This is a genomic window from Robertmurraya mesotrionivorans, from assembly GCF_050971805.1.
GTDB lineage: Bacteria > Bacillota > Bacilli > Bacillales > Cytobacillaceae > Robertmurraya_A.
In genome coordinates this window covers 24,123-78,613 of sequence record NZ_JBPCCH010000018.1, presented here as the reverse complement: position 1 = coordinate 78,613, position 54,491 = coordinate 24,123, and the positions used below count along the sequence as shown (strand labels likewise).

The following is a 54,491-nucleotide window of genomic DNA, read 5'->3' as shown; positions in this document are numbered from 1 at the left end:
CCCTGTTGAATACAGAAATCATCTTCTTGATGTGGCATAACCTTTTTTTAAATGTCCTTTACAACGGGTACACTTTATGGAGTGGTTGACCTTCTTTGTTTTCCTGGCGTTAATAATCCTAGTAGGCTTACAAATTTCGCTCTAATAATATTCCAACTTGTTCTGCCATAACTTCCGGAGAATACGGCATTCCATTTTTGAACCACCATTCTACTATCCCTACGTAAGAAGTAACAATAAATTGTAGAATAATATCTTTATTTACATCGGAATTTACTCCAGTTATAGCATCTACTTCATCAGTAAATTCCTCAATAAGAAATTCAATGAATTGCTTACGAAAAGAAGGAGCCCCTTTACTTGCCAACATGGTAGAAAAAAATAAATAATTATTTTCTAGATATTTAAACCACGGTAAATTAGCTTCTCCGTATTCTAATTCAGATGCAGCTTCGCACAGCTCCCGCAGCTTATTAATATGTTCCTCAATTAGTTTTTCCAACAGATCATATTTATCAACATAATGAAGATAAATTGTTCCTCGGCTTACATTTGCTTTATCAGAAATATCCTGAATCGTAATGTCATCAAAATTTTTTTCCGACATTAATTCAACAACTGCATTTTTAATAGCTTCTCGGGATTTAAGTATTCTTCTATCGATTTTACTCATTATATGTTCACCAACTTTAATAAATTATCTTTAATTATAAACAAATGTCTAATAATGTAACATGATTTATTTAAAGATATTGCACAAAAATCAACCATTTGTCTATTAATTTACAAACCCCTTTGTTTTGACAATTGAAAGTGCTTTCCAATTATATATAATTGTAAACATGAGACACGGGTTGTAACTGTTAAATCAGGCAAAACCGTTACCTTAAAAAGGGTAAGGTTTTGCTTTTTCTATTAGTAGAGGTGATAAAGTGAAGATTCATAATGGCTTTGTATTGAAGACTCAGAAGAGAAGAATCAGTCGCTTCTATTTAACTAGTAATCTAGGGGGGATGACAACATGGAACGATTATGGACGAAGCCATTTATTCTTATGACCGTAAGTATGCTTTTCCTTTTTACTGGGTTTTATATGCTTCTACCAACACTGCCGCTGTTTATTAAACACATTGGGGGAAGCGAAAGTCAGGTGGGTCTGGTAGTGGGTGCGTTTATGCTATCTGCTGTTATTCTTAGACCAATCATCGGAGGGCTATTAGATCGTTACGGTAGGCGACCATTTATTTTATGGGGTCTTCTAATTTTTACATTGGCTATGTATTTCTATAGCTGGGTTGGTGGAGTTTTTGTTTTACTAGGCCTACGGATCTTACAAGGATTTAGTTGGGCCGTTTCAACCACTGCCATTTTTACCGCCATTACAGATATTATACCTTCTACACGAAGAGGGGAAGGTATGGGCTGGTTCAGCACAGCCATGACCCTCGCCATGGCAATTGGGCCAATGTGCGGAATATGGATTACACAAAACATATCCTATCAAGCGTTGTTTTTCATCTCAGTCGGTCTTTCTTTAGTTGCCCTATTGTTGATGTTCGGTGCTAAAATACCTTTCCAACCGAAGAAAACGGGAACGCAAAAAATAGAGCTTTTTGAAAAATCAGTCCTACCTATTACTATCTCAGTCTTCTTTTTAAATGTTGCGTATGGTGGGATTACAGCTTTCGTCCCTTTATTTACGAATTCTCTTGCCGTTAATTCTGGAGCCTTTTTTCTGGTGTATGCTGCAACTCTTGTTCTTAGTCGCCCTATTGCAGGAAAACTTTCAGACCGACATGGAGAGAAGTTTGTGATTATTCCAGCTCTTGGTATAACAATAATAGCGCTCATCTCCTTGAGTCTAGCGGAAGGGTTAATGGGAATACTCGTTTCAGCTGTTTTATACGGGATAGGTTTCGGTTCGGCATCGCCTGCTTTACAAGCAGCCACCGTACGTCTTGCTCGTCCAGATCGTAAAGGGATAGCTAATGCTTCTTTGCTTACTGCAACGGATCTAGGTATTGGACTTGGATCAATTATGTTGGGATGGATATCACAGTACACAAGTTATTCAGTACTTTTCATCGTTAGTGCAGTGTCTGTAGGGTGTGCATTAGTAGTCTTTAGATTTTATGTGAATAGGTTGGTACAGAAAAATAGGGATCTTGATGCCGCTGTTTAAAATGGGATGTAGCACCCACAATTGGTCTCAACCCTTAAATAATATTTTGGAAATGAGGAAGTTAAAATGGATTATGTAAAACTTGGAAATACTGGTTTGGATGTGTCTCGACTTTGTCTTGGATGTATGAGTTTTGGTGAACCTGATCAGGGATATCCTGCTTGGACATTAAATGAAGAGAATAGTCGTCCCATTATTAAAAAAGCTCTTGATTTAGGAATTAACTTTTTTGATACAGCAAACTATTATTCAAATGGAACGAGCGAGGAAATTGTTGGACGTGTATTAAAGGATTATGCAAATCGGGACGAAATAGTTATCACAACAAAACTATATTTCCCAATGTCTGACGGTCCTAATAGTAAAGGTCTTTCTCGAAAAGCAATTATGAGGGAGATTGATAATAGCCTTAAGAGACTAGGAACAGACTACGTAGATTTATATCAAATTCACCGTTGGGATTATAACACCCCTATTGAGGAAACGATGGAAGCTTTACATGATGTGGTTAAGGCAGGGAAGGTAAGATATATTGGTGCTTCATCGATGTTTGCATGGCAATTTTTAAAGGCGTTACATGTAGCTGAAAAAAATGGATGGACTCGTTTTATATCAATGGAAAATCAACTAAACCTTTTGTATCGTGAAGAGGAAAGGGAGATGCTTCCGCTATGTAAAGAAGAAAAGATCGCTGTTATACCGTGGAGCCCGCTTGCAGGCGGCAAATTGACTAGAAATTGGGAAGATACTACGGCTCGATCAGAAAAAGACAGTACAAAGAGTACTTTTTACAATGCAGATACGGATCGTTTAATTGTTGAAAGAGTGGCAGAGTTGGCAGTGAAACATGAAGTTCCACGTGCACATATCGCACTTTCCTGGGTACTTCAGAAGGAACCTGTAACTGCTCCAATTGTTGGTGCTACCAAGTTATCTCACCTAGAGGATGCGGTAGCTGCTCTTTCTATTAAGTTGACACCTGAAGAAATTGCTTATTTAGAAGAGCCGTACGTACCACATCAAATTGTTGGTTTTAAGTAATCGCATATACCTTGAAACCCCTGAGTCTCTTAAATAGAGGTCCAGGGGTTTAATTTTTCTCATTCGCACAGCACTTGATAGTGTAATCGGCTTGGTAAATAAGACATATATACCGCTGTCATTAAATAGATAAATATTTTTTGAAAAATACATAACCAATTGCCTCATTTCCTTATATATCATCTATGAGAGGAATTAAATAGATGAAGGGATTGTGGTTTCAAATGGAAAAATACAGAATGGTGCGTACTAATTTCTGGAAGAACCCGATTGTCTCTGAGGAGATGACGCCAGAGAACAAATACTTCTACCTGTATCTACTTACCAATCCAGATTCGACACGAATTGGAATCTATAAAATTACGAACAAGCAAATGGCTTTTGATTTTGGCTACTCCATCGAAAGTGTGCATTCATTAACGGACAGTGAAGAAGAAACCGAAAGATATAGCATGTGAAGATCTAGACGATACGTCCCTGTGTCATGATACGATACGTGGGGAAAATAAAAAAAAGAAAAAAGAAAAAAGAAAAAGAAAAACAACAACAACAAAAAGCTTTTAGTCCTGATATAGAGAAGAATAGTAGATAGCGTCTCCACATGAAACTTAAGAGTCAGAAGAGGTGAAAGAAATTATTGAGTTTTGGGACTCGAATGGATTTGGTTTTACGAAAACGGAAAAGAGCAGCTGTTAGCTTGGTTAGATGATTCTAGGATTTTACAGCCAAAATGACTAGCAGCTTATTGCGTCTTAACAATAGAAGAGGTATATAGCTTTTAAGAAGGACGATTTGGTTAAGAATTATTATATAACTGGAAATCACTAATATTTGGTAGAGAGTATACTACTTAGTGAAAATAGGAGGGGGCTAATGGAAACATTCTTTGGTCATTATGGCAATCCATTTGAAATGTATTCGCTTCAGCATGGTGTGGCGCTTTTGGTTATTATATTGGTCTTAGGGACAGTCATTTGGTTCCGAGCGCATTTACGCAAACCTGGGTGGAATCGTAATTTCCGTTACGGATTGGCCTTGCTAATGCTTTTATTACATATAGGTTTACATTTCTGGTACATCAATACCGGTAATTGGACACCAGAGCAATCGCTGCCGTTTCATCTATGTACATTAACCCTGCTTTTATCGATTTTACTTCTAATTTTTCCAAACTTCTACATGTATGAGTTCGTCTTTTTTGCAGGTACACTTGGTGCGCTGCAAGCGTTATTAACTCCTGTGCTTGATATTGCTTTTCCTCATTTTTGGTATTTTTACTTTTTTATCGGACACGGGGGAATTGTGTTAACGGCTATTTTTATGACTGCTGTAGAAGGTTTTAGACCGACTTGGAGATCTGTTGCAAGGACGATGCTATGGTTAAATGTTCTCATGGTGGTTGTGATTCCGGTAAATGCTATAACAGGAGCCAATTATATGTTCCTAGCAAGAAAACCTGAAACTGTCTCATTGCTTGATTATCTTGGTCCATGGCCTTGGTATATTCTTTCGCTTGAGGTAGTTGCACTCGCTTTATGTATATTGCTCTATTTGCCTTTTCTTTTATTTCAACGATGGAAGCTATAAGAAAAATCCAATAACCAAGAAGGGACAGCCTATTAGTAGTATCCTCAGTGTATATATAGGGTAGGAGATTTACCATTTGATGCTATTGCATTTTTCATTCAAGTATCTAAAAAGAAGAAGTCGGAGGTTATGGATTACTACTAGTTCTTTTACTCCGCAGTTCGAGAATATGCTAGGGGCTAAGGAGTGAGTTGATAGATGGAGTAAAGATAGTTGAGTTAAAGGCTTGATGGTCTAGAAAAAGCTTAACAAAAGATTAAAACATTGTTACAGAACAACGCTTATATTACTTAACTGCAAATTGTCCGCATGTAAAAAATGGAAAGTAAATACCAATCAAATAATTTTTACAAACTTGAATATGGTATACATCTAAACAAAGTGAAAAGAAATTTAAAAAAGATGTTTTAGAATCATATAAGAAATACTAAAAAATGTAATGTAAAAACCTTTACCAAAAATATGTGTAAAGGTTTTTACAAACTAAGAACAGTTGGTTACTAAGGAACTCATCGTTTACTTTACATACAAGCCTAGGGTTGTAAAGGTATATAGGAAAACAAATAGACCAATAGGCAAACTAATTATTTACAGGTTTCTTCACTAATCTGGGAAAAAGTAACATTCTTTTTTCACTAGTGTTATAGCTATGTGTAGGAACATTAACAGCTTTTAGTATTTTTATAGCATGTAAGTTTTCTTCATTTAAGCCAATTACGTTTGAAACATCTGCATTATCCCAACGGAAAATATTGGTATCAATGTTATTATTCTTTAATACATTTCCAGTTCGATAATCAATTACCCAGAAATCTCCTTCAATTGTTAAAATATGAATATTGTCTCCAATCTTCTGAATCTCAACAATAAAGTCGGAAACAATCTTTTGATGCCATAGAAATTTATGATCTCTAACAAAAGATATTGCAATTTCATCATCTTTAACCGTGAATGGTAATTCAAGTGAATCGCGACTGTTCAAATATTCATTATTAAAGTAATTTATATTTATTACATCAAATCCTTCATGGTCACCTGGGTAAGATAATCCAGTTATCCACGAATTCATTGAAACAACAGTAGCATCTACCATTATGCAATTTCTGAGTGAAGCACCTTTAAGTGTTGAACGCCTTAAGTTACACTTTGAAAGATTGGAATTGTCAAAACAAGTTCCAGCCAGATTAGCACCTTCAAGATCTGCTTCACTAAGATCTGTTCCTGATAAATCTATCCCCCTTAAAGCTGAATTGTCTATTCTCAACAATAGTGTTGCAGCATTACTTCCTAAATATTGACATTCTTCTTTGGTCTTATCTTTAGTAGAGTGAATCAATATTAAAAGCTTTTGTTTTGCTTCATCCTTATTAATCATATTCAACATAATATCAATTATCGCTTTAGAAAGAGTCTTTTTTCCAAACCCATTTGCTAAAGTGTCTAAACTTTCCATTTCAAATTTATTTAGAGGTGAAATAGACTGAATGGTACCTTCTGTGACCTCTCGTTGATAATAAGTAGACCATGTATAGTCAATAGAAGTAGTTGACATATCTAAATTTGCAGATTCTCTAGCACATCCATAAAAGTCTTCTTCTAGAATTCCAAGCTGAGCTGAAAATTTATATGCAACAAAAAACTCTAAAAGTGATCTGTGTGCAGGAGTATAATCACCATCAGCATTTCTTATTAACATTGTTTGCCCCATCATATCATAATGCCAATGATCAAGATCTTTTTGTTCTTTTACAAAAGATCCAAATAGCTTTCTCAAGTGATCAGGAAACATTCTATAATTTAGACTCATTTGATCTTTAGATAACATTTCCCAAGATAATTCTGATAAAAAGTAAAGCTTATCCGCTAATGAGGTAAATGTACGTTCTTCTTTAATATCCCTTTTCATTTTGCGCTCAACAGCATAGAGATAAACTCTAGACAAATCAATAGGCTTTCCATTTTCTATTTCAGGTAAAGCCTCTAAAACGTACTCAGTCATAATTGGTCTTGACACTAGATCCTTTAAATCATCGTTTTTCATAATTTTATCTACTGTAGATTCATTAGTACGTTTTAGTAATACTTGTCTAATCTGATCATCGTCAAATTTTTGAAGTTGTAAAACTTCAAACTGTGGTGGTTCACCTGTTAAGGAAGCTGTTGAAGCATGTAGTTCAGCATTTAATAAGCTACGTCCCTCCATTGCGTCTGGGAAATGCTCAGTTCGACAGGTTAGTATGATCTTTGCAGAAGGGACTGCTGTTTTAGCTAATTCCCAAAAGTTATTTATCATCTTTTGTCTATCTACCTGAGATGCCATCTCGTCAAAACCATCAAAGATTAAAATGAACTTTCCCATCCTATTTAGGACCTGAAATGCATGGTAATGTGGAATAGGAATTTGGTGCTTTCTAAAGAAAAATTCAGAAAAAAGTGATTCAACAGAAACAGCTTTTGCGTAATCCCTAAGTGAAATGACCAATGGAATTCGAGGACGATTAACTCCCCTTTCTTTAGCAGAACGATATTCTTCGAGAATTTGACTAGCATAATGCATAGTTAACCAAGTTTTCCCTGTACCAAATTCTCCGAGGATTGAAATATGTTTCTTGGCAGGATCGTCTAACCATCGATCTATATATCCTTCTACCCAACCATTCCCTTGATTATATAAACTTTCACCAATTTTCTCCTTGGTAAGTGGGTCAAACTCTTCCTTTATACATGCTAAGGGGACATAGTTAGAATTGATCTGTCGTTGGTTGATTTCGTTTTCTAGCCAGTCTAAATAGCCAGTAAAATCAGCATGATCATCTAATAATTCATCAAATGTAAAACACAATACATTTGAAGATTTTCTATCATTCACCATGTCTTTTGCTATTTGGCTTACTCTACGTGAACTAACAACCCATCCTTCATCACAGTTAGTATCAGATACTTTTTTATTCAGATTTACAACATGGTATCCCTCGATTTCTCCAACTATACCCTGAACTAATATCCTGTCATATCCTCTTCGCTTAGGGATATTAATCACCCATTCAAAGTAATCTTTCTCTTCATGCAGGAATAGCTCAATTTTATATCCAATTGCATCAAACCATATCCTCATTTGATTTGATAAAAAGTCAATTTCTGTTCCTGAAGGTAATGCTTTTACGCTGGATGCTTGTAATCGTTTTACCTCATCTTTAAGTTTATTAATTTCGTCATCCGAAAGGTTAGCTTGAGCTATTTCAGCTGTCATTTCTCTGTGTCGTCTTACAAACCACATCATGATATCTTCAGCTACAGAGTTATGTAAATCTAGAGCTCTTTCAAAAAAACTATACGTAACACCTTTGTTTGTGTTGAAGATATCTTTTTCTAAAAATGTTTCTAGGGATTGTTCCCTTTTAATGTGTTGATCTCTAACATATATAAAGCATGGCTTATGTAGGTTCCGTGCGTGGTGATACTCTTCTATTACCTGTAAATCATGTTTCTCTCCGTATAATCCTACAAAAATATCTGCTTCATTTAGATCTAAGATATATTTCTCTTCCTTACTTACAGGGGCAGCAGAACTGTTATCGTTAAAAATTAATACATCAATACCTCGCTCTTTTAAATTACTAGAAAGCATATCTAAGATATCTCTAAACTCATCACGTGATGAGCTTATAAAAACTTTTAATTTATTACTAGTGGGAGATAGTGAAAATTGGCTGGAGGGAAGATCGTTACCGGAGGTTTTAATTTCCTCTAATACTTCCCATAACCTCTCTATATTTTCCAATGGTTTTAACTTGGACTCTATTTCTTGTATAGTGTTTTGTATATCAGTAATCTTATAGTCTCTACGGACTTCTGCTGGTGTTCTAGTTTTATCAACTATTGTGGTGAAAATAACTGTAAATTCTGCAAAAGATCTACGTGGATCATAATCTATTTTTTTGAATTCGCTACCTAATTCATGCCATTGGAGAATCTCTTGACTCTCCTTTAAAAAATATGTAGGGTTATCATTGTTAAAAGCATATTGGAAGGTGTCCTTAACTGTTTTATCTCTGAAAAAGTTAAGTACTATCTCAGGTTGGTTAATACCGAATTCAACCAGCGAGTAGGCATAGACAGCATCAAAATCTGTGGGAGGGTGAGTCGGGTCGATATTGAGCTTCTTTAAGACTTCAATTACAAACTCTTGTCTTTCTAATTTGTTTTTAAGGGGACTAGCAGATAAACGTAATATCGTTGAGATAACGGCACCGATTTCTACCATTGTCAACACTCCTTTACTATGTTAGAAAATATAAATTTAGGATAACATTGGTAATAATGGTTGTCTATTATCATTGAACAATTACTCTGATGTTTGGAATCAAGTCCCACGGGGGCTAGAACTCGATAGACGATCGCTACGGCAGTCTTTTTTCTTATTGGTCTAACGGAGCAGTCTAACATAAAAAGATAAAATTCACCAGATAGCACAAAAGTATAATAGAGGTGATTGCAATGAAGCTATATACCGCTTTTATATTTATTTTGTGTTTTATGTTCACTGTAACTGCACAGGCAACTGTTTCAACAAATTAAGAATATTAAAGATGATTTTTATATTTATTTAACAGACTATTAAAATGAAACATTGGGTTATTCCTTCTAAAAGGTAAGTTTTTAATAGATATATTTTGATAAGCAACATAATAATAATTAAAAAGGATATTGAGTTTAATACGAGTAAATGGATAATTGTTTAGTTTTTTAAACCAAAAAATAGAATTAAAAAAAGAAATCAAAATAAGTGTTGACTTCCTTTTTTAGGAATGACTAAATCTCAAACTACACTAATTCATTTCTGATTTTTGTATCCCTTTTAGCTATCTCTTGATAACCCAATCCCCACTCTTCCATTACGTCTATTATTGGTTTGAGAGTATTACCTAGTTCAGATAGGAAATACTCCACTCTAGGCGGAACTTCTGCATACACTTGCCGTTGAATAATTCCATCCTCTTCCATTGACCGTAAATTCTGTGTTAAGACCTTTTGGCTTATGCCAGGGACTCCATTTCTTAATTCACCAAACCGTTTGGTTCCACTCAATAATTCACGAAGAATAAGTAACTTCCACTTATTTCCTATCAAACCAACAGTGGTTGCGACGGGGCATTCAGGTATTTCTTTTTTCATTTCCATTTTAAAAACCTCCATTAGTTACTAAAAGGTTACTATACAACCTTAAGGTGCCTACTTTTCAAAAGTTACTAAGCTATTTATCATGATTTTATGAACGAATTGGAGCCGTGTCAATTTAAACATGTCATATATGTCTCAAATCTTAAATCTCACATAAATGGAGGACCAACTAATGAGTAGTTATATGACACGTATAGCAAAGACAAAAAAGGCCATTGAAGAAGCTGAATATATTTTAATAGGTGGCGGAGCTGGTTTATCGGCTGCTGCAGGGATTACTTATAGCGGGAAACGATTCACAGATCATTTTGGTGCATTTATAGGAAGGTATGGCTTTACCGACCTTTATACCTCTAGTTTTTACCCATTTGAAACAGAGGAGGAGAAATGGGCATACTGGGCAAAACACATCCATTTGAATCGATATGACGTAGGTGCGACTAAACTTTACAAGGATACATTTCAACTAGTAAAGGATAAAAAGTATTTCGTCATCTCAACAAATGTGGAGAGTCAATTTGAAAAAGCAGGATTCCCTTCTGATAAAGTTTTCGAAATTCAGGGTGATTATCGGTACTTACAATGCGCTATAGGTTGCCATAACAAATTATATGATAACGAACAACTGGTAAATGAAATGCTTATGAAGACAGTTGATTGTAGAGTCCCATCTAATCTGGTTCCTAAGTGTCCCGTTTGCGGTGGAATGATGGATGTGAACCTTAGGAAGGACCAATTCTTTGTTCAGGATGAAAGATGGTATGAATTAGATAAGTTATACAAAGACTTCCTTCAGGTGTCAGAAGGGAAAAAGATCGTATACATGGAATTAGGGGTCGGATTTAATACCCCTGGGATCATTCGTTATCCATTTGAAAGGATGACGTATCACAGTGATAATGCAACATTGATTCGATTTAATAGAGATGAGCCAGAAGGTTTTAAGGAAACAGAAGCGAAAACCATTGCTTTTAGCGAAGACATTCAAGAAGTTGTATCTTCCTTGATGATGTAAAGGAGTGTTAAAATGCCTCAATTGCCTTTAGAAGTTTATTCATCTCTCATTCATTTAAAAGAGCCATATAAACCATCGTTACTTTATATAAACCAAAATGAAGCTATTGTAAACGAGTTAATAGAAAAACTTCTTGATGAAAGCCAAGACCTGACAAATATTAAAGTTCCTTGTAAGTATTCAGACAAACGAAACGTATTAAGAGGACTTTTAAATCGTAGAGAACCTAAACCTTTTAATTCTGATTTTCTAGCAAAATTAGATTCTCTTTTGCAAAACGAGTTAAAGGAAAAAGGTATTGTTGAAGTCAATCAACTAAATACAGTCTCGAGTTTGATGCCAACTAACTCTTTCAATCAATCAGATAAACTCATTCTTTGGCAAGGAGACATCACTCGATTACGTACCGATGCCATTGTGAATGCAGCAAACAAATACATGTTAGGCTGTTTTCAACCGTTACACGCTTGTATTGATAATGCCATTCATTCCGCAGCGGGTCCGCAGCTAAGAGAAGACTGTGAAACGATTATGTTTCTCCAAGAGGAGTTAGAAGAAACGGGAGGTGCAAAAGTTACTAGAGGTTATAATTTGCCATCCAAATTTGTTCTGCATACAGTTGGACCAATTGTTCCAAAGGGCACGGAACTAACGGAAAAACAAAAAGTAGAATTAGCTTCCTGTTATACTTCCTGTTTGGAACTGTCAACCGAATTAGGAAAAATAAAAACCATTGCTTTTTGTGCCATTTCAACAGGTGTTTTTGGATTTCCTAAACGAGAGGCAGCCCAAATTGCGGTTAATACAGTCAATAATTGGTTAAGCCAACATCCTCACCATATAGAAAAGGTAATTTTTAATGTGTTTAGTGATGAAGACTACACGGAGTACCTAAAGGTCTTTCAAAGCTAAAAGGTAGTAAAGGAGTTGACATATATGGATTTAAAGAAAAATAAACAATCTTTACGATTTGCTTTGCTGTTAGCTGTGTTTGCTGGATTAGGGCCATTCACCATCGATACGTACCTTGCAGCGTTCCCACAAATGATGAGTTACTTTGAAACAACCGCATCTATGATCCAAGTCAGTCTAACCGCTTGTATGCTTGGAATGAGTGTTGGAATGCTGGTCATGGGCTCTTTGAGTGATATTCATGGAAGAAGAAAACCTTTAATCATATCTATGGTTCTTTATTTCCTTTCTTCCTTCGCATGTGTATTTGTACCAAATATTGGGGTGTTTATCGCTTTATGGTTCATACAAGGATTTTCTGCATCAGCTGGGATCGTTATTTCTCGTGCAATCGTTAGTGATATGTATAGCGGAGTTGAATTAACGTAGTACTTTGTTAGGAAGCCTAGACCATTGACCTCTTTCGAAAATCAAATGTAATGATAAAGCTCAAAATTGAAAGGAGTCCATACAAGTGAAAGCTGTTGTATTAGAAAAAGCTTGTACTGCTCAGGCATTAGTTGTACGAGAAGTTCTCATACCTAAAGTAAGATCAGGATGGGTCTTAGTAAAAATAAAGGCCTTTGGGATCAATCGTTCCGAAATCTATACGAGGCAAGGTCACTCTCCTTCGGTAAAACTACCACGAATTATGGGGATAGAATGTGTAGGGGAAATTGCAGATCCATCGGACAGTTCTTTTCAAAAAGGACAGAGGGTAGTTTCCTTAATGGGAGGACTTGGACGTGAATTTGATGGAGGGTACGCGGAATATTCACTCATTCCTTCTACTCAAGTTTATCCAATCAACAATGAAATGGATTGGGTGAAATTAGCGGCCATTCCTGAAATGTACTATACAGCTTACTCTTCGTTATTTGATGTGTTAGTGCTAAAAAGGGAGGACGCCCTCCTCATACGTGGAGGTACGAGTTCGGTAGGTTTGGCAGCATTACAGCTTGCCAAAAGTATTGGAACGACGGTTATTTCAAGTACTCGGAATAAAGATAAGGTTGAAATATTGAAAGAATATGGTGCTGACTTTGTCTTATTGGATGACGGAAGTATGCAACGCCAACTACACGCCGCTTTTCCTCAGGGGGTAAATAAACTATTAGAACTAGTAGGAACGGTCACTTTAAAAGATTCATTGAGATTGCTTGGAGAAAAAGGGGTTCTTTGTATGGCAGGACTTTTAGGTAACGAATGGGAAATGGATCATTTTGAACCTATGGTAGACATTCCTTCTGGTAGATATTTCTCCCAGTTCGACAGTGGAGTAAATTTTAAAGAGACATTGCTAACGGATTTATTTCAACATATTGATCAGCATCAAATAGAAGTACCTATTGCAAAGGTGTTTACCTTAGAGGAAATTAGCCAGGCTCACCTCCTGATGGAAAGTAATAGTGCCAATGGCAAAATAGTCATTGTGAATCCTTAATCAAACTGAGTTAGTTGAGGGGAGGGTAATATTGAATAGTCATATATGGTTTCAAATAATAGATTACTTTAATGGTAATTTAGATACTTTTCTATTTGCTTTAAGAGAGCATCTAGAGATTAGTATATTGGCATTGATCATTGCTATGATGATTGGAATCCCAGGAGGGTACTTATGTGCCAAGCATAAATTCATGGAGATATATTTTATTTCAATCTTTCAGGTATTAAGAATTATACCTAGCTTAGCTATTTTATTTTTATTCATTCCTATCTTAGGAACGGGGATCGTACCTGCTATTGTGGCACTTACTTTATTAGCCATACCACCCATTCTGATGAATACCTTAATAGGATTAAAAGGTGTTCCTGATTTTTTGCTAGAAACGGCTCATGGTTTGGGAATGACAGATCAGCAGGTTTTTAGGAGGGTTACATTTCCTCTAGCTATGCCTCTAATCCTAACAGGTACTAAAACCGCAATGATTGAGATTATCGCTAGTGCCACACTTGCAGCAAAAATAGGGGCAGGAGGGATTGGTGGGATTATTTATACTGGCTTAGGTTTAAATCGTATGGATTTGCTAATCATCGGAGGGGTATCTGTGGGAATCGTTTCCATTTTAGCGGGGCTCTTACTAGATTTATTCGAAAGAAGTCTATTGAAATTCAAATATATTAAATAAATAGGGGGATTTAATAAATGAGAAAAGGAATGAAGAACTTTCTTGCTGGAATAGCTGGAGTAGCTTTGATGTTTAGTTTAGTCGCCTGTGGTAGTAGTAACGAAAATAGTAATGGTAGTGCAGAAAAAACCATACGTGTTGGTACAAAAGATTTTACAGAAAATCTAATTGTGGGTGAATTATATTCCTTAGCACTTGAAGATGCAGGTTATGAGGTAGAAAGAGTTCCGAATGTTGCTGGTTCTGTGATTCATACATCACTTATCAATGATGAAATTGATATGTATCCTGAATATACGGGTACAGGGCTATTAACCATTTTAAAAAAGGATTTAATTACTGATCCAGAGGTAGTCTATAATACAGTAAAAGTAGAATATGATAATCAGTTTGATGTGACATGGTTAGACTATTCTGAAGCTAATGACGGTGCAGGTTTGGTTATTCGTACGGATATCTCAAAGAAGTATGGGATTACAACCATTACTGATCTGCAGAAACACGCAAGTAAACTTAGATTTGCTTCACAAGGTGAAGTAGATCAAAGAGAGGATGGTATTCCCGCGTTAGAAAAGGTGTATGGAAAATTGGATTGGATATCTTCCAAGGTTTACGATAACGGATTGAAGTATGAAGTATTAAGAAACAATGAAGCAGATGTAGCTCCTGCCTATACTACAGAGGGTCAATTAGTAAATACAGATGAATTTACTCTATTAGAAGATGATAAGCAAGTATGGCCTCCATATAATTTAGCACCTGTTATTCGCAATAATGTTCTGGAAGCAAATCCAAAGATTAAAGAAGTTATTAATAACATGAGTGCTACTCTTGATACGAAAACCATTACAGCATTAAATGCTAAAGTTGATGTCGACAAAGAAGAGTATGAAGAAGTAGCAAAGGAGTATTATGAATCAATCAAATAATTGATTCTGGAGGGGAATTATGTCTCGAGTAGCAATTGATATGACAAACGTAAGTAAAAAATTTAAACATGCATCTTCCAATGCAATTGAACTAGTTAACCTTACAATTGAAGAGGGAGAGTTTATCACATTATTGGGTTCATCAGGGTCTGGAAAAACGACTTTGTTAAAAATGATTAATCGGTTATATGATCCTGATAGTGGTTCTATACAGTTATTTAATGAAGACATTTCAAATGTAGATCCAGTTATGTTAAGGAGGGAAATAGGGTATGTGATTCAGCAAGTGGGCTTATTCCCTCACTTGACCATAGCCGACAATATTGCTACCGTTCCAAAACTATTAAAATGGAGTAAGCAAGATATAGATGGGCGAATAGATGAACTGTTAACTCTAGTAGGACTAGAACCAAGCGAGTTTAAAAAAAGATACCCATCCCAATTATCAGGAGGGCAGCAACAAAGGATCGGACTAGCAAGAGCATTGGCCGTTCATCCAAAAATCATGTTATTGGATGAACCTTTTGGCGCCATAGATGCGATTACTCGGTTGAATCTCCAAGATGAACTATTACGAATTCACGGGGGATTAAAAAAGACTTTCTTACTTGTAACCCATGATATAAATGAGGCATTTAAATTGGGGACGAGGGTTATTATTATGAACAACGGAAAGGTATGTCAATTTGACACACCAAGAAATATTGTAGCTCATCCTGCAGATGAATTTGTTTCTTCTCTCATTGCATCATCAAGAAACCAAGAGAGTTTCTGGGAGGGGTTGCGTTGTTAGAGTATGCTATTAATTATCCAGACAAATTAGGAACTGCTTTGATAGAACATATGGAAATCGTGGTCATTACTTTATTGGTTTCATTCGTAGTAGCATCTATTTTGACAATTCTCTGTGTCTATTCAAGAGTACTATCTAAGATGTTCCTTTATACGTTTTCTGTTATTTATTCGATCCCTAGCCTAGCGCTATTTGCTTTGCTAATCCCTTTAACAGGCTTAGGACAAATAACGGCTATCATTGTATTAGTCATATACAATCAGTATCTTTTATTACGAAATTTCATGACTGGTTTGAATGAAGTGTACCCCGCCATTACTGAAGCAGCAGTTGGTATAGGAATGAACCATATGCAGGTACTATTTAAAATTAAACTCCCATTATCGATGAAAGCTATATTTACAGGTGTTCGTCTGGCAACCGTTTCTACGATAGGGATCGCAACGATAGCTGCTACCATCAATGCAGGTGGGTTAGGAAGTATCTTATTTGATGGCCTTAGAACGGTGAATACGGTTAAGATCTTGTGGGGCGGTTTATTAGCAGCGTTTCTTGCAGTTTGTTCCAACGCCTTATTAAGTAGTATTGAGAGAAGAATATAAGAATGAAAAAAGAATTCTCGAATTTGTAAAGGTAGTAGGTAAAGGAGAAACGAGCAAAGATGGATGTAATCATAAACGAAATTACTTCTAGAAAAATCCTAACGGAAGCAAAGGGTTACTTGGATGTTGGATTTACCCATTCTATCAATCCGTATAGTGGTTGTGCATTCGCTTGTAAATACTGCTACGTAAGAGAACTGCCTATACAAAAGTTCAAAGAAATTCCCTGGGGAGATTGGCTGGACATAAAATCAAATGCCGCAGAAAATTACCGAAAAGAAATTATAAAACTTCGTAAGAAAGAAGCTTCAGTAAATATCTTCATGGCATCTGCAACGGATCCATATCAACCCATTGAACGGAAGGCCCGAATAACGAGGGGAATATTAGAAGCAATGATTGAAAACCCTCCTGACTTCCTTCAAATTCAAACAAGAGGACCACTTATTACAAGGGACCTTGATCTGTTAGTCAAACTAAAAGAAAAGTGTAGAGTTCTTGTATCTGTGACCATTGAAACGGATAGGGAAGATGTAAAGCAGATTTTCGCTCCGTATGCGCCAGGAATCCGATTACGGTTAAAAGCTCTAAAACAAATTCATGATGCAGGAATATCCACACAGGCCTCAATTTCTCCTGTTTTGCCATTTACACCTGAATTTCCTAAAGTGTTGGAAGGAATGGTGGACCATATTTGGATTGACACCCTGAGTATTGGAGATGGCTCCATGGGAAAACGGTCAGAAAGGCTAGGTATGCCCAAATTATTCGAAGAGCATGAACTATCACAGTGGTACCGTACGGATATACATGTTAGGGTGGAGAAATATTTTCAGAAATACTTTCCTAGTGAAATGATCCGAGTTTCTAAGGAAGAAGCATTTCCACATGAAAACTAGAGTAAGTGGGGGAGAAGTATGGATAAAAAAGTGGTCTTTTTTGACCTGGATGGAACCTTATTCAATAAGGAAAAAAAGTTGCTAGAATCTTCAAAAATAGCTATAAAAAAACTTCAAGAGAATAATATCTTGCCAGTAATTGCAACAGGGAGAACACCTGCAAAGGTTCAATGGGTATTTGATGAATTAAATATAGATTCCTATATATCAATCAATGGTCAATACGTTGTACACGAAGGAAAAGAAATTCACAAAGAGCAACTAGATATTGAATTTCTACATAATATTTCGCAATTTACGACGAGTAACAATCATGCGTTGGCGTACGTTAGCCTTTCAGATGTAAAATCTAGCATTGAAAATCATCCATATATTAAAAATGTTTATGAACCCAATAATATGCCCTATCCGTCCGTTGATCCTAATCATTATCATACCAATCCCATTTACCAACTGTTACTGTTTTGTCAGGATCCAGATCAAACTTTATATCAAGAACGATTTGTAGATAAGAAGTTTGTTCGATGGAACCCTTTTGTGCTGGATGTTCTACCAAATGGCGTGTCGAAAGCCACAGGGATTACGAAGTTTCTTGAAATATCAGGAATTAAAAAGGAAAATACGTTTGCCTTTGGAGATGACATTAACGATATGGAAATGTTTTCTTTGGTTGGGACAGCCATTGCAATGGCGAATGCCATTCCTGAACTGAAAGAAATGAGTGATTTTGTTACTTCTTCAAACGTAGATGACGGGATATTTAATGGACTAAAAACATTACAGCTGATTTAATTGAGTCAGAATAAACCTAAATAAAATGAACCTGAAATGTAGGAAATAATAGTAGCCATTTTCACTACTTATTCTAATTCCAGGTAGCATAAAGTGTTTTTTTCCAAGAAGACATTGCCTTGTTAGAGTTTTATTTATATTAGTTAACATTATTTGTTATTTATCTTCACCATAATATTTGTTATTATATAAACAAGCCAAGACAGAGCTATGAAAATGTGTCAGGACCGGAAGGTAGCAGCACTAAGTAGAATCCTGTTTGTGGCGATACATACGAAGTTTAACCCACAAAGACTCTTTCTTTGTGGGTTTTGTATTATTCAAGAGGGGGGCGCTTGCCTGAAACCTCCTCAACTTCCTTAATGAAATCCTCCTAATGATACAAATTAACCGGTAACCCCTAGTCCTCCATGTAGTGTCATAGCCTGATGGTGTCCCAAAATAATAACTTTTGGAGGCACCCCTTTTTGTAACTCGAGAAGTTTCTGAAAATCAGCAAAATAGGCTTTTATATCAGTAGCAACACCCACCCATTGTACATATTTTGTTGGGGAGGATTCGAAATCATTATAATCACCTATATTTAAAGTACTTTTGTCATACCTCGTTTTTTAAAAATGAAACTGCCCTTGGTTAAATTATTTAGGAGGTTAAATAAATGTACGATTTTCAAAATGAACTTCAAGCGTTAAATCTCGGTGATTTCCAAGCTTCCCAACCAGTGACGTACGATCCAAACCAACTCTATGGTGATCAGGACCGTTTATTCGTAGGTGTGGGTAGTTTTGGCCGTTGTTCTAGTTGCTTTAGCAGCTGTTTTAATTGCTTTAATTGTTTTAATTGTTTCAGTTGCTTTAACTGTTTTAATTGCGGTGGGCATCGATGCGGCGGTCATAATTGCGGCGGTGGACATCGATGCGGTGGTCATAATTGTGGCGGTGGACATCGATGCGGTGGAGGACAACGCTGCGGAGGAAGGTAGTTTTCGCTTGATAAACGGAAACCCAGTTGCTTATAGAGAAGAGCCCTTGCAATCGTCGCAGGGGCTCTTTTCTATAAGTATAAACATAAGGGACAAATTGCAGTACATAGGATAATAGTGATGATAATTAATGATGAGGACCTAAGGAGGAACGAAAGTGACAAATTTAACCCCTTCTGCGCGTCTGAAAGTAAAAAGGGACACGTTTTTTCTCCCATACCCAAACAGCGGTGTGTTTTTTCGGAACAATGTAAGTTCCTTCCGTATGGAAGGCAGTATGATCGATAAGTGGGTTGAAAAGTTAATGCCGATGTTTAATGGCCAGCACACTTTGGAGTTTTTGACAACCGGATTACCGGGTCCATACCGGGACAGAGTGTTTGAAATTGCAGAAACGCTAGTAAGCAACGGATTTGCTCGCGATGTAAGCCAAGAACGTCCGCATCAATTGACAGAACAGGTCCTAAAAAAACATGCTTCTCAAATCGAATTTGTCGATAACTTAATAGATTCAGGAGCGTTCCGTTTTCAATGCTATAGACAGTCGAAAGTGTTGGCTGTAGGATCAGGGCCATTTTTTATTTCGTTGATTTCTTCGTTACTTACTTCCGGACATCCCAAGTTCAAAATCCTGATAATGGATACGGATCAGACCAATAGACGACGGTTGAACGAACTTGTGGCTCGTGCCCGTAAAACAGACGATGAAGTGGAGATAGAGGAGCTTACCCAAAACAAGGAAAGAGATTGGCAGGAAGTGATGAAACCGTTTGATTACATTTTGTATGTTTCAGAAAAGGCTGATGTAGAGGAACTACGACTTCTACATAAGGTTAGCAGGGATGAGAAGAAGGTGTTTCTCCCTGCTATTTGCTTGGAACAGGTCGGGTTAGCTGGACCGATCGTGCATCCAAATTCAGAGGGGTGTTGGGAGTCTGCATGGCGCCGTCTTCACCAAACAGCTCTCACCAATGACCAGCTATTTTCCGCATATTCTCAGACAGCAGGATCCATGCTTGCCAATGTAATTGTATTTGAGTTGTATAAGCATGTTACAGGTGTGTCTAAAAAGGAACAGAAAGAACGATTCTTTCTCCTTGATTTAGAAACACTTGAAGGCAACTGGCATCCGTTCATTCCTCATCCACTAGTAACTGGACATCCGTCTGTTAGATTAGTAGAGGATATCGATGTAAGACTGGAACAGAGAACAGAGAATCGTGATCCGAGTCCATTACTGGTTCACTTTAATCAGCTGACATCCAAGGTATCGGGGATTTTTCACAAATGGGAGGAAGGAGATTTAAAGCAGTTACCATTATCGCAGTGCTCCGTTCAGGCGGCCAATCCATTAGCAGAAGGACCTGCTGACCTATTCCAGGAGAGGGTATGTTCAGCACTGACACATCAGGAAGCCCGAATAGAAGCAGGGCTGACCGGAATAGAAGTGTATGTCTCAAAAATGGCCGACATCCTTGAACTGCCTCCACAAGTGAAAGTAGCTGCTGGTGTTATGTTCGCGGAAGGGGTTTGCCGGGGGCTGCAAAAATGTTTGGAAGAGGAGTTAATCAGACAAAGCCGTGAGCCGAGTTATTCCGTATCTATAGTGAAGTTGAGGAAGGTAGAGGATCAACGGTGCCGTTTTTATTTGCAGTCCCTAACGACTATGCAAGGTGCACCGACCATTGCCTTAGGGGAGAATGTGTCGGGATTTCCGGTTGTGTGGGTTGGCACAAGAGACGGATGGTATGGCAGTGTAGATATTAATAGAACCTTGGCACTGCGAAACGCGCTGCAGCAAGCTATTGCAAAAGGCCAAAACCATGGAGAATCGGAAACACCGCGATCATTGGAATCTACCTCATTATTTTTGGATGAAAAAGAACCGCAAAGTATAGAAATTCCTACGTGTGAAGACAGGATTCAGTCCGAGGACCTCCAGGAAGCGATTAAAGTCCTTGAACGGAACAGAAAGCAGCTTCAGGTGTATGAACTTGATGTGGAACCTTTTCTTAAACAGGAATTGGCAGGGGTATTCGGGGTATTGGTTCAAGAGGAGGGATTCAAGTGAGTGCTGTTGTGTTAGTGGTCGGAGAAGGGATATTGTCAGACCTCATATGTGAAGAAATGTCCTCTCAATACCTAGTGGTTCGTAAATCTAATTTTGAGAGCATCCTACCAGCCACCATCGATTTGGCATTGGTGGTGGAGGATGTCTGGAATCCCTCGGTTTATCAACAAGCAGAACAGGTGTTTCGTCGTATCAACACTCCATGGCTGCGAGGTTTTGTTTCTTTTGGAGAAGGAATCATAGGTCCTCTGGTTCGGCCTGGTACCCCGGGCTGCACTCAATGTGTGGAGACAAGACGTCTTTTGACAGGACACGACCGTAGAGACATGCGGGAGATGCAGAGGCGGTTGGAGTCAAATGGGGGAATGCACCAGGAAGCTTGGGCATCACGTACGGGACTCCAACAGTTAGCACACATAATCGAAGCTGAGGTAAAAAGAATCATACAAGGAGAAGATGCGGCCTCCGAAGGAAAAGTCTGTTTTCTCAATCTGAAAACCTTTAATAGTTCCTGGCATAAGTTCCTGCCGGTCCCTTTGTGTACTGTTTGCAGTTCAATACCAGAAGATTCACCCGAAATGGCAGGTGTTTCATTGAGAAATACTCCGAAGTTTAACCGTGACCAATTCCGCAGCCGTTCGTTAGATAGTCTGAGTACAGTTTTAGTGAAAGACTATCTAGATCCACGTACAGGGCTTTTAAATGATAAAATCGTCAATCTTGTTCATACATTTGCGGATGTAAGTGTTAATCTGCCTTTGTTCGAGGGAGATGAGGGAACAGCGGGTCGGACCAACTCCTTCGCGGTAAGTGAGTTAACGGCGATATTGGAAGGATTGGAGCGGTACTGTGGACTTCAGCCCCGTGGTAAACGGACCGTGGTCCATGATAGTTATAACCGGTTGAAAAATCAGGCACTCCATCCGATTGAAGTAGGTGTGCACGAAAAAGAACAGTACCAAAGACCTGGTTTTCCATTTGAAGAATTTGATCCTGATCGCCCCATCAATTGGGTATGGGGATATTCATTTTTGCAGGAGCGTCCGATCTTGGTTCCCGAGTTGCTGGCCTATTACAGTTTGGGCTGCGGATCGCGAGGGTTCGTCTATGAGACTTCCAACGGATGTGCGTTAGGAGGTAGTTTAGAAGAAGCTATTTTCTATGGTATTTTGGAAGTGGTGGAGCGTGATTCGTTTTTAATGACTTGGTACGCGCAGCTTCCTTTGCCGCGTCTTGATCCATACTCCACGGCAGATCAAGAGCTTCTGTTAATGATTGACCGGATGCAAACGGTTGGCGGATATGATTTACATTTATATAACTCGACCATGGAGAACGGAATCCCCAGTATTTTAGCAATCGCGAAAAATAGAAAGCAAACAGGTTTGAATCTGATTTGTGCGGCTGGAGCTCATTTGGACCCAATACGGGCTGTAAAAACCGCGGTTCACGAGTTAGCTGGGATGATGCTGTCATTGGATGAGAAATTGGAGAAGAACAAGTCGGAGTATGTGCGTATGTTACATGACTCTAGCTTGGTAAGACAGATGGATGATCATGGTATGTTGTATGGATTACCGGAGGCCGAAGAGCGCCTAAAGTTTTTGCAAGAGGACAATCGCCCATTAAGAACCTTTGATGAGGAATATGGTTCTAGACGTAAGCATTTAGATCTTACCGATGATCTATTGGAACTTCTTCAAGAATTTCGCCGTTTAAACCTCGATGTGATTGTGGTGGATCAGTCGACACCGGAAACGCTTCGAAACAAACTATATTGTGTGAAAGTGCTGATTCCTGGAATGCTTCCGATGACATTCGGACAGCATCTTACACGAATAACCGGACTCGAGAGGGTGTTAAGGGTCCCGATGGAATTGGGATATACAACGGAACCGCTGACGACCGAACAGCTTAATCCCCATCCGCATCCGTTTCCATAAGCAGTCACTAGGGGGTGATAGTATGAATCTAGATGAGTTTTTGCACAATTTACATTTCGATATTGAGAAGGCAAGTATCCCGAATTGGGAAGTGGAATGGGAGGATGGACCACTTGCCTATAAACTATACCGCGGTTTGCCTGTCGTACCATTATCTCTAAATGTACCGTTGACACTTGAAGGTTCTAAACCTCCCATAAAGCCCGATCTTTTTGAAATCAGTCATTTTCTATGGTATGTCTTCGGGCTGACTCAATTTAGTCAATCTGTTTTCTCATCAAGTTCTGTAGAGAACAACACAGACATGATGCAATCGTTCAGAAGATTTGCCCCATCGGGTGGAGGGTTGTATCCAAACGAATTATACGTATATCTGAAAATTGATGATTTGTCCCCAGGGCTGTACCATTACGATGTGGCACACCACCGCTTGGTCTTACTACGAGAAGGCAATTTCGATTCATATATTGCTCGGGCTCTTGGTCATCGCTGTGACGTATCTTCTTGTTTTGGTACGGTTTTTGTGTCGACGATGTTTTGGAAAAATTTTTTCAAATATAATAACTTTGCCTACCGGCTGCAGGGTTTGGATGCGGGTGTATTGATGGGGCAGCTATTGGAAGTATCTAAACGGTTTAGCTGGGAATCGGGGGTGTACTTTCAATATCTTGATCAGGCCGTAAATCATTTGCTAGGATTATCGGAAAAAGAGGAAAGCGTTTATGCGGTCATCCCGTTATCGTTAGAACCTACCATTTGGTCAGCAAACGGGAGTGAAAGGGAAAGAATGGTATCCTCAGAAGAGCTGATCCGGGAATTACAAGCGATTCAGCCTGATCACTATGTCCGCTCAAAGAAGGTAAAAGAATTCCCCATGTTAACCAAATTAAATCAAGCAGCCATGCAAAATTCTCCTTCTTCGTTTGTCTTAGTCAAGGAAAAGCGAAATGTGAAAGCTGAAGGTCAACTGGTAGCTCTGCCAGAAACAGAGTGGATGTCATATGATTTGGCAACTGCATGTCGAAATCGATTTTCTCCTAGCCTGGATTTCGTGTTGGGAAAAGTCAGTCAACAGATAGTAGCTTATCTCTTGCGGGAGACGACGGACTCCTTTTCGTATCGAAATGATTTGGAAGCTGTGTATCATAACCATGAGCCACGCGTCACTCTAAGTGTTTGTATGTATAATGTTGAAGGGATCCCTGAAGGTGCATATCACTATGAACGTCATGCCCATGCACTAAGACAGGTCCAACCCGGGGATCACCGACTCCTGCTCCAATCCGGGATGTCAATGGATAATGTCAATTTGCACCAAGTCCCACTCTGCTTTCATGTTACAGGAGAGAAGGATTACAATAAAGGCGCATTCGGATATAGAGGATATCGTATCCAGCAGATGGAGGCAGGCATGCTCGTGCAACGATTACTCATCGTTGCATCAGCGTTAGGATTAGGAGGGCACCCACTCCTCGGATATGATGTGAAATTGTGTGATCACCTGTATAGATTGGATACTCAAGGGAGTACGGCTCTCATCCAGATTCCCATTGGTCCTTATCAACATCGGCCTTGGTTAGTAGGAGGTTTGCATTGTTAAAAGCTTGCTTCATGAAAAAAAGCATGAATTCAGAGCTATAGCTGAAACAGGGGATATAGTTAGAGATACTTGGGGAGCCGCACCAGTTGAGGGAGTGTATAAAGGTTGAATCTTAACGTCAACCTTATACATCTCCTTTTTAATTGGAATCACCACTACTTCTCTTTGGGTTAACCAGCGTAAAATCACCTGGGCTCGGATTTTTTATATTTTTTAGCTATAGAAACCAAAACTTCATTTCCAAACATGTTATTTCTTCCTTTTAATTGCTATGCCAACAGCTTCCTCGTTTTGATAAACAGCAGCGATATCTATCAGACGATAACCTGTCTTAATAGTCCAAGAAGGATTAATGCCTTCTTTGTTGAAGAAAGCCGATCTTTTTAGGAAGATCAGCTTTCTTCTATTTAAATAACGGAATGACTTTGTTTTTTGTTAATTCAATAAATGCCTTTACAAGTGGTGATCTATTCCCACTCTCCCATGCTAGAGCTGTAGTAGTATTAAACGTTATATTCTCTATTTCACGGTATACAATCACATTATTTAGTAATAATTGTATGGAAGTTGGTACTATCGCTACACCAATTCCTGATGATACTAAAGATATAACACTAGACATTTCTTTTGTCTCTTGTACGATCTTTGGGCTAAACCCTACCTGATAACAACTGTTAATCACCCCATCATAATGTCTTGGATTTGCCTCTCTACCAGTTAAAATAAACGGCTCATTAGCTATATCAACAAGATTAATTGGAGAAGTATCGGAAGCTAAAGGATGTTCTTTCGGTAAGGCTAAAACCATTGGTTCTTGTCTTATTATTTCGTAATTAACCGATTCACTTTCAGTAGGTTCACTGATTATCCCTATTTGAATGGTTCCATCATGTAAGGAATTTAATTGTTCTTCAGAGGTTAACTGTTTTAAAACTACTTTAATTGCAGGGTATTGTTTTCTGTAGCATTTCATAATGTTTGGTAGAATATCATATGCTGCTGATGCTATGAAACCAATAACGATTTCTCCTATTTCCCCACGATTCACCATCCTTACTTTTTCAATCGCTTCGTCCAGATTATTAAAAATCTGATATACATTTTCTAAAAATACTTGTCCTTCTTCTGTTAATTCTACATTTCTTTTCGTTCGATGGAAAAGCGATACTCCTAATTCTTCTTCCAATTGGCGAATTTGCTGACTTAATGGCGGTTGTGCCATTTTTAAACGAACTGCAGCTTTGCCAAAATGCAATTCTTCAGCAACTGTCTTGAAATATTTCAAATGACGCAATTCCAACTTAGTTTCTCTCCTTTTTAATACTTTAAAAGTATTAATGGTTTATAAATATATATTAGACATATTTATAAGGGTTTTGTAAAGTTAAAATGATAATAATCATGAGAGAAGGTTTTGGAATTGAATTCATCATCAAAATTATGGACTCGGCAATTTACCCTCATTATTTTAATAACTGTTTCATTTTATCTCTGTCTACATATGCTTACTGGGGGATATTCTGTATATGTTACTGAGTTTAGTCACAATCCAACTTTAGGAGGTGTTATGACTACAGCTTTTATGTTGGCAGCCATAATAACTCGTCCGATAATTGGCATTTTTATTCACAAAATAAACATTAAAAAGGTGTTATGTTGTGTCCTACTTTTTACCCTCGCTTTTATTATGATTAGTTACAACCAAGAAGCGATTCCTTTATTAATAACATTACGAATATTAGAAGGGATTAGCTTTGGATGTACGACTACTCTACTTGCCACCCTCGCGACAAACTTAATCCCAAATGAACGGCTGGGTGAAGGAATAGGCTATTTTGGAATGGCGACAAGTCTAGGGGCAACTCTTGGTCCCATGTTTGCCCTTTCCATTTTGCATTCTTTTTCTTTTAAAAACCTCCTTTTTATTACGATGATTCTATTAGTTTTTTCATTTATTTTTTCATTGTTAATTAAAAATAAACTAGCACAGACATTCTCTAATCCTATTAATCAAAAAAGTTCACCGGTAGATTTGCTTTTTGATAAACGAGCTATGATTCCATGTTTATTAGTCATGCTATTTTATTGTACCTATTCAGGTATTGTTAATTTTCTTAATGGTTTAGGAGAAGAAAAGAATTTAAGTGACAAAGTTCCTCTTTTCTTTTTAATTATTGCTGTTGTCATTGTATTAGTTAGACCAATTTCTGGGAAGATTTTTGATCGAAAGGGAGATAAATACTTAATTTATCCGGCAAGTATTTGCAGTATCATTGGTTTAAATTTGCTAGCATTAACACATGAACTTTTTACATTACTCGTTGCAGCCATTCTTTATGGTATTGCCTATAGTGTCATGCAACCTTCATTTCAAGCATTGGCTATAAGAAAGGTAAGTGCTGATAAAAAAGGGACCGCTAATGCAATGGCTCTCAGTTCAATGGATTTAGGAATGGCGCTAGGTGCACCCCTACTTGGTAATGTTGTCAGTATAACAGGTTACAACGCGATGTTTGGTCTATCATCCCTTTTAATTGTGGTCCTTATTTTAATATATATGAAGGAAATTATCGGCAGAAATGTGCGAAGCTTGGCATAACAAATGTTTTGCAAGGATTATAATCAATATTAATAAATTAGATCACATACAGGTGGAACATTTTTTGCATACACCCTACAAGGTCGATGGAGATATCTGGAGAGAGAGTGGGTTGCGAAAGAGGGAACTGTTATCTTCGAACCACCAGGAGATATTCATATACTTGTTGTTGATGGGGATAGATCGCATGTTACCTTTTAACGCTACTCGATGATTTGATTATAAACGCCTCAACCCGTTATATAAGTTTCAAGAAGGTTTTAAACAAATAAAAAAACACCCAAACCCAGTAATACAGAGTATTTGATTCAGGGGAGAACCTTGTGGTAAATGCAGTGATTATCACATTCGCGGCCATCTTCGCAAAAAAAAACCTAGCAAGGTGCAGGCCAAACCAATGAAGAATGTGCGGAATCTACTGCTTCGTACAGTCTGTGGAGCAAGGTTATCGCTATTGTGAAGTGAACGTGGACAAGTCTTCGACTCGGAAATCTCCATCTCTTCGGTTACTTCGCTTTTTCTTCTCCTATGAAGGGGATGCTAAGTCAGTTCTTGGTCATTTATGAGTTTCGCTTTGGGCTGTTTAAACACGTCGTCCTGCCATAGTTGATACAGATAGATGATAAACGCAAAACCGACCATCATAGCAACAATAGCTATTGTAGGCAAAGTCGATTCACTCGAAACAAGTCCCATCCGTTGCCATACTGGGTAAACGAGGTACATAAATAACCCGTCCAAAAGTATATTGACAGTCAAATATATCCAAAATTTCCTGAAAGTAAAGCGGAATACCCAGATAACTATAACTAAATATGCTCCATATACCCAAGGAACCGGTACGACTTTATCCCACCCGAAAAGACTGGAACCTGTCTCTTTCCACCATCCGTAATGGTAAGCAGCTTGATATGCCAAGGTATGAATAACGGTCATAAATAGAGCGACCGGCATGTACCTGCGTACAGTATCCATTTTCAAAAAAAACAAGGACGCCCAAGGCAATATCAAGAGTGACCAGAGAATAATCTGTTTCATGTCATTAAACCCCACATTAGTTTTATGTGTAGTGTTACTCTCGGTTCATATATTTATTCGATTTATCCGATAAAAGTAACTGAAACACCGACTTGGGGTTAAGCAGAATAACATTCCAATTGGGAATAATGTTTCGGTCGGCTCCGATTTAGAGGGTTTTATCTCATTCTTTATATACCAATTAAGCTAGGTGCTTTCTATTTAAATGCTGATATATACTTTATGGTCAAATAGAAATTTGTGTTTATATACATTACGGGGAACAAAGGGCACTAGAAACCCCAGATTGTGAAGTTTATATAGTACGTAGTTTAGAGATAGAGTAGGAGTTCCCTATAAAAGCTAAGACGATTAAAAAACTACTTACTTTTTATTAAATCTATTATTGTTTGAGTAATGCTCCTTAACAGATGGAAGAAGAGTAATGGATTGAATGAAAATTCCTAGGAAGATGTAGAAGACGTGAATAAATGCAACGGCTTGAATCATATACATTTCGACTGTAATCCAAATAATTAAAATAAAACCAATGTATAGCGAATGATTCCATGACCAGTGTATTTCTTTATAAAGGCAGAGCTTTTCAGCGATTTTTAGCGGCTTTTCAGAGATAAGAAAAATGGCAGTTACTAGTGGGAGAATACCTAATCCAACAAAAAGTATTATTCCTGGAATGAGGAAATTATCAAATGGGCTATTCTGCAACATACTAAGAGACATTGACAAAATCGAACCGTCAGGAAAAATAATCAGTACACCTCCACCAAAAAGTGCACCAATTCCAAGTAAAAAGTGTAAACAAATTAACAAATAGCAAGCAAAAGACTTTCTTTGTTTTGCATCCATTAAAATCATCTCCAGAAAAAAATATGGTTTCAAATTGATTTTATAGGATTCCAGATACTATAGGATGGTTAGACATGACGGGACTGTGAACTTTTTTGAAGGTTCTGAAACTTTATTTGAACAGCTTGGCTTTGAGATGCGGGTTGGCTGTTGAGGATAATATTAATCGAAGATGCGAAATCTAACTGTAAAAAATTTACGGGAGTGAGCATCATGAAGAAAATGATTGTTCTCTTTACAATTTTATTAATGTTTGCCACAGTTGACATTGTTAATGCTAAACCTCCAGAGCCAAAGGAAGTTAAACCGTATGCAGAAGACTGGTATGTTACACCAGAAGATATTATTCGAGATATTATATTTCCAGCTATTGATAAAAGGGTAATAAAAGAGTATGGGGGAAAAGAAGCTTCTGGTTTTGGCTGGCAGCAGCGGAGGATTGTTAATATTGTTTATAACAACAATCATTCTTATGACATTTCCTTAAGAATTCAAGTCCCTTACAGTAACAATAATCCATTTGTATATGCAGAAGACGTGGTTAAAGTAAGAGTATCTCCATCTTGTGATAGTCCTAAAATTGGATGTAGTCATGGCTTTAAGGTAGAAGTATTAGATTACGAACATAAGTGATGGGAAATGGTGTTATCTTAATTGGTAGCATCTTATTTGAATCCACCTTGTTCAGCTATTGAAAGCCATCGTCAATGACTGCTATTATACTCACTTCCTATTTTAGGTTTAGTAAAAATCTTCCCATTGTTTAACTCACACCAATTTTCTAATTCGTCATAAGTTTCCTTGATTCCGTATTTTGCTAAAAAAGCTTCCTTAGTATCGAATACTTCCATTAAACCTTCTTCTATTAATATGGTCATTCGAAAAGGGTTTAGTTGAAAAACCTTAGAGACAGCTATTAACTCACCTATATGAACAAAATTAGCGATATTTTCCATTATTTCATCTCCTTTTACAGTTAGAGATAGTACCACATAAGTATTATTTTCAGTTTTTCCGGTACTATGTATTACTTCACTAACGGAAAAATAAGATCCCTTTTCCTTATTGCGGAAAGGGCAAAAAGTGTTACTTAATAAAATAAAAAGATCATAATGAACAAATGAAGCGGTTTTATTAAATAAGGATGTGCTAAAAATTACAAAATGTTACAATTGAATAAGAGGTGAAATGAATGAGTTTCCTTCTTTTTTCAATCATTCATATTTTAATAGGTTTAGCTCTAATATATTTTTATGGGAAATTACCAAAAGTGCTTACCATATTTGTATCTGTGTTCTTGATTATGAGTTTTCTATATTGGGGAATAGCTTTAAAAAATTCATTAAGTTAACAGGACGTTTGCTCAACCTATCGAAGACCCCCGAAATTGAGTACCTCAACCATGAGGTGCTTTTTTTTCTTTGAATAGAATAAAAGAAGAAAATAGTGAACCCAAGTAAAACCAGAATCGTCTATTTTATGCGGAGGGGGAGAGAAATGGAAGGAAGAGCACGTATGGAATCAAAGAATAAAGAAGAATTGATCGCGGACTTACTGTCATTGTATGGTACTGAATTAAAGAGAATTGCTTTTATGTATGTCCATGATCATGCTTCAACGGAAGATATACTACAAGAAGTTTTTATAGCTTGTTACAACAATCTAGATAATTTTAGAGGTGAGAGTAGCTATAAAACTTGGCTTGTAAAAATCACGGTTAATAAGTGTAAAGACTCTTTAAGAAGATGGAGTATGAGAAATATCATCTATAAAGCGAAGATAGATATACAGAAATTGCATCATTCTAGCCCTGAGTCAACTTACATCACTAAAGTAGAGGATATTGAACTCGTGGAACAGGTGATGTCATTACCAATTAAATTAAGGGATGTCATAATACTGTTCTATTACCAAGAACTTAGTGTTGAAGAAGTTAGTTCAATTCTAAATATTAACATCAACACGGTTAAGTCTCGTTTATTTAGAGCCCGAAAAAAATTAGAAGAATCAATGAGAGGCGGGGACCATGAGTGGAGGATAAACTAAGAGGTTTTAGAAAGATGGTAGATGACCAAGCACTAAAGAGTCTTCATGTATCTAGGACGGAAGAACTTAAAATTTTAGGTAGCTTAAGAACAAAAAACAACCAAGGAAATAAGTTACAGTATTATTTTAGTGCTATTGCAGCACTACTTCTTATGGGTATCATTGGGTATAGCTTTTTAAATGATTTGAATGGTAATTCACAAGATAGTGGTAATCAAACAAGTGCAGTAAACTCAACTTCAGGGACCGAGGCAAGTGTAGGTAAGAATATTTTCGATACAACACCTTCGAATGAAGATGTTACAGTAACCTTTTCGGCAGCTGAACAAGAACTTATAAAAAATATGAATGGTATTCAGTCACTTGTTTTATCGAGCCATGCCTTTATACCATTAGAAAAGATTAATGATTTGACAGCTGGAAGTAGTGAACCTAAAATTGAAGCCACTAAAAATTCTGATAACGTTATATTGGTGAAAGCAACTTTTCCTATTGTTGAAGGGGAACCCATTATTCTAATGACTCAAGAGAACAAGTATGGCTCTGCAAAGGATGCTATTAAGTCTTTAAGTTCGTTATTTTCAAATGCAAAAACATTATCTATATCAGGTAAAGATGCGATCTTATATGAAACCAATGCTAAATCAGAAGTTATTATTATGGAAGAGAAATACGTATATTCCATTAGCGGCGGGATTGATAGTTCAGTTTTAACTAGTATTGCTGAACAGATCATGTTTTCAGAATAAACTATAGTGAAATCAAACCCTTTTATATATAATTAACTCTTTGTTCTAAATTTGAATAGCTTGACGATTAAAAACTTGGATTAAAACGTAAAAGGGAGTCCCAAAATTTTGGGACTCCCTCTTTAATAAATTTTATTTGACATTCAAGAAAGTTTAAAAAGATTTTTATTACAACTTTAATGAATTGGTTTGTTCTAGCATTTTCCTAAGATAAAAAACACAAATTAATTGACAGAACAAATGAACACTATTAATATTCTATATGTTAACCTATTGTTAATTAGGTTAACATATGAGGTTGTGTGGTAAAATATTGGAATTATTGTAATTAAATTACGAGGAAGAGGACAGATGGTATGGAAGCGGGAAAGTATTATAGCGTTAGAATGAGAGCTGCCAAGAAAGGATCACACGAAAATGGGGGAAAGCATATATCTGGCGGGGAACTACTATCAACCTATAGCCATATGAAACAAGCAGTGAATGATTTACTGGAAAAAGGTTTACATCATTCAAGAGGAAAACCGGATTTTATGCAGATTCAATTTGAATTGATTGAAGAGCCTATTAAACTTATAAAGCCATTACAGGTTGTGACAAATGAAGTGGAATCAGTAGATATGGGACAAGCATTGTGTAGAAAGCTTTTGGAGAAGGTTGGCATCGAAAGGCAGGTTATTGAAAAAGCCTATCTAAATATGACTGAATATTCAGGAATTAGAGGCGCTATATTGATTGATGTTCATTCAGGTGAACGATTTGATGATCGGAACGATAAAGGGGTGCGTGTTTCCAGAATGGACTGGTTGAACACTAATTTTGAAAAATGGTCTGACTACTACAAGATGCCTAAAAACTCCAGAATTAAGGAGGCACTAGTGCTTGCAACAAAGGTGAGTGAGCATCCGGCTACTGTCGCGGAATTATGTTGGTCAGATGATCCTGAATACATAACAGGGTATGTTGCAACTAAAGAGATAGGCTATCAACGGATTACTAAGCTAAAAGAATACGGAGATGAAAGAGGCTGTCGAATCTTTTTTGTTGATTGCTTAAAAGATCCGAATTCATACATTCACTACTTAGAAAAACAGCCCGTCTTCATTCAATGGGAGGAAGAAAATGACACAGGAATTAATTGAAAAAAGTAAAAAGCATCTATGGCTACCTTTCACGCAAATGAAAGATTACGATGAAAATCCTTTGATTATTGAGAGTGGAAAAGGAATTAAAGTGAAAGACATTGATGGTAAGGAATATTACGATGGCTTTTCTTCTGTTTGGCTGAATGTTCATGGACACAGAAAAAAGGAATTAGATGACGCAATAACAAAACAACTTGGAAAAATTGCGCACTCAACATTATTGGGTATGACCAATGTGCCAGCAACAGAGCTTGCTGAAAAACTAATTGAAATAAGTCCTGAAAAGCTGGCACGTGTCTTTTATTCAGATAGTGGAGCAGAAGCGATGGAAATTGCTCTTAAGATGGCGTTTCAATATTGGAAGAACAGCGGTAAGCCAGAAAAACAAAAATTTATCTCCATGAATAATGGCTACCATGGCGATACGATTGGTGCTGTAAGTATCGGTTCCATTGCGCTATACCATCAAGTATACGGCCCATTAATGTTTGAGAGTTTTAAGGCGCCCATTCCTTACGTATATCGTTTTGAGGGTGGTGATCCGGCCCAGTGCCGCGATGAATGTTTAGATACGCTTGAACAGTTACTGATTGAAAATCACCAAGAAATCGCTGCACTTACAATTGAATCGATTGTCCAAGGAGCAGGAGGAATAATTATGATGCCAGAAGGGTTTTTAACTGGTGTACGTGAGCTTTGTACAAAATATAGTGTCTTACTGATTGTAGATGAAGTGGCAACGGGTTTTGGCCGCACCGGGAAAATGTTTGCATGTGAACATGAAAGTGTCCAGCCAGACATTATGGCAATTGGGAAAGGAATAACAGGAGGCTATTTGCCCATTGCTGCTACATTAACAACAGAGGAAATCTACATGGCATTCTATGATGATTATCATAAGTTAAAAACGTTGTTCCATGGTCATTCTTATACGGGAAATCAGCTGGGATGTGCCGTTGCACTTGAAAATTTAAGATTGTTTGAATCGGAAAAAATCGTAGAACAGGTAGCCAACAATTCAGAGGACCTTCATTTACTCCTTAATGAGCTGCAATCACTCCCACACGTAGGAGACATCAGACAACTTGGTTTTATGTGTGGAATCGAGCTTGTTCAATCAAAGGAAACAAAGGAGCCTTTTCCTGCTGAGACACGAGTAGGTTATCAGGTTACCCTAAAAATGAGAGAGCTAGGTATGCTAACAAGACCATTGGGTGATGTCATTGTGTTTATGCCTCCGCTCGTTAGTACAAGGGAAGACCTGAGAGCCATGGTTATGATCATGAAAGAAGCAATATGTGAAGTAACAACTGGGGTAGAATTTGTTGATGTTTGATGGATGGTTACGTGATCGATTAGACAAGACGAAAGAGGCCGGTTTGAATCGAAAGGTACGAACGATGAATACAGCCCCTCTTCCAAAGATGGTTATTGATGGTCAGAAACAAATCGTCTTTGCATCCAATAATTATTTAGGGCTGGCGAATGATCAACGATTGATTTATGCAGCAGAAAGGATCCTACATGAGTTTGGCGTAGGGAGTAGTGGTTCCAGGTTAGTTACAGGTCATACTGATTGGCATCAAAAACTTGAAGATAGAATTTCCAACTTTAAGCGAACAGAGTCAGCCCTCCTGTTTTCAAGCGGCTATTTAGCTAATGTTGGTGTGCTATCCTCATTACCAGAAAAAGGGGATGTAATTTTAAGTGATGAATTAAATCATGCCAGTATTATTGATGGCTGCCGACTATCAAAAGCCAACACCATGATTTATAACCATATTGATATGGATGATCTTGAAGAAAAGCTAAAAGCAACACAATCTTGTCTGAGACGTTTTATTGTCACTGATGGAGTATTTAGTATGGATGGGACGATTGCACCGCTTGATAAGATTATGTCCCTTGCCAAATGCTATCATGCTTTCGTGATTGTTGATGATGCGCACGCAACGGGAGTTTTAGGAGAGAACGGCAGGGGGACTAGCGAATATTTCGATGTTTATCCAGATGTGATTATTGGTACCTTAAGCAAAGCCATTGGTACAGAAGGGGGGTTCGTCTGTGGATCGAAGGTGTTAATTGACTTTTTATTAAACCATGCTAGAACGTTTATTTTTCAAACATCACTTCCACCAGCCATCTGTGCAGCTTCATTTAAAGCCATAGAGATTATTGAACATAGTAAAGTAAAACGCCAACTCTTGCTTTCAAATGTGAAAAAGGTAAGAACGAGTTTAGTAGATATGGGCTTTACAGTGAAAGGGGACAATACACCGATTCTACCTGTAATCATTGGTGATACCCATAAGACTGTCATATTTGGGAAAAGACTACAGGAAAAGGGAATATATGCACCAGCGATTCGCCCTCCAACCGTAGCATTAGGAGAAAGTCGTATTCGTTTAACCGTCACAGCTGACCATAATTTAAGAGAAATAGATTACTTGTTAGAGTCTTTTAATTTAATTGGAAAAGAGTTGAACATGATTAAATGAACGGATTTTTTGTAACAGGAACGGATACAGGAGTTGGGAAAACCATTATAGCTTGTGGACTGGCTGCTGTTTTAAAAGAGGAAAGATTTGATGTTGGCGTATTTAAGCCATTGTTAAGTGGTATTTCACGGGATGATCCAGAAAGCGATACAAGTTTGCTAAAGAAAATGTCACAAACGTATCTTTCCCATGAAGATATTACCCCTTTTGAATTCAAGGAGCCACTTGCTCCGTACGTGGCTGGAAAGTTGGAAGGGAAGCTCATTGGCATTGAAGAGGTGCTGCATCATTGGGAAATGATTAGAGAAAAACATCAATATTTCATTGTAGAAGGTGCTGGCGGCATTTCAGTCCCACTGGGTGAAAATTTTTTAGTTAGTGACTTAATGAAAGCTTTAGAGCTGCCAATTGTTATTGTAGCTCGACCTAATCTAGGGACCATTAATCATACTTTTTTAACCGTTCAATACGCAAAAAGTATAGGACTTAGAATTGCTGGAATTGTGATCAACGGCATAAGTGATCATCCTGACCTTGCCGAAATTACAAACCCGAAACTAATGGAAGAGTTATGTGGAGTCCCTATATTAGGAATAACCCCTAGATTTAAAGAAATAACACATGAAAAAATTAAAAATATCGTAAAGGATCACATCGATATGACATTATTAATCAATCAGATGGAGGCAGGAAGATGAAACAAAATCAATGGATGGAACATAGCATTGAATTTGTAGGGGGCACGAAATGAAGAATGTTTTAAATGAACAAGAAATGATTACCAGATCATTTCCGCTTACTTCTCCTGAGTTTTTAAGAAATCCTTATCCTTATTATGATAAGCTGCGGTCCATTAATCCTATCTACTGGGGGAATTCAGTAAAATATCCAGGATGGTATGTAACCGGATATGAAGAGGCAGTAGCGATCCTTAAAGATACCCGATTTCAAAATCGCATTCCTTTACCACCGAAATCAAAAAAGTATGAGCATCTAAAAAATATACAGAATGACATGATGCTTTTTAAGAATGAGCCTGACCATAAGCGGTTACGGATGCTCGTAAGTAATGTATTTACTCCAAGTGTTATTGAAGCATATCGTCCTTATATAGAAGAAACTGTTAATGAACTACTGGATGAGGTGGAGAATAAGAAAGGAATGGATGTTGTTTCAGATTATGCGTTTCCTTTAGCCAGCCTCATTATAGCTAAAATTTTAGGAGTTCCAGCGGAGGAACGGAATCAATTTAGAGAATGGGCTGTATCCTTAATTCAAACAATAGATTTTACTCGAACGAGAATGGGATTAGCAAATGGTAACGATACGATTAGAAGGTTACTAGTTTATTTTAGAGAGCTGATTACAAGGCGGAAACATAACCCTCAAGATGACCTGATTAGCATGTTAATTAAAGAGGGAGAGCAGGGTGACAAGTTAACAGAAGAAGAATTACTGTCAACTTGTATTTTACTTGTTATTGCTGGACATGAAACAACAGTAAATCTCATTAGCAATTCGGTCCTTTCCTTATTAAATCACCCTGAGCAATTAGTGGAGCTAAAGCAAAGACCATCCCTAATTGAAAGGGCAGTTGAGGAGTTTTTACGATATGAGAGCCCAACCCAGATGACAGCTCGCCTTGCATCAGAAGATATTGAATTTAATGGGACGACCATAAAAAAAGGTGAACAAGTATATATCCTTTTGGGAGCTGCCAATCGAGATCCGAAAAAATTCTTCCATGCTAATGTACTTGATATAACTAGGAATCCTAATCCTCATATTGCCTTTGGATATGGTATTCATTTCTGTTTAGGTTCCTCATTAGCACGATTAGAAGCACAAATTGCTATTCATACACTCTTACAGCGATTGTCCAACCTTCAAATTGCTACTCCTGACCTACAATGGCGAAAACTTACAGGTTTTCGATCGCTAGAAAAACTGCCAATTACTTTTACCTAAGGGTGAATATAGATTCTGTTTTTATTGTGAAATTCTTTAATGGAAAAACCAAAATAACCGACAATGTTCGGTTATTTTGGTTTTTCACGAGGTCATTCACATCTCTTTTCATTTAAGTATCTTTGTGTCACTCAGCAATAAGTTTTCGAAGGAGAGGGTCAGTTTATAATTTTCATTTTTCTAGTTTACATAATATCTATTAGGAAAGTCGATCATTTGACTTATCGTTTAGTTTCCATAAATAATAGTCCGGTATAGGAGATTATTGAATACGACCTTAGAAATTATGACTATATTTTAACCACATTTGGTAACTGTAAACATAACATAAAAATGGGTAATTAATAATAAGAGATTTTATCATTGAATTTTGGTATAGGTAGTAGGGGCCTTTCTTTAAAGAAGGCCTTTTTGTGATGTTGATTCCTTATTAGTGAAGAGAAGTGACCTTTACGCTGCCAGAGGAAAAACTATTGAACAATTGAGTAAAATGCGTTCAATTAAAAACAATTAAGTCTGGTATATCAAGGTTTTTAGCAAGTTGTTAGTCAATCTAGATCAATTAAAATCAATTAAATAAAATAAGTCTGTGCACACTTTTGTGCACACATTGTGTACTTATTGGGTTGTATTTTTTTCTGTTATAGTGGGTTACAGAACTTCTATTAACACTAATCAGCCTTTTTAAACTCCAGTGGTATTAATTGCCTATAATATTCTCAGAGAATAACTGAACACGGTATCAGTCGATGATTATTCAGGCGACTATCAAGCAATAGCTCACTCAGCTGAACTAAGTCATAAACAAATTGCTGATATTTCAGAGAAATATTAAATAGTGAATGAACGTTTTCTAATTTAAAGGATCCACTTACTGCTATTTTTGATTTTAATGAAATTTTAGCAATTCAGTTCCTGTTTCAGTTATAAAGGTGGTAAAGGAATGCGCTAAGGAATGTAAACTTACTTTTACTAACTTGCTTTTTTGTGAAATAACCAATAAAAATTAATAAATCTATAAGAGTTGAATCATAGGCATACCCAAAATAATGGTGTATGCTTTTTGACATCCCCTCATTGTTCTTAGGATGTTATTTTGGAGGTAAAATAGCTAGTCCATTTGAAGAATACTTCCATCTTATAGGTATTACCTGTTTAATTAGACATAATTTTATAACTCTAGGAACTATTCTTCTATGATATATTTATGATATTGGTCCTAATTTAGGCATCTGTGCTTCTGGAGGGATAAGAATGAATACTCTTCAATCTTTAAATAGTTCAAAGCTTATGACTATATCTATATTAAATAACAAAAGTAGTTTGGAACATGCCCACAGTGACATAGAATTGATATATCTTATGAAAGGAAAATTAAACCTAAAGGTAGACAGAGAATCTTACCAAATGAATAAATTAGACTTGATAATAATTAATTCTAATCAATTTCATTCATTTGAATCTGAAGATGATACATTATTTGTAGTGATCCATTTTGATTCTAATGAATTAAGCAACTTGCTTTCTAAAAAGACTCTGCAGTTTAACTGTAACACCGTTAAATATGGCCATAAAAATAAGGAGTTAATAATAGCAATTGATGAATTGCTGACAGTTTATATAAAACCAAATCAATTCTCACATGTGCATTTATTAGAAAAGACTCTAAAAGTGATATCACTGTTAACGGATAATCATTTGATCTCGAATAACGATAGTGAAAATAATAGGCAGGCCGCCAACAAAGATCAAGATGATAGATTGTATGAAATAATGAACTATATTCAGAATAATTTTCGAGAGTCGATCACTTTAGAAGAATTAGCTAGTTTACATTATCTGTCAATTCCTTATCTATCTAAGTTTTTTAAGAAGCAAACAGGAAAAACCTTCTTACAACACTTAAATGAAGTGCGGTTAAAGCATGCAGTTAACGATTTAATTAATACAAAAAAAACTATTACCAGAGTAGCGTTAGATAATGGGTTTCCCACCTTATCATCTTTTAACCGTGTTTTTAGGGAATATTATGAATTAAAACCAGTTGACTATAGAAAAAGTATGGAAGCTTCATTAAAGTTAGAGAAACCACCTTCGAATGAAGATGATAATGATAAAGCTTTAATAGAACTGAGAAAATATTTAAATAGCGGGGATATAATACAGCAGGAAAATTATTCTACTCCTCAAAAGATAGTAGATACACAAATAATAAAATTGAATTCATTGAAAAATATTAAAAAGTATTGGAATGAGGTCATAAATATAGGATATGCGAGGGATATTTTGAACTCGGATATGCAAGATCAAATCATTCAGCTTCAAAAAGAAATAGGATTTAAGTATGCCAGATTTTGGGGAATATTTGGCGATGATATGCTAGTTGAAGATCATTCAGGTGAAATAACAACTTATAATTTTACAAACACAAATAAACTACTTGATTTTTTAGTTAGAAATAAACTAAAACCTTTTATTGAACTTGGTCCTAAACCAAAAATTCTAGCAAAGTCCATCGAAGAGATTATGGTAGTTCAAACCGTTACAGAAAAGTCACCAGAAGAATGGAGCAATCTAGCAAGAGCATTTTTATTACAAAGCATTGAACGTTTTGGGATAGAAGAAGTTGAAACATGGTATTTCGAAATCTGGAGACCACACATTGATTTTGTAAAACATAATGGGCAAGAGGGAAAAGATTTTTTGAAAAACTTAAAGAAGAATCAACTTCAAGATGCATCTCAATTTGATGAGTATTATGAAATGTTAAGTGGTTTTAAAGGGATAGCGAATGAAATTGTCCCTTTTGCCAAGGTTGGCGGTTGCGGATTAAGTATTAATCTGGAAGGGGAAAAGTTGGATCTACTACTTCAACATTGGAAACAAAGAAGTGTCCATCCTGATTTTCTATCTGTATATCTATACCCAATAGAAATTGACAATGCAGGTAGCAATATTCCCTTAAAAAATATGCAATCAGCTAATCCAGATTATATTGAAAATAAACTAAGTCAAATCAGAAAATCTTTGAAAAAAGCAGGATTTGATGATCTTGAATTAAATGTTACAGAATGGAATATAACTGTATCAAATCGAGATTTTATAAATGATAGTTCTTTTAAAGCCACTTACATGATTAAGAATATTGTTGAAAATATTACTAAGAATGAAGTTAATATGTTTGGATACTGGCTATTCTCAGATATTTTTAGTGATTTTAGAGATTCCAAGCATCTCCTTTTTGGAGGTGCAGGATTGGTTACAAAAAGTGGGATAAAAAAGCCAAGTTATCATGCTTTTACCCTTTTAAATCAATTGGGGGATACCCTAATTTCAAGAGGAAGTAATTTTATAGTTACAAAAAAGTCTGGAGAACGTTATCAGGTGCTTTTTTATAATTATAAACATTTCGACTATTCGTATTACTTAAATCCAGAAGGTAGTATTGACATTAGTGAGCAATATGATATTTTTGAAAATCAAGATATTACAAATTTTTCTCTAGAAATACAAGGAATAAAGAATGGAAGATATCGTGTAAAAGAGATTATCTTGAACCGTAATCATGGGAGTGTATTAGATGAATGGTTTAAATTTGGTGCAGTATATGACTTGAAAATAGATGAAATGGACTATTTGAAACAAATTTGTACACCAAGTATAAAAGTTGAGCATAGAACAGTGGAAAATAACTTACTTAATATTAATGGTAGTCTAGAACCTCATGAGGTTAGGTTAATGGAATTTAACTTAGTATATACGTGATTAGTAAATTAATTATAATATTCTAATAGAGCAGATCCAAAAAAAAGGATAAAAATCACATTGTGATTTTTATCCTTTTTTTATATTGAACATATCTAACAAAAATAAAAGTGAAGATTAATACGAATCGAAGTTAATAAAAGGAAGGGACTATAAGAAAAGAAAGATTAAAATAAATGTGTAAGCGGAATCAATTGATTACAGTGAGGTCAAGAGCCTCTCAATAGAGGAGGAAATGAATTGAGTAAATTAAAAATTGGCATTATTGGATGTGGAGGAATTGCAAACCAAAAGCACTTACCTGCATTAGCGAGACTAACAGACAAGGTGGAGTTAGTAGCTTTCTGTGATATTGAGGTGGAACGGGCGGAAAAGGCTGCAAGAGAGTATGGAACTAAAGATGCTTTTGTTTGTGAGGACTATAAAGAGTTATTAAAAGACAAAAGTATTGATGTCATTCATGTATTAACTCCCAATATTTCTCACTCTTACATTACGGTTGATTCATTAGAGGCAGGTAAGCATGTTATGTGTGAAAAGCCAATGGCAATCAACTATGAAGAAGGAAAGAAAATGCTGGAGGCAGCGAGACGTACAGGAAAGAAGCTGACGATTGGGTATCAAAATCGTTTCCGTGCAGATTCATTAGCCACATATGCGGCTTGCCGGAACAATGAACTTGGTGACATTTATATGGGAAAGGCACATGCCGTTAGACGTCGTGGGGTACCAACTTGGGGAGTATTCCCGGATAAAGAAAAGCAAGGAGGGGGCCCATTAATTGATATCGGGACTCATGCCCTTGATCTAACCCTATGGTTCATGGACAACTACAAACCAAAGAGTGTGTTTGGGTCCACTTACCAGAAACTGAAAGAGAAGCCAGAAGGAAATATGTTTGGTCCATGGAATCCAGAAACATTTGAAACGGAAGATTCAGCTTTTGGTTTTATAAAGATGGAAAATGGAGCAACCATCTTTTTAGAAGCTGCCTGGGCATTGAATATGATCAACCCAAAAGAAGCACAAGTAACCCTTTGTGGAACAGAGGGTGGGGCAGAAATGTTTGGGAAAGCCTATATGGATCAAGGATATGTGGTGTTCAACAAAGCGGCACATAATCAACTGGTACAAACCCAACCTTCCGATACGGGGGGAGTATTTGGATTCGCAGGAGCGACCTTGGAGCAGCGTGATGCAGAAGCAGCTCAATGGATTGACTGTATATTAAATGATACGGACCCATTAGTTAAGCCAGAGCAAGCACTAGTAGTAACGCAGATTCTAGAAGCCATTTATAAGTCTGCGGAGACAGGGGAAGTTATTGAATTATCACAAAATTAATAGTTTCAGTAAAGACAAAAAATTTATAAGAGGAGTAAATGAAAATTATGAGCAACCAATTAGAAATTAAGAAACCAAAAAGAGGGGTTTCACTTTATAGCTATGCGGGTGAATATGGAGTATCTATGAGTTTAGAAGATATGTTTGCAGAGATGCAGGAAATTGGTGCTAGAGGGTTAGAAATTTTAGCAAACACACATATTGAAGGCTATCCTACCCCAAGTAAGGAATGGTTGGAAAAGTGGGATCAATTAATCGAAAAGTATGATATTGTTCCCGTAGAATATGGGCATTGGGTGGATTCTCGTTTATTTGAGGGAAGAGAACTAACTACTCAGGAATCATATGAAATGTTGGTGCGGGATTTTAAGCTTGCAAATAGACTTGGATTCAAAGTTCTTCGTACAAAATTAGGTGTCATTGATGACCAGCTTTCCCCAGTTGAAAACTGGCGTGAATTTATAAAAATGGCTCTGCCATTAGCTGAAAAGTATGATGTACGTATGTGCCCTGAAATTCACCCACCTACTCAATTAAAGTCAAAAATGGTTGAAGATTATGTTGAATTTATCGAGGAAACAGGAACAAAGTACTTTGGGTTAAATATTGATTTCGGAATATTCCAGACAAATCCTCTACCAGCAAGTGAATGGGGAGCAAATGACTTCGTTATGCCAGAATATGAAGGATGTCCTGTAGAAGACATTATTCCATTGTTACCATATGTATACTGTTGTCATGCAAAGTTTGTGAAGGTTTCTGATGATTTTGAAGAAGTGACAATTCCTTATAAAAAAATTCTTGATACACTCACTGAGCATAACTGGGATGGATATATGGTCAGTGAATATGAGGGACCAAATAAGAACGAGCCTGGGGTGGCAGTACACCAAATTCGTAAACACCATGTAATGATGAAGAGAATTCTAGGAGAGTAAGGAAAGGAGAATAGGTATGTTAGAAAAGGATTGTATTCAAACAAGAGGTTTTAAAAATGTTGAGAAAGATGGAAAGATTGTAGGTTTTCAAGTAAATATTAGATCCTTGTATTATAGAGGAGTTTGGCTATCACAATTACGTCCTGCTACTATAAAAGTGAATGGTGAAATTTTTTCAGGTGACCAAATTTCCTGGACAATTAATGATTCCACTTATACACAAGAGGAAATGGCTAAACTTGGAGATGTACACTGGGGAGTCTTAGATTTAGCAACTCTAACTGTTGCAAAAGAAGGTGGATTAGAATCAGGAAGCTATGATATTGAGGTGAACTATACGTATAGTGCCTCTTATTTTCCGCCAGCTCTTGATACTGTACTTGGTATGGGTGGGCATAAAAAAACGCTCGTTCTAGTCTAGTAGCTTTTTAATATTTTATCAACAAAAAGGAAAGTGGAGAATTCAACTTTCCTTTTTTTAAATATCTTTTTATTTTAATTTTCTGAAAAAGATAAAAAATAATATAATTTTTGATAAAAAACTGAATGTATCTAATCATTTTATCTCTTATGATAAATTTAAAGCGCTTTCAAATTGAGGTGTTTTCCTACTAATCTATAAGATTTTTATTATAAATTCTTCATAAAGGGTGTGTAAAAATGAATTCAACAAGTGTTAATTCTAACTCAGAGCAAACGAATCAAGGAAAGAGAATTGCTATAATTGGTGCTGGTCCCGGAGGGTTGTCGGCTGCTATCGCTCTTCATCAAGCTGGTTTTGATGTAAAAATCTTTGAACGACATAAGTCGATTAAGGCGTTGGGTGGTGCAATTATTCTAAATGCAATAGGTATAAATATATTAAGAAGTTATGGAATTTATGCAGATGATTTAGCTACAACAGCCATTCAAAGATTTAGAAGATATGATGGGCGACAAAGAGTTTTTCAGCAGTTTGATAATGACCTGCTAAACAAGGCAAATGTTACGGGTTGGATGGCTGGATTAATGAGATCAGATCTTTATCAAAGATTATTAAGTAAAATTCCAGAGGGAATGATTGTAACTGACCATTCTTTTGTCTCATATAAAGAGAAATCTAATGAGGTACAGATTTACTTTGAAGAGGGGAAATCATATACTGCAGATTTACTTATCGGGGCTGACGGGGTAAATTCATTAGTTAGGGAACAATTATGGGGGAAATCAGATTTACAACACTTAGGTATCGCCGTTTGGTTAGGTTGGTCAGAGGTTGAGGGGCCAAATAGAGATGAAATAGTTTTGAATCATAGTGATATATACCAATTTGGTTATTCTCCACTTGTCTATAATGGAAGGAATTGTTTTGAGTGGTGGTTTGTTGAGCCATGTAAAGAAAATCAACCTGAACCTAGTAACCCTTTAAAGTATATAAATGAAAAAATAAATAACTTTGCTTCTCCGGTACCAGAAATACTTCAAAAGACAAATTCTCAAAATCTATTTCGATGGCTTATTAAGTATAGAGATCCCTTAAATCAGTGGTCAAAAGGTCGGGTTACGATTCTTGGGGATGCAGCACACCCAACTTCTCCATATGCGGCGTATGGGGCAGGTATGGCACTTGAGGATGGGTATTTTCTTGGGAAGTCTCTTCAGGGAATTGATTTAACAAATGCCAATGTATTACAAAAGGGGTTAGAAAAATATGATAACCAAAGGGTGAAATATACTAATCACGTAGTAGGTTTTGCAAGGATATTAGGAAAGATATTTCATAATGTCCCGAAGCCCATTCGAATTTTTCGAGATGTTTTATTAGATTATACAAAATTTCCAGAGAATCAAATTGTAAAAAATAGTACCAAAGAGGCTGAAACTTTGTTAAAGACAGTTCTGGATTTTGAAAACAAAAATAATAAAATGTTATTAAACCCTTTTAATTTTGAGGGAGAAAAAACGATAAATCAATAGATTTTGAAAAAAAGGATAAAAATCACATTGTGATTTTTGTCCTTTTTTGTATTGAACATATCCAACAAAAATAAAAGCGAAGATTAATACCACTCGAAGTTAATAAAAGGAAGGGACTAGAAGAAAAGAAAGATTAGAATAAATGTGTAAGCGGAACCATTTGATTACAGTCAGGTCAAGAGTCTTTCAATAGAGGAGGAAATGAATTGAGTAAATTAAAAATTGGCATTATTGGATGTGGAGGAATTGCAAACCAAAAGCACTTACCTGCATTAGCGAGACTAACAGACAAGGTGGAGTTAGTAGCTTTCTGTGATATTGAGGTGGAACGGGCGGAAAAGGCTGCAAGAGAGTATGGAACTAAAGATGCTTTTGTTTGTGAGGACTATAAAGAGTTATTAAAAGACAAAAGTATTGATGTCATTCATGTATTAACTCCCAATATTTCTCACTCTTACATTACGGTTGATTCATTAGAGGCAGGTAAGCATGTTATGTGTGAAAAGCCAATGGCAATCAACTATGAAGAAGGAAAGAAAATGCTGGAGGCAGCGAGACGTACAGGAAAGAAGCTGACGATTGGGTATCAAAATCGTTTCCGTGCAGATTCATTAGCCACATATGCGGCTTGCCGGAACAATGAACTTGGTGACATTTATATGGGAAAGGCACATGCCGTTAGACGTCGTGGGGTACCAACTTGGGGAGTATTCCCGGATAAAGAAAAGCAAGGAGGGGGCCCATTAATTGATATCGGGACTCATGCCCTTGATCTAACCCTATGGTTCATGGACAACTACAAACCAAAGAGTGTGTTTGGGTCCACTTACCAGAAACTGAAAGAGAAGCCAGAAGGAAATATGTTTGGTCCATGGAATCCAGAAACATTTGAAACGGAAGATTCAGCTTTTGGTTTTATAAAGATGGAAAATGGAGCAACCATCTTTTTAGAAGCTGCCTGGGCATTGAATATGATCAACCCAAAAGAAGCACAAGTAACCCTTTGTGGAACAGAGGGTGGGGCAGAAATGTTTGGGAAAGCCTATATGGATCAAGGATATGTGGTGTTCAACAAAGCGGCACATAATCAACTGGTACAAACCCAACCTTCCGATACGGGGGGAGTATTTGGATTCGCAGGAGCGACCTTGGAGCAGCGTGATGCAGAAGCAGCTCAATGGATTGACTGTATATTAAATGATACGGACCCATTAGTTAAGCCAGAGCAAGCACTAGTAGTAACGCAGATTCTAGAAGCCATTTATAAGTCTGCGGAGACAGGGGAAGTTATTGAGTTTTCAAAGGAAAAAAAGGAGGATCTTTATGAAATTAGGCTTTAATAGTGCAATACTTGATGAGTGTACTTTTGAAGATGTAATTGATTTTGCAGCAGAGAATGGTTTTTCCTGTGTTGAGCTATGTGCTTGGCCGAAAGGGAAGGCCGCGAGAAAATATGCTGGAGTAACACACTTAGACCTAGACAATTTCGATGTTAATTATATTAAGAATTACACAGAGTCAAAAGGTGTTGAAATTTCAGCTATTGCTTATTATCCAAATGCCTTAGAAGGTGATAAGGAAAAAAGTGAATTTTATGTCAACCATATTAAGAAATGCATTGAAGCTGCAAAGAAATTAGATGTAAATCTAGTAAATACTTTTATTGGTAGAAACCAGTACAAAACAGTTGATGAGAATTTAATCTTAATGGCAGAAACTTGGAAACCTTTAGTTGATTATGCAGAGGAACTAGGGGTTAAAATTGCCATCGAAAACTGCCCAATGTTATTTACTTCAGACGAGTGGCCTGGAGGACAAAATTTGTTGACTACCCCAGCTATTTTTCGAAAAGCATTTGAGTTGATACCAAATGAGAATTTTGGATTGAATTTTGACCCATCCCACTTTGTTTGGCAGCAGATGGATTATATTAAACCTATCTATGAGTTTAAGAATCGTATTTTTCATATCCATTTTAAAGACATTAAAGTATATAAGGACCGTCTAAATGATGTAGGAATTATGGCAACACCTTTAGAATACATCTCTCCTAAATTACCAGGACTAGGTGATGTAAATTGGGTTAACTATGTATCTGCATTAACTGATATAAAGTATCGGGGGTTTGCTGTAATTGAAGTAGAAGACAAGGCATTTGAAGATTCATTAGCTTTGAAACAAAGTTCAATAAAACTCAGTAAGAAATATTTAAGTCAATTCTTTTCTTAATGGCTAGTAAAGGTTTTTGGTGTTCTACTAGATACCGAATCTGATTTCTCAAATTCGGTATCTATCGCTTAATTAGTGTTCCAGATTTTTGGAGATTAATAATTATATACTAAAAAATAACCTGTTTTTTAAAGTAATGAAAAATTGGTTAAGAAATATACCATTGTTTTTATTATTCAGACAATTAATATAATGTGAAGGTTTTAAAGAAAAAGTATGATAGATTTGAAAGCGCAAACAAAAAGTGGAGGTGAGATAATAAAAAATTTATTAGAAGGGAGGTTACGTTAGAAAAGGTTATTGTTTATAGACAATGGAAGCGATTACTAATAAAAAAGCCCATAACTCTTTGAAGTAATTAAGATTGGCGTCTAATATCACATCCAAAGAAAGTTATGAACTAAAAATTATTATAAAATAAATTCAGTTATAAATAAACATAAAACTTGGGACCTAATTATTAATTGAAATGACAATAAATTTCAATAAAGGGGCGTTAATATGGAAATTCAGCAAGTTGTTCAAGAGACGGGAGTTTCAGTTGTAAGAGAAAAACTAAGTGTTAAAGAAAAATTTAGTTATGGGTTTGGAGATTTTGCCTCAAATTTAATGTGGGGAGTGATAGGGAGTTTTTTACTATATTTCTATACTGATGTGGCCTTAATTCCAGTTGCTGCAACTGGAACAATATTTCTTCTATCAAGAGTATTAGATGCCTTTATCGATCCTGTAATTGGAGGATTTATTGATCGCACAAACTCAAAATGGGGTCGTACAAAACCTTATATTTTATTCGGGATTATTCCATTATCTGTTTTTTATGTATTATCCTTTACAACAATAAGCGGTTCAGATACGACTAAAATTGTTTATGCTTATATTACTTTTATCATTTGTGGACTTTTATACTCCGTTGTAAACATTCCATATGGTGCTCTTATGCCACTGATGACTAGAGATTTAAACGAGAAAAATCAACTTTCAAGTATCCGAATGGGCGGTATGGCTTTAGGAAATATTCTTGTTTCAGTAGGAACAATGCCGATGGTAAGTTTTTTAGGAGGTGGAAACCAACAACAGGGATTTTTATGGACTACAATTATATTTGCAACTTTATGTAGTATATCATTTTTAGTTATTACCAGGAATTGTAAGGAGCGTTATGTAGAGCCTGTTACTGTGTCAAAGGAAAAAGGAAGTATTATTAAAACCTACAAAAACGCATTTAAAAATGGGCCATGGGTATCAACTATTTCATTCGCATTATTAATGTTTATTAAAATAGGAGCAATCGTATCAATAACAATATTTTATTGTATTCAAGTTTTAAAGAATCCTGCAATGATTTCCATATTGTTATCATTGTTTTATGTATCTGTTTTTGTAACATCTTTTATAGCACCTTTATATTTGAAGAAATTTAAACTTCGTAGAGGAAACATTATTTCACAGGTCGCTTTTATTGCTGGATTTGCCATATTACCACTATTTGCAGACAATCAGGCTTTGTTCATTACAATCTATTTCATTGCAAACCTATTTAATGCATTATCTTCAGGTTCAGTATTCAGTATGACAGCTAATTCAGTCGATTATAATGAATGGAAATTTGGCACGAGAACTGAAGGAACACTTTATGCTGGGTATAGTTTTGCAACAAAAGTTGGAATGGCGATTGGTGGAGCAGTAGTTGGATATGTGTTAGCCTTTGTTGGGTACGATGCAACTAATATTACACCGTCCGCAATTAGTTCAATTAATTTCTTATATTTCTTTATACCTATTGTAGTTTCTGTTTTACAAATTATTGCAACTTCATTTTATAAAATTGATAAAATACATCCCCAAATTGTTAAAGAGCTAAATGAAAGAGGTAACTAATATATAAGGATTTGGGATAATATAAAAACTTGTTTAAGAAAGATTAGGAGTCCTATGTGATTTTTAATCTTTCTTTTGTTTATTTTAAGAATCTATTCAGACTTTTGGGTTCTCCATATGAATAATATCCAGATGAATCTCAGTTAATGTCATAAATTAAATACAGGTTAAAAATTATGCTATTATTTTTATCCTTTTCAAAAGTATAAAAAATTCCCTTTAAAATTAATGAAAAATTTAACTAATGTTGATTAAGAGAAGGAAAGAATTAAAGAAATTTATTAAGTAGAATGAACATGTAAGCGTTAAGCAAAAGTAGGGAGTTAGGAAATTAATAAAGATAATAGGTGGTTTCAATGAAATTAGGTATTATATCGATTCCAAATGAAGAAAATTTTCAAAAAGCAAAGCAAAAAGGATTAGATTTTATAGAAATTTGTGTGAATGAGGGGCAAGACGTAGAAGCATTTTATCAGAATAGATCTCAGTTATTAAACTGGAAAGCTGAATACGGGATTAGCATAGAATCCATTGGGAGATGGAAGTCACTCCGCATTAAAAAGAAAGGAGAAATAATTGAGGAAGAACTCGAGAGATGTTTCCGACTAATTGATGTGGCTAGTGAATTAGGTTGTCCCAATTTTGTTAGTGGCTGTAATTTCGTTGATGAAATATCTTACTTTGAAAATTGCTCAGCAGCAATAAAGTTTTTTTCCCTTCTTATTGATTACGCAAAACCAAAAGGTGTAAAAATCTCCACTTACAATTGTCGTAAAGTAAATTTCATTCATAGTCCAGAGGCATGGAAGATTATTCATGGGCATTTAGAAGAATTAGGAATAAAGTTTGACCCATCCCATAGTAGATATTTCGGAGGTGATTATTTGCAGGAAACCCTAGATTGGGGTGATCGTTTTAATCATGTTCATCTTAAAGGATCCTTAATAGTTAATGGACAAAGAGTAGACGACCCACCAGCGGGACTAGATCAGACGGATTGGAAAACGTTTATCTCTCTATTAAGAGTAAAAGGGTATACAGGTGGACTGAGCATTGAACCACACTCACCAATATGGACTGGAGAATTAGGCGAAAAAGGAATTGATTACACAATAAATTATATGAGAAAGCTAGCGTTCTCATAATAAATTCGAGGAGGAGAAAGGATATGACAACAAAGAAATTAAGGTATGGATTAATAGGTGCAGGCAGTAATGCAGAGAGAAAACATCTAAGTAATTATATCTCTCTTCCTAATGTTGAGGTAGTTGCCATTTGCGATATAAATATTGAGAGTGCAAGGAGACTAGCAGGTAAGTATGGAGTTAAGGCTGTCTATAGTAATTATATGGAGATGCTAAACAAAGAAGAGTTAGATCTTGTCAGTGTTTGTACTCCGAACTTTCTACATGCTGAGATATCTATTCATGCGCTTTTAAGTGGTGTAAATGTGCATTGTGAAAAGCCGTTAGCCATGAATGCAAACGAGGCAAAAAGAATTGTAGAAGCAAGAGACAAGTCTGGAAAAAAACTAATGGTGGGCTTAAATAACAGATTTACAAATGAAGCTGTATTCTTAAAAAGGTTTATAGATGGAGGACATTTTGGAGATATTTATCATGCAAAAGCAGGTTGGAAAAGAAGAAGCGGTATACCGGGAAGAGGGACATGGTTTACCAATAAAGAATATTCCGGTGGAGGAGTAATGATAGACTTAGGTTTCCATTATCTTGACCTGGCTTTATTTCTAATGGGGAATCCAGAGCCTCATTATATTACTGGTTCAACCTATCAGAACTTTGACCATACAACCACACGTAATAGAAACGGTTATAAAGGAGATCCCAACGGAGTGTTTAATGTGGAAGATTCTGCTATGGGCTTTATAGGATTAGAAAATAAGTCGACAGTAGATTTTGAGTTTAGTTGGGCATCGAATATTGAGAATGATGTGACTTATATAGAGTTACTCGGATCAAAAGGTGGTGCTTCCATCATTAATGGGGAATTAAAACTCTATTCTGAAATACTTGATACTTGTATTGACATTACACCCAAACTGAATTCGAATATTAAGTTACTAAATGAGTTTGAACATTTTGTTCATGCCATTTTATATAATGAAGAGCTAATGCCACCTGCTGAACATGGTGTGTACATGATGGATATTATTGATCATTTCTACGAAGCTTCAAGTTTACAAAAACCTGTTTTGTTTGACAAAAGTAACAAAAAAACTTTATTGCTTTCTTAATTTTTAAAAGGTGGAGAACAAATGAAAAAATTAATCGGTATTGATTTAGGAGGCACCACAGTTAAATTCGCTATCTTAACCGAAGCCGGTGAAGTACAGCAAAAATGGAGTATTGAAACAGATATTCAAGATAATGGGAAAAATATTGTTCTAAGCATTATAGAATCAATTAAAAACAGACTACAGCTATACGGGCTATCATCTAGTGATTTTTTAGGTATTGGAATGGGTTCACCAGGAACAGTTGATCGTAAAGAAGGAACCGTTATCGGAGCGTACAATTTAAATTGGAGTTCATTACAACCTGTAAGAAAGTTAATCGAAACATGTACAAATATACCATTCTTTATTGATAATGATGCAAATGTAGCAGCTTTAGGTGAACAGTGGAAAGGTGCTGGAGAGGGCGGATTAGATGTTGTTTTTGTCACATTAGGAACTGGGGTTGGCGGAGGAGTAATCGCAGACGGTCGGTTAATTCATGGGATTAAGGGAGCGGCAGGTGAAATTGGGCATATGATTGTTGATGAAGATGGGTATCACTGTACTTGTGGTAATCAAGGGTGCTTAGAAACAGTTGCAAGCGCGACAGGGATTGTCCGTTTAACAAGAGATTTTTCAGAAAAATATGCGGGTGAATCAGAGCTGAAATGGCTCATTGACGATGGGCAAGAAGTAACTGCAAAAACAGTATTTGATCTGGCCAAAAAAGGGGATAGGTTGGCCATCATTGTGTTAGATAAAGTTTATTATTACTTAGGTTTAGCTTGTAGCAACATTGCTAATCTATTAAATCCCGAGACGATTGTTATTGGTGGTGGAGTATCAGCAGCTGGGGAGGTATTAATTAAAGGAATTGAAGGATATTTTATGAAGTTTGCTTTCCCACAAGTTAGAACTAGTACAAAAATAAAACTGGCGAAGTTAGGTAATGATGCCGGAGTAATTGGAGCAGCCTCATTAGTTAAACAATAATAAGACTGAAAGGTTGGTAAATTATGTAAGTGGAACATGTCATTGCAATTGTAGGGTTTGGTGGTATGGGGAGCCAGCATGGGAAAATTTTAAGTGGTATAAGTCAGGTAAAAGTGGCAGGTATTTATGACATATTAGAAACTAGACAGCAATTTGCTATAGATAAAGGTTTCTATGTATATAAAAGTTATGAAGAAATTCTACAGGACAGCACCGTGAACACCGTATTGATAGCTACACCTAATGATAGTCATAGAGATATTGCAATTGCCGCTTTACAAGCAGGAAAACATGTAATATGTGAAAAACCCGTTACTTTAAATAGTAGGCAACTAGAGGAAATTATAGAGACTGCTGAAACTTACAACAAAGTTTTTGTGGTTCATCAGAATAGACGTTGGGATGAAGATTACTTAGTAATGAAGAAATTATATGACGAAGGTACATTAGGAGATGTCTTCCATCTAGAAACACGTGTTCAAGGTTCTCGAGGTATTCCTGGTAATTGGCGCCATCAAAAAGAATATGGTGGAGGAATGATGCTTGATTGGGGAGTTCATTTAATTGATAGACTACTTGTCATGATAAAAGAGAAGATTACTAGCTTGCACTGTAAAATGAGTTATGTACTAGGAAATGATGTGGACGATGGATTTAGACTAACTATCAAATTCGAAAGTGGAAAAACGGCAGTCGTAGAGGTAGGGACGTGTAACTATATTACCCTCCCTAAATGGTATATGTGTGGTAAAAAAGGAACGGCTATTATTGAAGATTGGGAAATGAATGGTCAAGTAATTACATTAAAAGAATTAATTAAAAAAGATGCTACTCCAATCGAGGCTGGTGCAGGGTTAACAAAAACAATGGCTCCTAGAGACGTAGATACGGTTAACAGTAGTCCAATCCCGAGTTTAAATACAGATGTTCGTGAATTCTATCATAATTTTATTGACGTAACTGAAGGAAAAGGAAAAATTCTTGTGGAAAATGAGGAAGTATTAAGGGTAATGAAAGTTATTGAAGCCGCATTTTTATCTGACGAGTCTAATCAAGTAGTTTTATTTGAGTGATAAATATAAAAATGCACTAATAAGTAAAAGTCAGAGATGTTAACTATCTTTCATACACTTCATGGTCAAGATTAAAAGTCTAATAATGATTTTTAATCTTTTTTAATAAGTAAAAAATTATATTCTAATCCCCATAAAGAGTTAACGAGTTAATTAATTATGTGTATATAGAAAGCAAGAAGAACGGAAAGGAATGTAAGCTATGAAAATTGCGTTTATTGCTCATGACATAAAGAAAAATGATATGGTTAATTTCACTATGGCATATGAATCCATTCTTTGTAACCACGAATTGTATTCTACTGGAACAACTGGAACTACAATCATGGAAAAAACTAAATTGAACATTCACCGGTTTAATTCAGGTCCACTTGGTGGAGACCAAGAAATAGGATCTTTAATTGCTAAAAATTTAATGGATGTCGTTTTCTTTTTTAGAGATCCTTTAACAGCCCAACCCCATGAGCCAGATATTTCTGCTTTGATTCGA

General features: G+C 36.3%; 46 protein-coding genes, 1 other RNA gene and 2 pseudogenes. 41 read left to right on the top strand and 8 right to left on the bottom strand.

Annotation, left to right across the window (positions count from 1 at the left end; genetic code table 11):
* Positions 1–127: 127 nt before the first annotated feature.
* Positions 128–673 (bottom strand): TetR/AcrR family transcriptional regulator, encoded by a 546-nt coding sequence (locus ACRX5O_RS20200; RefSeq protein WP_433907621.1) that lies wholly within the window; start codon positions 671–673, stop codon positions 128–130.
* 348 nt (positions 674–1,021) lie between these two features.
* Between ACRX5O_RS20200 and ACRX5O_RS20195 the strand changes: the two genes are divergently transcribed.
* From ACRX5O_RS20195 to ACRX5O_RS20180, 4 genes and pseudogenes are all read left to right on the top strand, one after another.
* Positions 1,022–2,182 (top strand): MFS transporter, encoded by a 1,161-nt coding sequence (locus tag ACRX5O_RS20195; protein ID WP_433907620.1) that lies wholly within the window; start codon positions 1,022–1,024, stop codon positions 2,180–2,182.
* A gap of 66 nt (positions 2,183–2,248) precedes the next feature.
* Entirely contained in the window at positions 2,249–3,223 is a 975-nt protein-coding gene (locus ACRX5O_RS20190) for an aldo/keto reductase (RefSeq protein WP_433907619.1), read from the top strand.
* 224 nt (positions 3,224–3,447) lie between these two features.
* A pseudogene (locus ACRX5O_RS20185) lies at positions 3,448–3,648 on the top strand (DNA replication protein DnaD); the annotation flags it as partial.
* 448 nt (positions 3,649–4,096) lie between these two features.
* The gene (locus ACRX5O_RS20180; RefSeq protein WP_433907618.1) at positions 4,097–4,810 is read left to right on the top strand and encodes a YwaF family protein; all 714 of its coding nucleotides are present in this window, start codon (positions 4,097–4,099) and stop codon (positions 4,808–4,810) included.
* Positions 4,811–5,390: 580 nt separating this feature from the next.
* On the opposite strand, the gene ACRX5O_RS20175 is transcribed toward ACRX5O_RS20180, so the two are convergent.
* A complete protein-coding gene (locus ACRX5O_RS20175) occupies positions 5,391–9,074 on the bottom strand; it encodes a pentapeptide repeat-containing protein (RefSeq protein WP_433907617.1) in 3,684 nt (1,227 codons plus the stop codon).
* A 560-nt stretch (positions 9,075–9,634) separates the two neighbouring features.
* Positions 9,635–9,991 carry a winged helix-turn-helix transcriptional regulator gene (locus tag ACRX5O_RS20170; RefSeq protein ID WP_433907616.1) on the bottom strand — a complete coding sequence of 119 codons (357 nt, stop codon included), beginning with the start codon at positions 9,989–9,991 and terminating at the stop codon, positions 9,635–9,637.
* 172 nt (positions 9,992–10,163) lie between these two features.
* Between ACRX5O_RS20170 and ACRX5O_RS20165 the strand changes: the two genes are divergently transcribed.
* From ACRX5O_RS20165 to ACRX5O_RS20095, 15 genes are all read left to right on the top strand, one after another.
* Positions 10,164–11,006: an SIR2 family NAD-dependent protein deacylase gene (locus ACRX5O_RS20165; RefSeq protein ID WP_433907615.1), complete on the top strand. Its 843-nt coding sequence runs from the start codon at positions 10,164–10,166 to the stop codon at positions 11,004–11,006.
* A gap of 12 nt (positions 11,007–11,018) precedes the next feature.
* A complete protein-coding gene (locus tag ACRX5O_RS20160; protein ID WP_433907614.1) occupies positions 11,019–11,918 on the top strand; it encodes a protein-ADP-ribose hydrolase in 900 nt (299 codons plus the stop codon).
* 24 nt (positions 11,919–11,942) lie between these two features.
* Positions 11,943–12,347 (top strand): MFS transporter, encoded by a 405-nt coding sequence (locus ACRX5O_RS20155; protein WP_433907613.1) that lies wholly within the window; start codon positions 11,943–11,945, stop codon positions 12,345–12,347.
* An 85-nt stretch (positions 12,348–12,432) separates the two neighbouring features.
* On the top strand, positions 12,433–13,401 hold the full coding sequence (locus tag ACRX5O_RS20150; protein WP_433907612.1) for a zinc-binding alcohol dehydrogenase family protein: 969 nt from the start codon (positions 12,433–12,435) through the stop codon (positions 13,399–13,401).
* A gap of 31 nt (positions 13,402–13,432) precedes the next feature.
* Complete coding sequence (locus ACRX5O_RS20145; RefSeq protein WP_433907611.1) at positions 13,433–14,086, top strand: ABC transporter permease; 654 nt, start codon at positions 13,433–13,435, stop codon at positions 14,084–14,086.
* Between the two features lie 17 nt (positions 14,087–14,103).
* The gene (locus ACRX5O_RS20140; protein ID WP_433907610.1) at positions 14,104–15,015 is read left to right on the top strand and encodes a glycine betaine ABC transporter substrate-binding protein; all 912 of its coding nucleotides are present in this window, start codon (positions 14,104–14,106) and stop codon (positions 15,013–15,015) included.
* Between the two features lie 19 nt (positions 15,016–15,034).
* Entirely contained in the window at positions 15,035–15,808 is a 774-nt protein-coding gene (locus ACRX5O_RS20135; protein ID WP_433907609.1) for an ABC transporter ATP-binding protein, read from the top strand.
* Positions 15,802–16,410 (top strand): ABC transporter permease, encoded by a 609-nt coding sequence (locus ACRX5O_RS20130; RefSeq protein WP_433907608.1) that lies wholly within the window; start codon positions 15,802–15,804, stop codon positions 16,408–16,410. The genes ACRX5O_RS20135 and ACRX5O_RS20130 overlap by 7 nt, the downstream gene beginning before the upstream one ends.
* A 59-nt stretch (positions 16,411–16,469) precedes the next feature.
* Positions 16,470–17,309, top strand: coding sequence for an SPL family radical SAM protein (locus ACRX5O_RS20125; RefSeq protein WP_433907607.1), 840 nt, complete (start codon positions 16,470–16,472; stop codon positions 17,307–17,309).
* 18 nt (positions 17,310–17,327) lie between these two features.
* Positions 17,328–18,101: a Cof-type HAD-IIB family hydrolase gene (locus ACRX5O_RS20120; RefSeq protein ID WP_433907606.1), complete on the top strand. Its 774-nt coding sequence runs from the start codon at positions 17,328–17,330 to the stop codon at positions 18,099–18,101.
* A 193-nt stretch (positions 18,102–18,294) separates the two neighbouring features.
* Positions 18,295–18,373: signal recognition particle sRNA small type (gene ffs / locus ACRX5O_RS20115), an RNA gene on the top strand.
* Between the two features lie 386 nt (positions 18,374–18,759).
* Positions 18,760–19,083: a heterocycloanthracin/sonorensin family bacteriocin gene (locus tag ACRX5O_RS20110; RefSeq protein ID WP_433907605.1), complete on the top strand. Its 324-nt coding sequence runs from the start codon at positions 18,760–18,762 to the stop codon at positions 19,081–19,083.
* A gap of 157 nt (positions 19,084–19,240) precedes the next feature.
* A complete protein-coding gene (locus ACRX5O_RS20105) occupies positions 19,241–21,154 on the top strand; it encodes a putative thiazole-containing bacteriocin maturation protein (RefSeq protein WP_433907604.1) in 1,914 nt (637 codons plus the stop codon).
* Entirely contained in the window at positions 21,151–23,097 is a 1,947-nt protein-coding gene (locus ACRX5O_RS20100) for a TOMM precursor leader peptide-binding protein (protein ID WP_433907603.1), read from the top strand. The genes ACRX5O_RS20105 and ACRX5O_RS20100 overlap by 4 nt, the downstream gene beginning before the upstream one ends.
* Positions 23,098–23,119: 22 nt before the next feature.
* On the top strand, positions 23,120–24,697 hold the full coding sequence (locus tag ACRX5O_RS20095; protein WP_433907602.1) for a SagB family peptide dehydrogenase: 1,578 nt from the start codon (positions 23,120–23,122) through the stop codon (positions 24,695–24,697).
* Positions 24,698–24,829: 132 nt separating this feature from the next.
* On the opposite strand, the pseudogene ACRX5O_RS20090 reads toward ACRX5O_RS20095, so the two are convergent.
* Positions 24,830–24,960: pseudogene (locus ACRX5O_RS20090) on the bottom strand (aldo/keto reductase); the annotation flags it as partial.
* Between the two features lie 140 nt (positions 24,961–25,100).
* Positions 25,101–25,997: a LysR family transcriptional regulator gene (locus ACRX5O_RS20085; RefSeq protein ID WP_433907601.1), complete on the bottom strand. Its 897-nt coding sequence runs from the start codon at positions 25,995–25,997 to the stop codon at positions 25,101–25,103.
* Positions 25,998–26,111: 114 nt separating this feature from the next.
* Between ACRX5O_RS20085 and ACRX5O_RS20080 the strand changes: the two genes are divergently transcribed.
* On the top strand, positions 26,112–27,296 hold the full coding sequence (locus ACRX5O_RS20080) for an MFS transporter (RefSeq protein ID WP_433907600.1): 1,185 nt from the start codon (positions 26,112–26,114) through the stop codon (positions 27,294–27,296).
* A gap of 540 nt (positions 27,297–27,836) precedes the next feature.
* Here ACRX5O_RS20080 and ACRX5O_RS20075 read toward each other — a convergent pair.
* Together ACRX5O_RS20075 and ACRX5O_RS20070 are read right to left on the bottom strand one after the other, a co-directional pair.
* The gene (locus ACRX5O_RS20075; RefSeq protein WP_433907599.1) at positions 27,837–28,250 is read right to left on the bottom strand and encodes a hypothetical protein; all 414 of its coding nucleotides are present in this window, start codon (positions 28,248–28,250) and stop codon (positions 27,837–27,839) included.
* Positions 28,251–28,697: 447 nt separating this feature from the next.
* Positions 28,698–29,180 carry a hypothetical protein gene (locus ACRX5O_RS20070; RefSeq protein WP_433907598.1) on the bottom strand — a complete coding sequence of 161 codons (483 nt, stop codon included), beginning with the start codon at positions 29,178–29,180 and terminating at the stop codon, positions 28,698–28,700.
* A gap of 213 nt (positions 29,181–29,393) precedes the next feature.
* On the opposite strand from ACRX5O_RS20070, the gene ACRX5O_RS20065 reads away from it, so the two are divergent.
* Positions 29,394–29,813 (top strand): hypothetical protein, encoded by a 420-nt coding sequence (locus ACRX5O_RS20065; protein WP_433907597.1) that lies wholly within the window; start codon positions 29,394–29,396, stop codon positions 29,811–29,813.
* 71 nt (positions 29,814–29,884) lie between these two features.
* On the opposite strand, the gene ACRX5O_RS20060 is transcribed toward ACRX5O_RS20065, so the two are convergent.
* The gene (locus ACRX5O_RS20060) at positions 29,885–30,136 is read right to left on the bottom strand and encodes a hypothetical protein (RefSeq protein ID WP_433907596.1); all 252 of its coding nucleotides are present in this window, start codon (positions 30,134–30,136) and stop codon (positions 29,885–29,887) included.
* Between the two features lie 541 nt (positions 30,137–30,677).
* Between ACRX5O_RS20060 and ACRX5O_RS20055 the strand changes: the two genes are divergently transcribed.
* The 20 genes from ACRX5O_RS20055 to ACRX5O_RS19960 all read left to right on the top strand — a co-directional run.
* Positions 30,678–31,226: a sigma-70 family RNA polymerase sigma factor gene (locus ACRX5O_RS20055; RefSeq protein WP_433907595.1), complete on the top strand. Its 549-nt coding sequence runs from the start codon at positions 30,678–30,680 to the stop codon at positions 31,224–31,226.
* Complete coding sequence (locus ACRX5O_RS20050; RefSeq protein ID WP_433907594.1) at positions 31,211–31,975, top strand: DUF4367 domain-containing protein; 765 nt, start codon at positions 31,211–31,213, stop codon at positions 31,973–31,975. The genes ACRX5O_RS20055 and ACRX5O_RS20050 overlap by 16 nt, the downstream gene beginning before the upstream one ends.
* A 356-nt stretch (positions 31,976–32,331) precedes the next feature.
* Complete coding sequence (gene bioW / locus ACRX5O_RS20045; protein ID WP_433907593.1) at positions 32,332–33,117, top strand: 6-carboxyhexanoate--CoA ligase; 786 nt, start codon at positions 32,332–32,334, stop codon at positions 33,115–33,117.
* Positions 33,098–34,456, top strand: coding sequence for an adenosylmethionine--8-amino-7-oxononanoate transaminase (bioA, locus tag ACRX5O_RS20040; RefSeq protein ID WP_433907592.1), 1,359 nt, complete (start codon positions 33,098–33,100; stop codon positions 34,454–34,456). The genes bioW and bioA overlap by 20 nt, the downstream gene beginning before the upstream one ends.
* On the top strand, positions 34,446–35,618 hold the full coding sequence (bioF, locus tag ACRX5O_RS20035) for an 8-amino-7-oxononanoate synthase (protein ID WP_433907591.1): 1,173 nt from the start codon (positions 34,446–34,448) through the stop codon (positions 35,616–35,618). Before bioA ends, bioF begins: the two co-directional genes overlap by 11 nt.
* On the top strand, positions 35,615–36,316 hold the full coding sequence (bioD, locus tag ACRX5O_RS20030; protein WP_433907590.1) for a dethiobiotin synthase: 702 nt from the start codon (positions 35,615–35,617) through the stop codon (positions 36,314–36,316). The genes bioF and bioD overlap by 4 nt, the downstream gene beginning before the upstream one ends.
* 49 nt (positions 36,317–36,365) lie before the next feature.
* Positions 36,366–37,586 carry a cytochrome P450 gene (locus tag ACRX5O_RS20025; RefSeq protein ID WP_433907589.1) on the top strand — a complete coding sequence of 407 codons (1,221 nt, stop codon included), beginning with the start codon at positions 36,366–36,368 and terminating at the stop codon, positions 37,584–37,586.
* A 1,254-nt stretch (positions 37,587–38,840) separates the two neighbouring features.
* A complete protein-coding gene (locus ACRX5O_RS20020) occupies positions 38,841–41,351 on the top strand; it encodes a GH39 family glycosyl hydrolase (RefSeq protein WP_433907588.1) in 2,511 nt (836 codons plus the stop codon).
* Between the two features lie 240 nt (positions 41,352–41,591).
* Complete coding sequence (locus tag ACRX5O_RS20015; protein WP_433907587.1) at positions 41,592–42,695, top strand: Gfo/Idh/MocA family protein; 1,104 nt, start codon at positions 41,592–41,594, stop codon at positions 42,693–42,695.
* Positions 42,696–42,742: 47 nt separating this feature from the next.
* On the top strand, positions 42,743–43,633 hold the full coding sequence (locus ACRX5O_RS20010) for a sugar phosphate isomerase/epimerase family protein (protein WP_433907586.1): 891 nt from the start codon (positions 42,743–42,745) through the stop codon (positions 43,631–43,633).
* A 16-nt stretch (positions 43,634–43,649) separates the two neighbouring features.
* The gene (locus ACRX5O_RS20005; protein WP_433907585.1) at positions 43,650–44,054 is read left to right on the top strand and encodes a C-glycoside deglycosidase beta subunit domain-containing protein; all 405 of its coding nucleotides are present in this window, start codon (positions 43,650–43,652) and stop codon (positions 44,052–44,054) included.
* A 239-nt stretch (positions 44,055–44,293) separates the two neighbouring features.
* Complete coding sequence (locus tag ACRX5O_RS20000) at positions 44,294–45,589, top strand: FAD-dependent monooxygenase (protein ID WP_433907584.1); 1,296 nt, start codon at positions 44,294–44,296, stop codon at positions 45,587–45,589.
* 206 nt (positions 45,590–45,795) lie between these two features.
* Positions 45,796–46,929, top strand: coding sequence for a Gfo/Idh/MocA family protein (locus ACRX5O_RS19995; protein ID WP_433907583.1), 1,134 nt, complete (start codon positions 45,796–45,798; stop codon positions 46,927–46,929).
* Positions 46,913–47,818 (top strand): sugar phosphate isomerase/epimerase family protein, encoded by a 906-nt coding sequence (locus ACRX5O_RS19990; protein ID WP_433907582.1) that lies wholly within the window; start codon positions 46,913–46,915, stop codon positions 47,816–47,818. The genes ACRX5O_RS19995 and ACRX5O_RS19990 overlap by 17 nt, the downstream gene beginning before the upstream one ends.
* A 501-nt stretch (positions 47,819–48,319) precedes the next feature.
* A complete protein-coding gene (locus ACRX5O_RS19985; RefSeq protein WP_433907581.1) occupies positions 48,320–49,699 on the top strand; it encodes an MFS transporter in 1,380 nt (459 codons plus the stop codon).
* Between the two features lie 356 nt (positions 49,700–50,055).
* Positions 50,056–50,844, top strand: coding sequence for a sugar phosphate isomerase/epimerase family protein (locus ACRX5O_RS19980; protein ID WP_433907580.1), 789 nt, complete (start codon positions 50,056–50,058; stop codon positions 50,842–50,844).
* A gap of 23 nt (positions 50,845–50,867) precedes the next feature.
* A complete protein-coding gene (locus tag ACRX5O_RS19975; RefSeq protein WP_433907579.1) occupies positions 50,868–51,953 on the top strand; it encodes a Gfo/Idh/MocA family protein in 1,086 nt (361 codons plus the stop codon).
* 21 nt (positions 51,954–51,974) lie between these two features.
* On the top strand, positions 51,975–52,928 hold the full coding sequence (locus tag ACRX5O_RS19970; RefSeq protein WP_433907578.1) for an ROK family glucokinase: 954 nt from the start codon (positions 51,975–51,977) through the stop codon (positions 52,926–52,928).
* Positions 52,929–52,957: 29 nt separating this feature from the next.
* Positions 52,958–54,001, top strand: a complete 1,044-nt coding sequence (locus tag ACRX5O_RS19965; protein ID WP_433907577.1) for a Gfo/Idh/MocA family protein — start codon at positions 52,958–52,960, stop codon at positions 53,999–54,001.
* A 202-nt stretch (positions 54,002–54,203) separates the two neighbouring features.
* A partial coding sequence (locus ACRX5O_RS19960) for a methylglyoxal synthase (protein ID WP_433907576.1) occupies positions 54,204–54,491 on the top strand: 288 nt, incomplete at its 3' end.

Coding starts and splice junctions, on each gene's coding strand:
- ACRX5O_RS20200 (WP_433907621.1), bottom strand. CDS start 673: ATGAGTAAAATCGATAGAAGAATACTTAAATCCCGAGAAGCTATTAAA.
- ACRX5O_RS20195 (WP_433907620.1), top strand. CDS start 1,022: ATGGAACGATTATGGACGAAGCCATTTATTCTTATGACCGTAAGTATG.
- ACRX5O_RS20190 (WP_433907619.1), top strand. CDS start 2,249: ATGGATTATGTAAAACTTGGAAATACTGGTTTGGATGTGTCTCGACTT.
- ACRX5O_RS20180 (WP_433907618.1), top strand. CDS start 4,097: ATGGAAACATTCTTTGGTCATTATGGCAATCCATTTGAAATGTATTCG.
- ACRX5O_RS20175 (WP_433907617.1), bottom strand. CDS start 9,074: ATGGTAGAAATCGGTGCCGTTATCTCAACGATATTACGTTTATCTGCT.
- ACRX5O_RS20170 (WP_433907616.1), bottom strand. CDS start 9,991: ATGGAAATGAAAAAAGAAATACCTGAATGCCCCGTCGCAACCACTGTT.
- ACRX5O_RS20165 (WP_433907615.1), top strand. CDS start 10,164: ATGAGTAGTTATATGACACGTATAGCAAAGACAAAAAAGGCCATTGAA.
- ACRX5O_RS20160 (WP_433907614.1), top strand. CDS start 11,019: ATGCCTCAATTGCCTTTAGAAGTTTATTCATCTCTCATTCATTTAAAA.
- ACRX5O_RS20155 (WP_433907613.1), top strand. CDS start 11,943: ATGGATTTAAAGAAAAATAAACAATCTTTACGATTTGCTTTGCTGTTA.
- ACRX5O_RS20140 (WP_433907610.1), top strand. CDS start 14,104: ATGAGAAAAGGAATGAAGAACTTTCTTGCTGGAATAGCTGGAGTAGCT.
- ACRX5O_RS20135 (WP_433907609.1), top strand. CDS start 15,035: ATGTCTCGAGTAGCAATTGATATGACAAACGTAAGTAAAAAATTTAAA.
- ACRX5O_RS20125 (WP_433907607.1), top strand. CDS start 16,470: ATGGATGTAATCATAAACGAAATTACTTCTAGAAAAATCCTAACGGAA.
- ACRX5O_RS20120 (WP_433907606.1), top strand. CDS start 17,328: ATGGATAAAAAAGTGGTCTTTTTTGACCTGGATGGAACCTTATTCAAT.
- ACRX5O_RS20110 (WP_433907605.1), top strand. CDS start 18,760: ATGTACGATTTTCAAAATGAACTTCAAGCGTTAAATCTCGGTGATTTC.
- ACRX5O_RS20095 (WP_433907602.1), top strand. CDS start 23,120: ATGAATCTAGATGAGTTTTTGCACAATTTACATTTCGATATTGAGAAG.
- ACRX5O_RS20075 (WP_433907599.1), bottom strand. CDS start 28,250: ATGCCGGTCGCTCTATTTATGACCGTTATTCATACCTTGGCATATCAA.
- ACRX5O_RS20070 (WP_433907598.1), bottom strand. CDS start 29,180: ATGGATGCAAAACAAAGAAAGTCTTTTGCTTGCTATTTGTTAATTTGT.
- ACRX5O_RS20065 (WP_433907597.1), top strand. CDS start 29,394: ATGAAGAAAATGATTGTTCTCTTTACAATTTTATTAATGTTTGCCACA.
- ACRX5O_RS20060 (WP_433907596.1), bottom strand. CDS start 30,136: ATGGAAAATATCGCTAATTTTGTTCATATAGGTGAGTTAATAGCTGTC.
- ACRX5O_RS20055 (WP_433907595.1), top strand. CDS start 30,678: ATGGAAGGAAGAGCACGTATGGAATCAAAGAATAAAGAAGAATTGATC.
- bioW (WP_433907593.1), top strand. CDS start 32,332: ATGGAAGCGGGAAAGTATTATAGCGTTAGAATGAGAGCTGCCAAGAAA.
- bioA (WP_433907592.1), top strand. CDS start 33,098: ATGACACAGGAATTAATTGAAAAAAGTAAAAAGCATCTATGGCTACCT.
- bioD (WP_433907590.1), top strand. CDS start 35,615: ATGAACGGATTTTTTGTAACAGGAACGGATACAGGAGTTGGGAAAACC.
- ACRX5O_RS20025 (WP_433907589.1), top strand. CDS start 36,366: ATGAAGAATGTTTTAAATGAACAAGAAATGATTACCAGATCATTTCCG.
- ACRX5O_RS20020 (WP_433907588.1), top strand. CDS start 38,841: ATGAATACTCTTCAATCTTTAAATAGTTCAAAGCTTATGACTATATCT.
- ACRX5O_RS20010 (WP_433907586.1), top strand. CDS start 42,743: ATGAGCAACCAATTAGAAATTAAGAAACCAAAAAGAGGGGTTTCACTT.
- ACRX5O_RS20005 (WP_433907585.1), top strand. CDS start 43,650: ATGTTAGAAAAGGATTGTATTCAAACAAGAGGTTTTAAAAATGTTGAG.
- ACRX5O_RS20000 (WP_433907584.1), top strand. CDS start 44,294: ATGAATTCAACAAGTGTTAATTCTAACTCAGAGCAAACGAATCAAGGA.
- ACRX5O_RS19990 (WP_433907582.1), top strand. CDS start 46,913: ATGAAATTAGGCTTTAATAGTGCAATACTTGATGAGTGTACTTTTGAA.
- ACRX5O_RS19985 (WP_433907581.1), top strand. CDS start 48,320: ATGGAAATTCAGCAAGTTGTTCAAGAGACGGGAGTTTCAGTTGTAAGA.
- ACRX5O_RS19980 (WP_433907580.1), top strand. CDS start 50,056: ATGAAATTAGGTATTATATCGATTCCAAATGAAGAAAATTTTCAAAAA.
- ACRX5O_RS19975 (WP_433907579.1), top strand. CDS start 50,868: ATGACAACAAAGAAATTAAGGTATGGATTAATAGGTGCAGGCAGTAAT.
- ACRX5O_RS19970 (WP_433907578.1), top strand. CDS start 51,975: ATGAAAAAATTAATCGGTATTGATTTAGGAGGCACCACAGTTAAATTC.